A 56,361-nucleotide genomic window follows, 5' to 3' on the forward strand; every position below is an offset into this window, starting at 1 on the left:
GAACGGGGTATCAACATATCTGGCGTTGACTTTTGGCACGCTGTTGAGTTCTCAAGGAACGGACGCTTCCTTCGGCACCCCTTCCGGGGCCCCTCCGGGCGCTTCCCTTCGGTGTCTCCGACTCTATCAGATCCCTTTTCGGTCTCCGAATCCCCGCCGGCGGGGTCCTGCCTTTTCCTTCCGCGCCGTTTCCGGCGCTTCCACCACCGTAGCGGATTCCCCGTCCGGCTCCTAATCGAGCCACCCGGACCGGAATTGCGGCATGCCGCAATTCACCCCCGGAAGGGATTCACACCAAGTGAGTGGTCGCCGCCGAAGGCGACAGAAGAGCTGCCCGGTGTCGGATCGACTCCGTGGCAGCTCGGAGAACAGTACACGACCGTGAGCGGTCCATCAAACAGCCCTAGCCGTTGCCGCCGGAGGCCAGTTCACGGCTGCGGTCGCGGGCCGCTTCCAGGGCCGCGATGAGCGCGGCGCGTACACCGTGCCGCTCCAGCTCGCGGATGGCGCTGATCGTGGTGCCCGCCGGGGAGGTGACCGCCTCGCGGAGCTTGACCGGGTGCTCACCGCTGTCCCGGAGCATCACCGAGGCGCCCACGGCCGCCTGGACGATCAGGTCGTGTGCCTTGTCCCGGGGGAGGCCGAGCAGGATGCCCGCGTCGGTCATGGCCTCCACCAGGTAGTAGAAGTACGCCGGCCCCGAGCCGGAGAGCGCCGTGGCGGCGTCCTGCTGGGACTCCGGGACGCGTAGCGTCTTGCCGACCGGCTGGAAGATCTCCTCGGTGCGGACGAGGTGGGCCTCGGTGGCGTGGGTGCCGGCCGAGATGACGGACATGCCCTCGTCCACCAGTACCGGGGTGTTGGGCATGACGCGGACGACCGGGACGCCCTGGGCGAGGCGTTCCTCGATGAAGGCCGTCGGAATTCCCGCGGCCGCGCTGACGACCAGGCGGTCGGCGGGGACGTGGGGGGCCAGCTCGCCGAGGAGGGCCGCCATGTCCTGCGGCTTGACCGCCAGGATCAGTGTGTCGGCCGTCTTGGCCGCCTCGGCGTTCGTGACCGCGGCGACGCCGTGGCGGGAGCGCAGTTCCTCGGCGCGCTCCGCCCTGCGGGCGGTGACCAGGAGGTCGGACGGGGACCAGCCGGCGCGGATCATGCCCGACAGCAGGGCTTCGCCGATCTTGCCGGTTCCGAGTACGGCGATCTTCTGGGTCATGGGACGACTCACCTTGTCCGGGTCCGGTACATGCGTGCGTGCCGCGCATGTGTGCGTCTGTGGGATGCGCTGCAATCCTCGCACTCGCGGCGGCGGCGCCGCCGGTTCGTCCGTCTGGCGGTCAGGGGGTGCGGCGGCGGAGGGTGGCCGCGCCGAGGAAGAGTACGAGCAGGGCGCTTCCGGCGACGACAGCGATGTCGCGGACGAGGTCGCCGGTGACGTCGGGGCTGCGCAGGACCTCGTTCATGCCGTCCACCGCGTAGGACAGGGGCAGGACGTTCGAGACGGCCTCCAGGAGGGGCTGCATGGTGTCGCGCGGTGTGAGCAGGCCGCAGAGCAGGAGCTGCGGGAGGATCAGCGCGGGCATGAACTGGACGGCCTGGAACTCGGTGGCGGCGAAGGCGGAGACGAACAGGCCCAGCGCGGTGCCGAACAGTGCGTCGAGCAGGGCGATGAGCAGCAGCAGCCAGGGGGAGCCCGCGAAGTCCAGGTCCAGGAACCAGATGGTCACCCCGGTGGCCAGGGCCGCCTGGGCGACGGCCAGCAGGCCGAAGGCCAGTGCGTAGCCCAGGAGCAGGTCGGCCTTGCCCAGCGGCATGGACAGCAGGCGCTCCAGGGTGCCCGAGGTGCGTTCGCGCAGGGTGGCGATGGAGGTGACCAGGAACATCGTGATCATCGGGAAGATGCCGAGCAGCGAGGCTCCGATGCGGTCGAAGAGTTCGCGGTCGTCGGCGTAGACGTAGTACAGCAGGACCGTCAGCAGCACGGGGACGAGCAGCAGCAGCGCGATCGTGCGGGGGTCGTGCGCGAGCTGGCGCAGTACGCGGCGGGCGGTGGCCAGGGTTCGGAGCGCGCTCACCGGGTCTCCTCCTCGTCGGTCCTCTCGTCTTCCCGGGCGGTGTCGACCAGGTGGAGGAAGGCGTCTTCGACGGTGCTGGTGCGGGTGCGGGTCCGCAGGGTGTCGGGGGTGCCGTCGGCCAGGAGGCGGCCGGCGCGCATCAGCAGCAGACGGTCGCAGCGGTCGGCCTCGTCCATGACGTGGGACGAGACGAGCAGGGTGGTGCCGCGTTCGGCCGCGAGGCGGTGGAAGAGGCCCCACAGGTCGCGGCGGAGGACGGGGTCGAGGCCGACGGTGGGCTCGTCGAGGACCAGCAGCTCGGGGGAGCCGAGCAGGGCGACGGCCAGGGAGACCCGGGAGAGCTGCCCGCCGGAGAGGTTGCCGGCGAGTGCGTCGGCGTGGGTGGTGAGGTCGACGTCGGCGAGGGCGCGTTCGACCTGTGCGCGGCGGTCGGCGCGGGGCAGGCCCAGAACGGAGGCGAAGTACTCCAGGTTCTGGCGGGTGGTCAAGTCGGTGTAGACGGAGGCGGCCTGGGTGACGTATCCGACGCGGGAGCGCAGCGGTGCGGCTCCGGCCGGCCGGCCGAGCACGTCGAGGGTGCCGGTGACCTTCGCCTGGGTACCGGCGATGGCGCGCATCAGGGTGGTCTTGCCGCAGCCGCTGGGGCCCAGCAGGCCGGTGACGGTGGAGCGTGGGACGTCGAAGGAGAGGCCGTCGACGACGGTGCGGCCACCGCGGACGACGGTGAGGCCGTCGGCTCTGACGGCCGGCCCCGCAGCAGAATTCATCATGCGTTGAATAATGCTCCCGCGCCGGCCCGGGCGTCAAGCGGGACAGGGCCGGGTACGCCGGACGCCCCCCGTCCGGGACGGACGGGGGGCGTTGCGGGCGGTGTTGCGGGCGGTGTTGCGGGGGCGCGGGGCGGGCGGCTCGGCCCGCTTCCCTCAGCGCCTGCGGCCGGGCCTCCCGGAGCCGCGGCGGGCGGCCGGGTTGCCGCGGCGCGCGGAACGGGTGGCGCCACGGCGCTCGTGCCGCGCGACGGCCCGGTCGTACTCGGCGCGCCGCAGCTTCTCGCCGGGGGCCTCGACCAGGCTGCGCGCGGCGTAGGCGAGCAGGACGCCGAGGAAGCCGACCATCTTGACCGGGCGCATCGCCGCGTCGTCGGAGCGGGCCTCGCCGGGCTCGCGGGTGTAGTCGGTGAGGGTGCGGCTGAAGGCCATGGAGCTGGACAGTGCCAGGGCGACCACGAGCAGGACGCCGATCACACCGCCGTCCGCGAAGGTGCTGCCCTCGTACGCCAGCCGCAGCACCCAGGCTCCGGCGGCGGCCAGCAGCAGCGCCCCGAGTCCGAGTGCGATCCGGCGCAGGAGGTAGCCACCGGAGTGGTCCACCCAGGTGGTGCCGTAGAACCGGATCGGCTCGGGCTCGGGGCGCTCCCGCTTCTCGCTCATGGTGTCGATTATGCGGGCGGGCGCACGGGGTGTGTCGGAGGGTGTCGGGGCCGGGGTCAGCCGAGCCTGGTGACGTCCCGCACCGCGCCCTTGTCGGCGCTGGTGGCCATGGCCGCGTAGGCGCGCAGTGCGGCGGAGACCTTGCGGTCGCGCGCCGCCGGCGCGTACCGGCCGCCGAGCGCCTCGCGGCGGGCGGCGAGGGTGGCCTCGTCGACCTTCAGCTCGATGGTGCGGGCGGGGATGTCGATGCTGATCAGGTCGCCGTCCTCGACCAGGGCGATGGTGCCGCCCGCGGCCGCCTCGGGGGAGGCGTGGCCGATGGAGAGTCCCGAGGTGCCGCCGGAGAACCGGCCGTCGGTGATCAGGGCGCACTTGGCGCCCAGGCCCCGGCCCTTGAGGAAGGAGGTCGGGTAGAGCATCTCCTGCATGCCGGGGCCGCCCCTGGGCCCCTCGTAGCGGATGACGACGACGTCGCCCTCCTTGATCTGCTTGCCCAGGATCTTCTCGACGGCCTCCTCCTGCGACTCGCAGACCACGGCCGGGCCGCTGAAGGTCAGGATGGACTCGTCGACGCCGGCGGTCTTCACCACGCAGCCGTCGACGGCGAGGTTGCCGTGCAGGACGGCCAGTCCGCCGTCCTTGGAGTAGGCGTGCTCCACGTCGCGCACGCAGCCGCCGGCCGCGTCGGTGTCCAGGGACTCCCAGCGCTCGGACTGCGAGAAGGCGCTGGCGGAGCGGACGCAGCCGGGGGCGGCGTGGAACAGCTCGACGGCCTCCGGCGACGGGGAGCCGCCGCGGATGTCCCAGGTCTTGAGCCATTCGGCCAGGGAGTCGGAGTGGACGGTGCGGACGTCCTCGTTGAGCAGGCCCGCGCGGTACAGCTCGCCCAGGATGGCGGGGATGCCGCCGGCCCGGTGGACGTCCTCCATGTAGTACGACCCGTTGGGCGCGACCTTGGACAGGCACGGCACACGGCGCGAGACGGCGTCGATGTCGGTCAGCCCGAAGTCCAGCCCGGCCTCCTGCGCGGCGGCGAGCAGGTGAAGGATCGTGTTGGTGGAGCCGCCCATGGCGATGTCGAGGGCCATGGCGTTCTCGAAGGCGGCGCGGGAGCCGACGGCGCGCGGCAGGACGGTCGTGTCGTCCTGCTCGTAGTGGCGCCCGGTGATCTCCACGACCGTGCGGCCGGCGTTCTCGTACAGCGCCCGGCGGGCGGTGTGGGTGGCCAGCACCGAGCCGTTGCCGGGCAGGGAGAGGCCGATGGCCTCGGTGAGGCAGTTCATCGAGTTGGCGGTGAACATGCCCGAGCAGGAGCCGCAGGTGGGGCAGGCGTTCTCCTCGATGAGCGCCATGTCCTCGTCGGAGACGGCGTCGTTGGCCGAGTCGGCGATGGCGCTGATCAGGTCGAGCTTACGGACCGTGCCGTCGACGAGGGTGGTGCGGCCGGACTCCATCGGCCCGCCGGAGACGAAGACCGTAGGGATGTTCAGGCGCATCGCGGCCATCAGCATGCCCGGGGTGATCTTGTCGCAGTTGGAGATGCAGATCAGGGCGTCGGCGCAGTGCGCCTCGACCATGTACTCCACGGAGTCCGCGATCAGGTCGCGGGAGGGCAGGGAGTAGAGCATGCCGCCGTGCCCCATGGCGATGCCGTCGTCCACGGCGATGGTGTTGAACTCGCGCGGGACGCCGCCCGCTTCCTTGATCGCCTCGCTGACGATCCGGCCGACCGGCTGGAGGTGGGTGTGTCCGGGCACGAACTCGGTAAAGCTGTTGGCCACCGCGATGATCGGCTTGCCGAAGTCCTCGCGCGCTACGCCGGCGGCCCGGAGGAGGGCGCGGGCGCCCGCCATGTTGCGGCCGTGGGTGACGGTGCGGGACCTCAGCTGGGGCATGGTGCTCCACTCCTTCGTGAACCGTGGGAAGACCGTCGGGCGCGGTCCTCGGGCCATGGCTGCCGAGCGTACGCCTCCCGCTCAAGATCTGGACGAAAAGTCCGGATCGTAAGACATGAGGGACGCTGGATTCACCCTCCGCGCGGGTGTTCGCCGACGGGTCCGGTCAGATGGTGCTGGACGGCCGGCGCGAGGCGGGCGACCAGCTCCTCGGGCTCCGCGGAGGCCAGCGGCTCGATCTCCAGGACGTACCGCATGATCGCCACGCCCACCATCTGCGCGGCGGCCAGTTCCACCCGCAGCCGGCGGTCCGGGGCGTCCAGCCGGTGCGCCACCCGGGCCATCAGCTGCCGCGTCACCATGCCGCGGAAGATCCGGGCGGCGGTCTCGTTGCTGAGCGCCGAGCGGACGACCGCCAGCAGGGGCGCGCGGACGGCCGGGTCCTCCCAGACGCCCAGGAAGAAGCGGACGAGTTCCTCGCCCAGGCCGTCGGGGCCGTGCGGGACGAGATGGCCCAGGCCCTCGGCGGCGGGGGCGAAGGAGACCTCGGCGGCGGCCTCGAAGACCTGCTCCTTGGTTCCGAAGTAGTGGTGGACCAGCGCCGGGTCCACCTCGGCGCCGCGGGCGATGGAGCGGATGGACGCCTTGTCGTAGCCGCGCTCGGCGAACTCCGCGCGGGCCGAGGCCAGGATGCGGTCGCGTGCCGCCTCCCCGGCCGCGGCGCGGTCGGCCGACGCGGGGCGGCCGCGGCGGCGCGCGGGGCGTGGGGCGTCCCCGGCGCCCTTCACGGGCTGTGCGGACTGTGCCGGCCGGGCGTTGGTGTCCCGCGCGCTCACGGTCCGGCCTTCCGGGGCACGGAGGCCAGGTGGCGGCGGGTGAAGGCCAGGGCCTCGGCGAGGTCGGCCTCGCGCTCGGCCGACGACATCGCCCGGCGGGTGTTGACCTCGACCACCACGTGCCCGTCGAAGCCGCCGGCCGCCAGGTGCTCCAGGACCTCCGCGCACGGCTGGTCGCCGCGCCCGGGGACGAGGTGCTCGTCCTTGGCCGAGTCGGTGCCGTCGGCGATGTGGAGGTGCGCCAGGCGGTCGCCCATGCGGTCCACCATCGCCAGGGTGTCGTTGCGGGCGGTGGCGGTGTGGGAGAGGTCGAGGGTGAAGTGGCGGTAGTCGTCCTCGGTCGGGTCCCAGGCGGGGGCGTAGGCGAGCATCTCGCGGTCGCGGTAGCGCCAGGGGTACATGTTCTCGACGGCGAAGCGGACGTCGGTCTCGTCGGCCATCCGCCACACGCCGCGGATGAACTCCCGGGCGTAGGAACGCTGCCAGCGGAACGGCGGGTGCACCACGACCGTGCTCGCGCCCAGCTTCTCGGCGGCCTCGCGGGATCGCTGGAGCTTGGTCCAGGGGTCCTTGGACCACACGCGCTGGGTGATCAGCAGGCAGGGGGCGTGGACGGCGAGGACCGGGACGCCGTGGAAGTCGGAGAGCCTGCGCAGCGCCTCGACGTCCTGACTGACCGGATCGGTCCACACCATCACCTCCACCCCGTCGTAACCGAGGCGTGCGGCGATCTCGAAGGCCGTCGCCGTGGTCTCCGGGTAGACGGAGGCCGTGGAGAGGGCGACCTTCGGTGCCGGAAGGGACAGCTCTGGATCGACCACGCACAACAGCCTACGGCGACCGGGAGTGCGTTACGGAGGTCGTCGCGGGGCCCGCGGGCCCGGGTGTGGGGAAGGTCACGGAGTCCCGTTGCCGGACAGCGTGTCCAGCCGGCGCAGGATGACGCCCTCGCGCAGCGCCCAGGGGCAGATCTCCAGCCGCTCCACACCGAACAGGTCCATGGCGCCCTCCGCCACCAGCGCCCCCGCCAGCAGCTGCCCGGCCCGGCCCTCGGAGACGCCGGGGAGGGCGGCCCGTTCGGCGGCCGGCATGGCGGCCAGCTTGGGCACCCACTCCTCCAGCGACGCGCGCACCAGTTCGCGCTGCGTGTAGGGGCCCTCGGCGGAGCGGGGGGCGCCCCCCAGCCGGGCGAGCTGCTTGAAGGTCTTGGAGGTGGCCACCACGTGGTCGGGGGCGCTCAGCCGGCTGAAGCCCCCGACGACCCGGGCGATCTCGTGCCGCACATGGCGGCGCAGCGCGCGGACGTCGGCCGGGTCGGGCGGGTCGCCGGGCAGCCAGGAGGCCGTGAGGCGGCCGGCGCCCAGTGGCAGCGAGGCGGCGGCGTCGGGCTGCTCGTCGATGCCGTACGCGATCTCCAGCGAGCCGCCGCCGATGTCCAGGACCAGCAGCCGTCCGGCCGACCAGCCGAACCAGCGGCGGGCAGCGAGGAAGGTCAGCCGGGCCTCGTCCTCGCCGGAGAGCACCTTCAGCTCCACGCCCGTCTCGGCGGCCACCCGCTCCAGCACGTGGTCGGCGTTGGCGGCGTCCCGTACGGCCGAGGTGGCGAACGGCAGCAGGTCCTCCACGCCCTTGTCCTCGGCGACGACCATCGCCTCCCGGACGGTCGCGGCGAGTTTCCCGACGCCCGCCGGGCTTATGGAGCCGTCCTCGTCGAGGAGTTCGGCCAGGCGCAGTTCCGCCTTGTGGGAGTAGGCGGGCAGGGGGCGGGCACCCCGGTGCGCGTCCACCACCAGCAGGTGAACGGTGTTGGAACCCACGTCGAGGACACCGAGTCTCATGGGGAGCCACGCTACTGCGACGGGACGGTGGCCCGGAGCCCGGCCCGTGGTGCATACCCTGTGTGCGTGGCGAAGACGAAAACGGTGAAGCCGGACAAAGAGGCGAACACGGGCGGGGAGCGGCGGCGGGCCGCGGGCGACGAGGTGGAGCTGGACCACGCCCGGATGTGGGTGGAGTTCCCGGACCCGGCGGACGAGGAGCAGGTGTTCCGGTGCGACCTGACCTGGCTGACCTCCCGCTGGGGCTGCATCTTCGGCCAGGGGTGCCAGGGCATCAGCGCGGGGCGCGCGAGCGACGGCTGCTGCACGCTGGGCGCGCACTTCTCGGACGAGGACGACGAGAAGCGCGTGGCGGCGCACGTGGCGCGGCTCACGCCCGAGAGCTGGCAGTTCCACGCGGAGGGCTCCTCCGGGCGCGGCTGGGTGGAGGTGAACGAGGACGGCGAGCGCCAGACCCGGCTGCACCGGGGCGCGTGCATCTTCCTCAACCGCCCCGGCTTCTCCGGCGGCATCGGCTGCGCGCTGCACACGATGGCCCTGCGGGAGGGCCGCGAGCCGCTGGAGACCAAGCCGGACGTGTGCTGGCAGCTGCCGGTGCGGCGGACGTTCGAGTGGGTGGAACTGCCCGACGGCGAACAGCGGCTGTACGTGTCGATCGGCGAGTACGACCGCCGCGGCTGGGGTCCGGGCGGGCACGACCTGCACTGGTGGTGCACCGGCGCGCCGTCGGCGCACGGGGCGGGCGAGCCGGTGTACGTCTCGTACCGGCCGGAGCTGACGGAGCTGATGGGGCCGGCCGGGTACGCGCGGCTGGCCGAGCTGTGCGAGGAGCGGCTGGCCTCTCAGCTGCCGCTGGTGGCACCGCACCCGGCGGACGGGCCGGCGGGCGGGCCCGCCGCGGGTGCCGCGGGGCCGCCCGCGGGCCGTACCGAGCCGGGGCGTGCGGAGCCGGGGCACACGATGCCGGGGTGAGCGGCCCGGGGTGAGCGGCGTCCGGGTGAAAGGCGCCGGACCGGCGCGGCCGCTAGTCCGGTTGCCCCGCCGGGGGCGATAAGGGCTCCGCGGGCGGTGTGCTCGACGGCGGCTCGGGGGTCGGTTCCGGCGCGGGCGACTCGGACGGCTCGGGCTCCGGGGGCTCGGAGGGGCGCGGCTGGGCGGGCGCCGCGCCGTGCCCGCGCAGGGTGATCACCGCCTTCGCCGGGGCGATCGAGATCCGCGCGGTCCACGCGCCCGCCGGCTCCCGCGAACGGTCCACGGTGACGGTGAAGGCGGCCGACTCGCCGGGCCGCAGCGTCCCGTGCGTACGGTCCAGCCGCAGCCAGGGGGCGTCCACCGAGGCCGTCCAGTCGACCGGGGAGCCGCCGGAGGCGACGAGGGTGACGACGGTGGCGTCCCCGGACGGCTGGGCCTCGACCGTCAGCCGGCCCGGCCCCGTACCGGTGTCCCCGCGCTGCGGGCCCTCCCCGTCGGCTCCGTCGGCTCCGTCCGTGCCGTCCGTACCGGAGGACGGGGTGTCCCGTCCTTCCCCGCCGTCCGCGCCGGCCACATCGATACGGACGCCGGATCCGTCGCGGGAGGCCCCGGCGCCCCCCGTCCGGCTCCCGTCGCCCCGGGGGTCGCCGTACAGGCCGCCCGGGTCCTGCCGCTCGGAGGCCGAGACGGGGGCGCCGCCCGGGCCGCCGTCCACCGGCGGCGCGCCGCGGTACGCGGCCCACAGCGCCAGCAGCGGCGCGGCGACGACGGTGGCGACGACCGTGGTGGTCACCGCGCGGCTGCGCAGCCGGTCGAAGCGCTCGGCCCGGTCCCGGACGTTGACGGGGAAGCCGCGCCGGTCGAAGCGCGGGGTGTGCCGGGCCCGTGCGCGCTGCGCGGCGAGCATCGCGGCGTGCACCTCCGCCCGCGGGGCGGGGAGCACGGTGAGCGCGCCGACATCCGCGGGGGCGGTGCCCGGCCACGGGCCGCCCGCCAGCACCCGCTCGGCGGTACGGCGGCACTCGGGGCACTCGTCCACGTGCCGCACCAGCTCCCGGCGCAGCGCGCTGCCCAGCAGCACCTCCCGGTCCCCGGCGAGCCGGGCGACGGCCGGGCAGCCGCCCCGGTCGACGACGGCGAGCGCGGTGCGGGTGCGCTCCACCTCGCAGGCGGCGCTGGACAGCAGCAGCTCGGTGCCGTCGTGATCCGTGCCGAGGACGGCGGCGACCTCGTGGACCGGCAGGTGGTGGCGTACGGCCAGTTCCAGGGCCTCGCGCTGCTCGGGGCCGGTGCCGGCGGCCTCCGGCCAGGCGAGCGCGGCCAGCTCGCGGCGGCGCGCGGTGGCCAGGGGGCCGGGCAGCTCCGGGGGTTCGGGGCGGACGCCGTGGCGCTCGGCCAGGAGCCGCAGGCAGGACCAGCGGGCCAGCGCGTACAGCCAGGGCCGGTGCAGTGCCGTGTCGGCGGGGGTGCGGCCGCGGCGGCGCTGCCGCTCGGCGACGGCCAGGGCCTCGCCGAGGACGGAGACGGCCGCCTCGTGCTCGCACATGACGGACAGGCAGTAGGTGAACAGCCCGTCCAGGTGGTCCCGGTAGGGGTCGACGGGCACCGGCGGCCGGGCCGCGGCGCGGTGCGTGCCACGGTGCGCCCGGTGTACGCCGGTGGTGTGCGTGGGGTGCTCGCGCCGAGTGCTCATCACCCAGCCGACCGTAGGCGGAAGGCCGGGCATCACTGGTGATGCTTGCGTGGGTTTAACCCTTACGGGTGACGATCTGCGGTAAAACGCACAAACGCTCAACGGTGGGTGGCAGGGGGGTGCGCGAGGGCGCACGGGGGCCGGGCTCATACGGTGTCCACGGTGTCCGCCCCGCCCCGCCGGTCCGCTCCCCGGCCGCCCCGTGCCCGCCGGCGCCCGGTTGTCAGAGGCTCCGGCTACCGTGAGGCCCATGGCTGCCCGCAAGTCGTCCGCCAAGGACCGCCCCGCCTACCGCTGCACCGAGTGCGGCTACACCACCGCCAAGTGGCTCGGCCGCTGCCCGGAGTGCCACGCCTGGGGCACCGTCGAGGAGACCGGCGGCACCCCGGCCGTCCGCACCACCGCGCCCGGCCGGGTCTCGTCCCCCGCGCTGCCCATCGGGCAGGTGAACGGGCAGGTGGCCACCGCGCGCAGTACGGGCGTGCCGGAGCTGGACAGGGTGCTGGGCGGCGGGCTGGTGCCGGGCGCGGTGGTGCTGCTGGCGGGCGAGCCGGGGGTGGGCAAGTCCACGCTTCTGCTGGACGTCGCGGCCAAGGCGGCCGACGCCGACCGCCGCACGCTCTACGTCACCGGCGAGGAGTCGGCCGGGCAGGTGCGGCTGCGGGCGGACCGGATCGGGGCGATAAGCGACCACCTGTACCTGGCGGCCGAGACGGACCTGTCGGCCGTCCTGGGCCATCTGGACGAGGTGAAGCCCTCGCTGCTGGTCCTGGACTCGGTGCAGACGGTCGCCTCCCCCGAGATCGACGGCGCGCCCGGCGGCATGGCGCAGGTGCGGGAGGTGGCCGGGGCGCTGATCCGGGCCTCCAAGGAGCGCGGGATGTCCACGCTGCTGGTGGGCCACGTCACCAAGGACGGCGCCATCGCCGGTCCGCGCCTGCTGGAGCACCTGGTGGACGTGGTCCTGCAGTTCGAGGGCGACCGGCACGCCCGGCTGCGGCTGGTGCGCGGTGTGAAGAACCGCTACGGCGCCACCGACGAGGTGGGCTGCTTCGAGCTGCACGACGAGGGCATCACCGGTCTGGCCGACCCGTCGGGCCTCTTCCTCACCCGCCGGGACGAGCCCGTGCCCGGCACCTGTCTGACCGTCACCCTGGAGGGCCGCCGCCCGCTGGTGGCCGAGGTGCAGTCGCTGACGGTCGACTCGCAGATCCCCTCCCCCCGGCGCACCACGTCCGGGCTGGAGACCTCGCGCGTGTCGATGATGCTGGCCGTGCTGGAGCAGCGGGGCCGGATCAACGCGCTGGGCAAGCGGGACGTCTACACCGCCACCGTCGGCGGGGTGCGGCTGTCGGAGCCCGCGGCCGATCTGGCCATGGCGCTCGCGCTGGCCAGCGCCGCCAGCGACACGCCGCTCCCGAAGAACCTGGTGGCCATCGGCGAGGTGGGGCTGGCCGGCGAGGTCAGGCGTGTGACGGGTGTGCAGCGCCGGCTGGCGGAGGCCGCGCGGCTGGGCTTCACCCACGCCCTGGTGCCCACCGACCCGGGCAGGATCCCGTCGGGAATGCGGGTGCGGGAGGTGGCGGACATAGGGGAGGCGCTGCGGGTCCTGCCCGCCCGGCCGCCCCGGCCGGACCGCTCCGAACGGGAGGGGCGCGACGGGGCCGATCGGAGCACGCCGCACGAGGGCTGACACCGCCGGTAGACTTTGCCCTGGTCTCGCCCGTACGTACGCATGACCCGAAGGAGTGCCGTGGCAGCCAACGACCGGGCAGCAACCGGCGCCGACGGCCTGTTGCGCGCCTCACTGAGCGCGGTCGCGCCTGGTACGGCCCTGCGCGACGGCCTGGAGCGCGTGCTGCGGGGGAACACCGGCGGGCTCATCGTCCTGGGCATGGACAAGACCGTCGAGGCTCTGTGCTCGGGCGGTTTCGTGCTGGACGTGGAGTTCAGCGCGACGCGGCTGCGCGAGCTGTGCAAGCTGGACGGCGCGCTGATCCTCGACAAGGACATCACCAAGATCGTGCGGGCGGGCGTACAGCTCGTGCCGGACGCCTCGATCCCGACGGAGGAGACGGGCACCCGGCACCGCACCGCGCAGCGGGTGTCGATCCAGACCGGCTTCCCGGTGGTGTCGGTCAGCCAGTCGATGCGGCTGATCGCGCTGTACGTGGACGGCCAGCGGCGCGTGCTGGAGGACTCGGCGGCGATCCTGTCCCGGGCCAACCAGGCGCTGGCGACGCTGGAGCGCTACAAGCTGCGGCTGGACGAGGTGGCGGGCACGCTCTCCGCGCTGGAGATCGAGGACCTGGTGACGGTCCGGGACGTCTCCGCGGTGTCGCAGCGGCTGGAGATGGTGCGGCGGATCGCCACGGAGATCGCCGAGTACGTGGTGGAGCTGGGCACGGACGGGCGGCTGCTCTCCCTCCAGCTCGACGAGCTGATCGCGGGTGTGGAGCCCGAGCGCGAGCTGGTCGCCCGCGACTACGTGCCCGAGCCGACCGCCAAGCGGTCCCGCACCGTGGGCGAGGCGCTGACCGAGCTGGACCGGCTGACCCATACCGAGCTGCTCGAACTGCCCACGGTGGCCAAGGCCCTGGGGTACAGCGGGTCGCCGGAGACGCTGGACTCGGCCGTCTCGCCGCGCGGTTACCGCCTGCTGGCGAAGGTGCCGCGGCTGCCGAACGCCGTGATCGAGCGGCTGGTCGAGCACTTCGGCGGGCTGCAGAAGCTGCTGGCCGCGAGCGTGGACGACCTGCAGGCCGTCGACGGGGTGGGCGAGGCGCGGGCCAGGTCGGTCCGCGAGGGCCTGTCGCGGCTGGCGGAGTCGTCGATCCTGGAGCGGTACGTCTGACGCGTTCGGTCCGGGCGGGGCCGCCGCGCCCGCCCGGCCCCGTCCGGTCCGCGGCGCGGACCGGACGTTCCCCGGTTCAGTCCTTGGTGAGGACGAACGAGATGCGCACCTTCTCCAGGCCCTCCACCTCGGCCTCGACCAGATAGGTGCCGGCCTTCGCCCCGGCGCCCGGCGTGCCGCACTCGGGCGTGCTGTGCCTGCGGTCCCACTCCAGGGTGCGGACGGCCGTTCCGCCCGCCGGGACCTTGTAGAGGGCCGAGCGGGCGCCCTTCGGGCAGTGCTCGGACTTCCAGACCTTCTCGTCGCCGTCCTCGGCTTCGATGATGGTGAAGGCCGTGGCACCGGTGCCGAAGTCGACCTTGCAGGCGCCGCCGCCCTCGTTGCGCACGGTCAGCCGGAAGACGGGCTTCTCGCCGGGCGCGTACCGGTTCTCCTCACTGCGCAGCGTCACCTCGACCGAGCCGGGGCGGCAGTCGGGGAGGGTGGAGTCGGCAGGCACGGCCTCGACCCCGCCCGAGACGACACCGGCGGATCCGCCGCCCGCTCCTGCGGCACCCGGACCGCCCGAACCGGAACCGTTCGCGCCGCCTTCGCCCTCGCCGTCCGCGCCCCCGCCGCCGGATCCGGATCCGGCCGGTCCTTCCGTGTCACCGCCCCCGCCGCCGGTGCCTCCCGAACCGCCCGATCCCCCCGAACCGCCGGTGCCTCCGTCGGACTCCTCGCGCCCGCCGGGGCGTTCGCTGATCAGGGACTCGGACGAGGACGGCCCGGGTGTGATGGTGCCCGGCACCTCACCGCCGCCCTGCTTCCCGCCCTGGTCGCTCCCGCCGCCTCCGCCCGGCCCTCCGGACCTGACGGCCCATATGACGAGCAGTGCCAGGACCAGCAGGAGCGCAAGCATGACCGCCCTTCGCCTCCAGTAGATGGAGGAGGGAAGGGGCCCAACCGGATTGCGCAGAGATCCCACGCGCAAACCTTACGAGACATCATGTGCCCCATACGGTCTTACCCGCCGCACTGAAGACCAACTTTTATGATGAACGGCCCGGCAGAGCCCGGCGACCGTCAGGGGTGACGCCCGACTGTTGCGGGGAGTGACCGTACGCTTCCTTTTCGTACCGTTCACGCATGAGCAGTGATCTTCGAAGCGACCCCCTCGGTCCTCCCCCGGGTGCCTCCCGGGGCGCCTCCCGGGGCGCCTCCCCGGACGGCCTCCACAGCGACCTCTACCGGGATGTCGCCGACTTCGCGCACGGCACCCCGGACTGGCTGCACTCGCTCGCCGAGTACGGCACCGAGGGCGGTCTGCTGGTCCTCGCCGCGCTGCTGGCGGCGGCGTGCTGGCGGGTCCGGCGCGCCGAGCCGGGGATCCTGGCCCGGGCCCTGCTGGGCGGGGCCGCGGTGGCTGCGGCGTACGGCCTCAGCGAGGCCGTCAAGCTGGTCGTACGGGAGGAGCGGCCCTGCCGTGCCGTGGCGGGCGCGCCGGCCCCGATCGCCCCCTGCCCGAAGCCGGGCGACTGGTCCTTCCCCAGCAACCACGCCACCATCGCCGCCGCCGCGGCGGTGGCCGTCGTACTGGTCTGGCGGGCGATGGCCTGGCTGGTGCTGCCGCTGGCGGTGCTGACGGCCTTCTCCCGGGTGTTCCTGGGAGTGCACTACCCGCACGACGTGGTGGCGGGCGCGCTGCTGGGCGCGGCCGCGGTACTGCTGGTGACCCGTTCGGCGGCCGGGCCCGCGACCGCGCTGACAAACCGGGTGCGGACCGGGCTCGGCTACACCGGCCCCGCCTCGTAGACGACGATCGCCGCCGGTCCCGGCCTCCGCCGGAAGCCGGGCGGCACTCCCCCCGAACGAAAGGGACACATCGGGACGGGTGGTGCCTGCCGTCCATCGGCGCGGGCCGCTTCGCCGTCGCGCCCCTCCGTGTCAGGATCGGAGACGCCATGACTGCGACCACATCCGAGCACAGCGCCACCGGTCTGACCGCGACCGGCCTCCTTCCCCCCGAGTCCCCTTCCCCCTCCGACCTCCACGGACCGGTCATCGACTGGTTCGGCGAACACGCCCGCGACCTGCCCTGGCGCCGCCCCGAGGCGGGCGCCTGGGGCGTGATGGTCAGCGAGTTCATGCTCCAGCAGACGCCCGTCAGCCGGGTGCTGCCCGTGTACGAGCAGTGGCTCGCCCGCTGGCCGCGCCCCGCCGACCTGGCCGCCGAGCCGCCCGGCGAGGCGGTGCGCGCCTGGGGCCGGCTGGGCTATCCCCGCCGGGCCCTGCGGCTGCACGGCGCCGCCGCCGCCATAACGGAACGGCACGGCGGCGACGTGCCCAAGGAACACGCACAGCTCCTGGCCCTGCCGGGGGTGGGCGAGTACACGGCCGCGGCCGTGGCCTCCTTCGCCTACGGGCAACGGCACCCGGTGCTGGACACCAACGTCCGGCGGGTCTTCGCCCGCGCGTTCGGCGGCCGCGAGTTCCCCCCGACCGCCACCACCGCCGCCGAGCGCAGACTCGCCCGGACCGTCCTGCCCGAGGAGGACGCGACGGCGGCGCGCTGGGCGGCGGCCACGATGGAGCTGGGCGCCCTGGTGTGCACGGCCCGCAAGCCGGACTGCGAGAACTGCCCGGTCATGGACCTGTGCGCCTGGCGCCGTGCCGGCTCGCCCGCGCACGACGGTCCGCCGCGTCGCGGCCAGAGCTACGCGGGCACCGACCGCCAGGTACGCGGCAGGCTGCTGGCCGTGCTGCGCGAGGCCGTGGGGCCGGTGTCGCAGGCCGCGCTGGACGCGGTGTGGGACGAGCCGGTGCAGCGGGCGCGCGCGCTGGACGGGCTGGTCGCGGACGGGCTGGTCGAGCCGCTGGAGAACGGCGTCTACCGGCTTCCCCAGGGCCGGGGTCCGGCCATGTGAGACGGGGTGCGGCGGTCACGGCCGCCGCACCCGCCCGCCGCGGTGCGGCGGGCGGGTGCGGGAATCAGTCGCAGACCTCCGACCACTCACGGCTCAGGACCAGCCCGCTCGTCCGCTCCTCGGCCAGCGAGTACCGGTTGCCCGACTCGTCCCGGAAGACCGCCTCGGTGCCGTGCGGCCCCTCGAGCGGTTCCTGGAGGAACTCCACGCCCCGTTCCACCAGCCACTCGTACGCGGAGCGGCAGTCGTCCGTCCGCAGCACACCCGCTCCCAGGACCCCTTTGCGGACCAGCCCGGCCAGCGCCCGGGCCGACTCGGGGTCGATGCCGGGTCCGTATGCCGGCACCAGCGTCAGCCCGACGTCCGGCTGGCCCCTGGCTCCGACGGTGATCCGGCGCGTTCCGTTCTCGGTGGCATCGCCGCGTACCTCGAAGCCGAGCTTCTCGGTGAAGAACCTCAGGTCCCGCTCCTGGTCGGTGGACCAGACGGTGGCTGCGGCCAGACCCTTGATCATGGTGCCTCCCATGGTCGCGGACGTGCGGTCCACCGTGGGCAGCGCGCCCACCGGCCCGTCCCTCCAGGATCGCGCCGTGTGCGGCGGTCCGTCCACAGTACGGTGCGGCACCGCGGTGCGATCCGCCAAACCCCTTACGCCTCAGGTGAGTTGGCATAGCCTTGGGGGCGGGCGCCCGCCGGGCCGCACGCCGCCTCAGGCCGTCGCCGGACCACCGTCAGACCACCACCAGTCCACAGGGCCGTCGGGGGAGGGCCGAATGGAAGAAGCCGTCGCGAGAATCCCCTCGAACAGGGCCGCGCCCCTGGTCCGCGAGCTGTTCGCCGACCTCCCGCCGGCCTGCGACGGCCCCCGGCTGGTGGCGGGGCTGGTGTCGTTCCGGGGCCTGCGGCCCGAGCGGACGTACGACGACGTGGCACGGATCGCCCGGGAGCTGGTGCGGATCGCCCGGCCGGGCGGCGGCAGGGCGCCGGAGGACCCGGCCGACCGGCCCGTGGCCCTGGTCCTGGGGCGGACCCTGGCCGCGCTCGGCGAGCTGGACCTCGACGACGTGGAGGCCGTCCGCATGGGACCGCAGGACTGCGCGCGGCGACTGCGCCGGGCCGTCCCCGGCGCCGACCGGGAGCTGACCGGCGAGCAGGCCTGGTTCCACGACCAGCTGCTGGACAACGTCTGCCTGCACGTCCTGCACTTCCTGATCCGGCACTCGCCGTACGTCGCCGGGCACCTGGCCGAGCAGAGCCACCGCATACGGCAGCTCGTCGACCTCAACGACGCCGACGCCGTGCGCCGCCCCCTGCCCTCCCCCGAGGACCTCGCCTTCGAGGAGGAGTACGCCGCCTTCCTCGTCCGGCGGCACAACCGCCTGACCATCCACGGCATCGACCTGCCCAACGCCCCCGGAAGCTGGCCGCTGGACGCCACCTATCTGAGCCTGGGCGCCGAGTTCGCCACCCCCGTCGAGGGGTCGTCCGGGCAGCCGGCGCTGCCCGCCGACCGCGCCCTGGCCGGACAGGAGCGGGTACTGCTGCGCGGAGTGGCCGGATCGGGGAAGACCACGCTGGTGCAGTGGCTGGCCGTGGCGGTCACCCGCAACGACCTGCCCGGGGAGCTGGCCGCGCTGCGCGGCCGGGTGCCCTTCGTGCTGCCCGTGCGGCACTTCGCACGCGAGGGCTTCCCGGCGCCCGAGGAGTTCTTGTCCGTGGGGCGCTGCCGGGCGGCGCTGCCGGGCGGCGAGCCTCCCGGCTGGGCCGTCCGGGTGCTGGTCGAGGGACGGGCGCTGCTGCTGGTGGACGGGATCGACGAGGCGCCCGAGGCCCGCCGGGAGGAGCTGCGGGCGGGGCTGCGCAGACTGCTGCACATCCACCCCGGCACGGTCTGCCTGGTCACCACCCGGCCGTCGGCCGTCGAGCCCGACTGGCTGGCCCGGGAGGGGTTCAGCGAGCTGATGCTGGCGCCGATGAGCCGCGACCAGGTGGCGGAGTTCATCCGCCACTGGCACCGGGCCGCCCGGCGCGACGGCGGCGGGGACCAGGAGCGGCTCGCCGGCTACGAGCAGCGGCTGCTGCACTCGGTGCGGGTCTACCGGGAGCTGCGCCGGCTGGCCACCAACCCCTTGATGTGCGGTCTGATCTGCGCCCTGAACAGGGACCGCGCCGGGACGCTGCCGCAGGGCCGCAAGGAGCTGTACGACGCGGCCATGGACATGCTGCTCCAGCGACGCGACCCGGAGCGCGACGTGCTGCACGCCGACGACGTCGAGCTCCAGCGCGCGCCGCGCGAGCGGCTGCTGCAGAAGCTCGCGCACCGGATGCTGACCGAGGACCGCACGGATCTGGACCGGGAGAGCGCCGTCGCGGTGCTCGACTCCCATCTGCCCGCCATCCCGGCCGCCCGCGGCCAGGGGGACGCGGAGAAGATCTTCGGCCATCTGCTGCACCGCACCGGGCTGCTGCGCGAGTCGGACGACGGCCGGGTGGAGTTCGTGCACCGGACCTTCCAGGACTATCTGAGCGCCAAGGAGATCGTGGCGCGGGGACGGTTCGGGGATCTGGTGGACCACGCCCACGAGGCGGGATGGGAGGAGATCGTCCGGATGGCCGCCGCCCACGCCCGGCCCGACGAGTGCGCGCGCTTCATCGAACAGCTGCTGGCTCCCTGCGGGCATCTGAAGACCTCCGAGACCAAGCACCGCAGGCTGATGGCGGCGGCCTGTCTGGAACACGTCACAGAACTGGATCCGGAGACACGGAGGCTGGTGCGCGACCGCACCGAGAAGATCGTCAGCCCCACCGATCCGCTGGGCGCCCGCAACCTGGGGTGGATCGGGCCCGTCGTGCTGGAGCTGCTGCCCGATCCGGCGGCCGTACCGGACGACAAGGCGTATCTGCTCGCCATCACCGCGACACGGGTGCGGGACGAGGCGGCCGTCGACTATCTGGTACGGCTGCGGGACCGGTCGTCGCTGAGGGTGAGGGCGGAGCTCGCGCGGGCCTGGCGCAACTTCGACACCGCCCGCTACGCCCGCGAGATCGTCTCCCGGCTGGACCCGGAGGGGCTGTACTTCCCCGTCTCCGACCTCTCCGAGCTGCGGGCGCTGCGCGACATGGGCGGCCGGGACCGCATCCAGATCGCGGGCGGCTTCACTCCGGAGGAACTGCTGCACGGCACGGTGCGCGACCGGCTGACGCATCTGTGGCTCGCCTACGACCTCGGGGTCGACATGGGATGGCTGAGCGCCTTTCCGCGGCTGCACACCATCCGGGTGAATCCGCGGCTGCCCCGGGTCGGCGGGGTTCCGGAGGGCGTCCGGATCATCGCGCGCTGAGCCGGCCCCGGCGCGCGGTGGTCCGGACGCCCTCGCACACACGGGCGCGGCCCGGGACCGTGTGTGCGGTCCCGGGCCGCGCCCGTGTGACTTCCGTGTGGCGTGTGGCTCGGTGACGCCCCGCGCCTCACGCCTCCTTGGAGAGGTTCGGGCCGCCGCCCGCCGCGGACTCCACCGGAGGGGCGTCCGGCAGGGCCGACTTCTCCTCGCCGCGGAAGGTGAACTCCTTCGCCTCACCCTCGCCCTCGGTGTCGACGACCACGATGTGACCGGGGCGCAGCTCGCCGAAGAGGATCTTCTCCGACAGCACGTCCTCGATCTCCCGCTGGATCGTCCGGCGCAGCGGCCGGGCGCCCAGGACGGGGTCGTAGCCCTTCTTGGCGAGCAGCTTCTTGGCGTCACCGCTGAGCTCGATGCCCATGTCGCGGTCCTTGAGCCGCTCGTCCACCTTGGCGACCATCAGGTCGACGATCCGGATGATGTCTTCCTCGGTGAGCTGGTGGAAGACGACGGTGTCGTCGACACGGTTGAGGAACTCCGGCCGGAAGTGCTGCTTGAGCTCCTCGTTGACCTTGGCCTTCATCCGCTCGTAGCCGGTCTTGGCGTCGCCCTGGGCGGCGAAGCCCAGGTTGAAGCCCTTGGAGATGTCCCGGGTGCCGAGGTTGGTCGTCATGATGATGACGGTGTTCTTGAAGTCCACGACCCGGCCCTGGGAGTCGGTCAGACGACCGTCCTCCAGGATCTGCAGCAGCGAGTTGAAGATGTCCGGGTGGGCCTTCTCGACCTCGTCGAACAGGACGACCGAGAACGGCTTGCGGCGGACCTTCTCCGTGAGCTGGCCGCCCTCCTCGTACCCCACGTAGCCGGGGGGCGAGCCGAAGAGCCGCGAGACGGTGTGCTTCTCGCTGAACTCCGACATGTCGAGGGAGATCAGGGCGTCCTCGTCACCGAAGAGGAACTCCGCCAGCGTCTTGGACAGCTCGGTCTTACCGACGCCGGACGGGCCCGCGAAGATGAACGAGCCACCGGGGCGCTTGGGGTCCTTCAGGCCCGCCCTGGTGCGGCGGATGGCCTGGGAGAGCGCCTTGATGGCGTCCTCCTGCCCGATGACGCGCTTGTGCAGCTCGTCCTCCATGCGCAGCAGGCGCGAGGACTCCTCCTCGGTGAGCTTGAAGACCGGGATGCCAGTGGCCGTGGCCAGGACCTCGGCGATCAGCTCCTCGTCCACCTCGGCGACGACGTCCATGTCGCCGGCCTTCCACTCCTTCTCCCGCTTGGCCTTGGCCGCCAGGAGCTGCTTCTCGGTGTCGCGGAGGGAAGCCGCCTTCTCGAAGTCCTGCGAGTCGATCGCGGACTCCTTCTCCCGGCGCACGTTCGCGATCTTCTCGTCGAACTCGCGCAGGTCCGGCGGTGCGGTCATCCGGCGGATGCGCATCCTGGAGCCGGCCTCGTCGATCAGGTCGATCGCCTTGTCCGGCAGGAAGCGGTCCGAGATGTAGCGGTCGGCGAGCTGCGCGGCGGCCACCAGGGCGGCGTCCGTGATGGACACCCGGTGGTGCGCCTCGTAGCGGTCGCGCAGACCCTTGAGGATCTCGATGGTGTGCGGCAGCGACGGCTCGGCGACCTGGATGGGCTGGAAGCGGCGCTCCAGGGCCGCGTCCTTCTCCAGGTGCTTGCGGTACTCGTCCAGCGTCGTCGCGCCGATGGTCTGGAGCTCCCCGCGGGCCAGCATCGGCTTGAGGATGCTGGCGGCGTCGATCGCGCCCTCGGCCGCGCCCGCACCCACCAGGGTGTGGAGCTCGTCGATGAACAGGATGATGTCGCCGCGGGTGCGGATCTCCTTGAGGACCTTCTTCAGGCGCTCCTCGAAGTCACCGCGGTAGCGGGACCCGGCGACCAGGGCGCCCAGGTCCAGCGTGTACAGGTGCTTGTCCTTGAGCGTCTCGGGCACCTCGCCCTTGACGATGGCCTGGGCCAGGCCCTCGACGACCGCCGTCTTGCCGACGCCGGGCTCGCCGATGAGGACCGGGTTGTTCTTGGTGCGGCGGGACAGCACCTGCATGACCCGCTCGATCTCCTTCTCGCGCCCGATGACCGGGTCGAGCTTGGACTCGCGGGCCGCCTGGGTGAGGTTGCGGCCGAACTGGTCCAGCACCAGGGAGGTCGAGGGAGTGCCCTCGGCGGGGCCGCCCGCGGTGGCCGCCTCCTTGCCCCCGGAGTAGCCGGAGAGCAGCTGGATGACCTGCTGCCGCACCCGGTTGAGGTCGGCGCCGAGCTTGACGAGGACCTGGGCGGCGACGCCCTCGCCCTCGCGGATCAGGCCGAGCAGGATGTGCTCGGTGCCGATGTAGTTGTGGCCGAGCTGAAGGGCCTCGCGGAGCGACAGCTCCAGGACCTTCTTGGCACGGGGGGTGAAGGGGATGTGGCCGGAGGGGGCCTGCTGGCCCTGGCCGATGATCTCCTCCACCTGCTGGCGGACCGCCTCGAGCGAAATCCCGAGGCTCTCCAGTGCCTTAGCGGCGACACCCTCACCCTCGTGGATCAGGCCCAGGAGGATGTGCTCGGTGCCGATGTAGTTGTGGTTGAGCATCCGGGCTTCTTCCTGAGCCAGGACGACAACCCGCCGCGCGCGGTCGGTGAACCTCTCGAACATCGTTAATCGCTCCTCAGAGCGGTCAGGCAGTAAGGGGTCGGTCCCCTCCCTGTCCTTCCGCAGCTTAGTCCCGCAAGCGGGGACCGCTCATTCCAACTGCCGACACCCGTCCGGATCGCTCCCGCGCTGGCGGGGGAGGAGAGCCCGTTACCTCTCGCCCTCGTCCCGAACAGCCGACAACAGTTCCAACCCGATGGTGCGAGACGATGTTCCCGCAGGCCAGACATATCCGCCCGCTTCCGCTACGCCGACGGCGAACGCCTCTGGGCCGCCACGTCCGTCCACCGCTCCATCGCCGGTGCCGCACCCCCGTTCCACGTGGGATTTCTTCACCGACTTCTTACCCCGGGACACTGACAGTCCATGCCGGGCAAGGGGGGTACATCCGCTACTGGCGAACACTCTTGCGTGGCGTACCGCACCTTCCCCACCCGCCCGCCGGACACCTGGAGTGCCGGACCGTGACCCCGGGTAAGGGGTGCTTCGGCCGGCGCGTGGGCAGAACGCGAGCCGGTGGCCGCGCCGTACACGGCGCATGTGACGTACACGACGCGCACGGGCGCCTCACCAAGGCGCCCGGCGACCACCCCGCCGCCCCGGCCGCACGCGTCCCCGGGAGGCCGCGGCACGGCTGCGGCCTCCCGGACGGGGGCACGAGGCGTCCCTCGCCGGTCCGGTGAGCGCGGCGGCGACGGACACCGCCGCACGCGGCTCGCCCGCGACTCAGGCGTTCGCCTTCTCGTAGGCCTCGCGGATGTTGGCGGGGACACGGCCGCGGTCGTTGACCTCGTAGCCGTTCTCCTTCGCCCAGGCGCGGATCTTCGCGGTGTCCTGGCTTCCGCCGCCGGCGGACGGACGGGACTTGCCGCGAGCCGAACGGCCACCGGTGCGACGACCGTTCTTGACGTAAGGCTCCAGCAGACCCCGGAGCTTGTCCGCGTTGGCGGTGGTGAGGTCGATCTCGTAGGTCTTGCCGTCGAGAGCGAACGTCACGGTCTCGTCGGCCTCACCGCCGTCGATGTCGTCGACAAGAAGGACCTGAACCTTCTGCGCCACCGGTTACTCCCATTCGTCGTGTGTGGTCAGTCACCGAAAACCGATTACTGATACTGACGGTGAAAGCAAACCGCTTTTCCCGGGAAAACACAAACCCTCCGGGAACATTGCCGAGCCGATCCGGCCGGATTGGAGGGACCTTTCGGACATAGGGCGCACGAAGCGGGTGCCTCATAGGTGCAGCAGCATCCGCGTGTTGCCCAAGGTGTTGGGTTTCACTCGTTCGAGACCCAGGAACTCGGCTACACCTTCGTCATAGGAACGCAGCAGCTCGCTGTAGACATCCCCGTCCACCGGCGTCTCGCCGATCTCGGTGAAGCCGTGCCGGGCGAAGAAGTCCACTTCGAAGGTGAGGCAGAAAATTCGCCGGACTCCCAGCCAGCGCGCGGTCTGCAGCAACTTCTCCAGCACCAGGTGCCCCACTCCCGTGCCCCTGAGCGCGGGGTCGACGGCGAGCGTGCGGACCTCCGCCAGGTCCTCCCACATCACGTGGAGGGCACCGCAGGCGACCACCTCGCCGTCGTGGTCGCGTTCGGCGACCCAGAACTCCTGGATGTCCTCGTAAAGCGTCACCATCGCTTTGTCGAGGAGGATGCGGTCGCGCGCGTAGGCGTCGATGAGACGGCGCACGGTGCGCACATCACTGGTTCTCGCCCTGCGGACGGTGACCTCGCTTACAGGGCTCACGGGGCTTACGCGACTTACGGCTTCTGGCATGTCGGGACGCTATCGCTCCGGAGAACCCCGGCCCTCGGCGGGGGCACCGGGGTGCGTGTCGTCGAGATGCGCGACGCGCAAGGCGTCCCGCAGCGCTTCCGTCTGTTCCGGCGACATCATCCCGAAGAAGGCCACCAGTGCCGCCGCGGGGTTGTCGCTCGCCGCCCAGGCCTCGTTCATGAGTGCCGCGGAGTAGGCGGCCCGGGTGGAGACGGCTTCATATCGATAGGCCCGGCCCTCGCGCTCTCGCCGCAGCCATCCCTTCTCCCGCAGGTTGTCCATTACGGTCATGACCGTGGTGTAGGCGATCGGCCGTTCACGCCGGAGGTCGTCGAGCACTTCTCTCACCGTGACCGGGCGGTTCCACTGCCATACCCGCGTCATGACCGCGTCTTCCAACTCTCCCAGTGGCCGAGGCACACCAAGAACGATAGCCGCATATGAACGGCATTGAGCACTTTGTTTTGGCCGGACGGTAAACAAAGAGGAGCGCGCACCGGGAAGGCGAACCTCCCGGTGCGCGCTCCCGCGCCGCCGCGGCCTCCGCCGCCCTGCGGTACGCGCCGCTAGCTCCTGGACGCGCCGTCCGCCGACGACGCGGCGCGCGCGGACTCGGCCTGCGCCAGAGCGCGGTCCACCGCGGCGTCCTCCTTGGACTTGTTGGCACCGCCCTGGCTCTTGACGATCGTCACGATGAGAGCGGTGAAGGCCACGGCCATCACCACGGACGGGGTGAGTGCGGCGATGTACTCCATGCCGGATCAGCCTCCTTGGATACCGGACCTCCAGCCTACCGGCGGCTCCGCCGGGCCCTCGCTGCCGGGCCCTCGCGAGGGCCCGGCAGCGAGCCGCGCGTCAGGCCGGGAGGGCCTGACGGCACGCCCCTGACGGACTACCGGGCGGGAAGACCTCGGCCGGGGTGGGGACCGGGCGCGGTACGGCCGCCGGGCGGCCGCGGCCCGGGGGCTCCGGCGTCCGGGACGTCCGGAAGGGTTCCGCGGGCGCCGCCGGCCGTTCGCAGCGCCGCAGCAGCACGGCGCGGCGTCGGGTCTCCGCCTCGCCGGTCCCGTGGGCGCACAGTTCGCGCAACGCCCTCAGATCCTCCGCGCGCGGCGCACAGCCCAGCGCGAGGGCCTCCTCCAGCCGCGCGAGGTACCCCGGGGCCGAGCCCGGCAGTGCGGCGCGGTAGCGGTCGAGGTCCGCCGGCAGGAAGGCCCTCAGCCGGTCCGCCTCACGGCTCGCCTCGTCCAGCGCGTCGGCCAGCCACAGACACGCGCGCACCACCTCGGCGCACTCCCCCGCCACCCCTTCCGGGCCCCGCCCGCCGGCGTGCGCGGACGGCCGGGCGGGGGCGGGACGGAGGACGAGAGCGAGTGCGCTGCGCAGAACGCGCAGCTCGTCCGGACCGAGGACCATGGCGCCTCGGGAACCATAGGGCGTGGGCATACGGCGACATTACGACAGGAACCAACGAAACAGACATATCGCCGCCCTGCTGTGTCCCGTCCCGCACCCGGTCCTGTGCTCAGCCGCTCAGCCGCTCAGCCCCGCGCCATGTTCCGCTCGTAGACCAGGCGCAGCCCGATCAGCGTCAGCCACGGCTCGTGCTCGTCGATCCCCGTGGACTCGCCCAGCACCATCGGGGCCAGGCCGCCGGTGGCGATGACGGTCACGTCCTCCGGGTCGTCGGCCAGTTCGCGGGCCATCCGCTCCACCACACCGTCCACCTGTCCGGCGAAGCCGTAGAGGATGCCGGACTGCATCGCCTCGACGGTGTTCTTGCCGATGACGCTGCGCGGCCTGGCCAGCTCGATCTTGCGCAGCTGCGCACCGCGCACGCCGAGTGCCTCGACCGAGATCTCGATGCCCGGCGCGATGGCGCCACCGGTGTACTCGCCCCGGGCGGAGACCGCGTCGAAGGTGGTGGCGGTGCCGAAGTCCACGACGACGCACGGTCCGCCGTACAGCTCCACCGCGGCCACCGCGTTGATGATCCGGTCCGCGCCGACCTCCTTGGGGTTGTCCGTGACGACCGGCATACCGGTCTTGACACCCGGCTCGACGAGGACGGAGGGGATGTCGCCGTAGTGGCGGCGCGTCACCTCGCGCAGTTCGTGCAGGACGGAGGGGACGGTGGAGCAGATGGCGATGCCGTCGATGCCGTCGCCCAGGTCCTCGCCGAGCAGCGGGTGCATGCCCATCAGTCCCTGGAGGAGCACGGCCCACTCGTCGGCGGTGCGGCGGGCCTCGGTGGAGATCCGCCAGTGCTCGACGATCTCGTCGCCGTCGAACAGGCCGAGGACGGTGTGGGTGTTGCCGACGTCGATCGTGAGCAGCATCAGTCGCTCTCCTGTCCGCCCGCGCCGCCGCGGGCCTCGTCACGCAGGTCAAGGCCGATGTCGAGGATCGGGGAGGAGTGGGTGAGCGCTCCGACCGCCAGGTAGTCCACACCGGTGTCCGCGTACGCGCGGGCGTTCGCCAGGGTGAGGCGGCCGGAGGACTCCAGCTTCGCCCGGCCGGCGACCAGCGCGACCGCCTCGGCCGTCTGCCCCGGGGTGAAGTTGTCCAGCAGGATCAGATCGGCGCCCTCGGCGAGGACGGGCTCGATCTGGTCCAGCCGGTCCACCTCCACCTCGATCGGCACACCGGGGAACTCCTCGCGCACCCGCTTGAACGCCTCGGCCACCCCGCCCGCGGCGATCACGTGGTTGTCCTTGATCAGCGCGGCGTCCGACAGCGACATCCGGTGGTTGACCCCGCCGCCGCAGCGCACCGCGTACTTCTCCAGGGCGCGCAGCCCGGGAGTGGTCTTGCGGGTGTCGCGGACCGCCGCGCCGGTGCCCCGGAGCACGTCGGCCCAGGCGCGGGTGGCGGTGGCGACACCGGACAGCCGGCACAGGATGTTGAGCGCGCTGCGCTCACCGGTGAGCAGATCGCGGGTGCGGGCGCGCACCGACAGCAGCCGCTGTCCCGCCTCGACGCGGTCACCGTCCTCGACGTGCCGCTCGACCTCGAACTCCTCGGTGCAGACCACCGACAGCACCGCCTCGGCGATCCGCAGACCGGCGACGGTGCCCGCCTCCCGGGCGGTGAAGTCGGCGGTGGCGACGGCGTCCTCGGGGATGGTCGCGACGGTGGTGACGTCCACACCCTGGTCGAGGTCCTCCTCGATCGCCATGTGCGCGATGTCCTCGACCTGCACCGGGTCCAGGCCGGCGTCCACGAGCAGCGCGGCCAGGTCCGGGTCCAGACCGCACTCCAGCGGGTCCAGGTCGAGTCCGTCGTCCGCACCGCCGCAGCCGCAGGCGTCGCCGCAGCCCCCGCCGGTGCCGTTCACCGCCTCGCCGGGGCGGCCGAAACCGATCTGGAGCAGCGGAAGTTCGTCGGGCGTGGGGCTGGTCACTGCATCTCCTCGTGAGCTTCTCCACCCACGCGGCACAGCGGCGCGGGCATCTTCCTCAACCGCGGCCCGGCGGCCGCGCGTGCGACACCCGGCATCCCCGCGTGAGCTTCTCCGCCCACGCGGCACAGCGGCGCGGGCATCTTCCTCAACCGCGGCCCGGCGGCCGCGCGTGCGACGCTCACTGTGCCCCCCTGCCCATGACCGGGGGAAACGCCGTCGAGTCGGTCGTGCGGACGATGAGCTCGGAGCCCTCCGCCGTGGGACGCAGGGCGACGACCAGGTGCCGGCGCCAGGTCGCGTCGTCCCGTCCGGGATGGTCCTCGCGCCAGTGGCAACCGCGGGTCTCGGTACGGCGCAGGGCGGCGGCGACCAGGACGCCGGCGACGAGGTGGAGGTTGGCCGCCTCCCAGGTCTCGACTCCGGGCTCGGCCGGTTTGCCGTCCCTGCCGCCGGCGCTGCCCCCGGCCTCGTCCGGGGCCAGGGCCGCCAGTTCCCGCGCGGCCCGCGCCAGGCTCTCCGCGGAGCGCAGCACCCCGGCCCCGGCGGTCATGGTGCGCTGGATCGCGTACCGCGCCTCGGCCGGCGGCAGCGAAACGGTCCGCGTGCCCGCCGGATCGCCGGGTTCGGCGGGCACCGGGACGCGAGCGGGGGTGCGGGCGATGTCGGCGGCGATCCGCTCGGCGAAGACCAGGCCCTCCAGCAGAGAGTTGGAGGCCAGCCGGTTGGCGCCGTGCACGCCCGTGCAGGCGACCTCGCCGCAGGCGTACAGACCGGGCACGGTGGTACGGCCCGCCAGGTCGGTGCGCACCCCGCCGGAGGCGTAGTGCGCGGCGGGCGCGACCGGGACCGGCTCGGTGACCGGGTCGATGCCGTGGGCGCGGCAGGCGGCGAGGATGGTGGGGAACCGCTCGCTCCACATCCGTGCGCCGAAGTGCCGGGCGTCCAGGTACATGCGGTCGGCACCCTGCTCGCGCATCCGCCGCATGATGCCCTTGGCGACGATGTCGCGCGGGGCCAGCTCGGCCAGTTCGTGCTGCCCGGCCATGAAGCGCTCGCCGCCGGCGTCGACGAGGTGCGCGCCCTCGCCGCGCACGGCCTCCGACACCAGCGGCTGCTGACCCTCGCTGCCCGGGCCCAGGTAGAGCACGGTCGGGTGGAACTGGACGAACTCCAGGTCGGAGACCTCCGCGCCGGCCCGCAGCGCCAGCGCGACACCGTCACCGGTGGAGACCGGCGGATTGGTGGTCGCGGAGAACACCTGGCCCATTCCGCCGGTGGCCAGCACCACCACCGGGGCGTGGACGGCGCCCACCCCGTCGTGCCGCCCCTCGCCCATCACGTGCAGGGAGACGCCCGCGGCGTGCCCGCCGGCGTCCTTGAGCAGGTCCAGGACGAGGGCGTTCTCCACCGTCTCTATCCCGGCGTCGCGTACGGCCGCCACCAGGGCGCGGGATATCTCCGCGCCGGTCGCGTCGCCGCCCGCGTGGGCGATGCGGCGGCGGTGGTGGCCGCCCTCGCGGGTCAGGGCGATCTCGCCGGTCTCGGCGGAGGTGTCGAACCGCGCCCCGGCGCCGATCAGCCGCCGTACCGCGTCCGGTCCCTCGGTGACCAGGGCGCGCACCGCCTCCTCGTCGCACAGGCCCGCGCCGGCGACCAGGGTGTCGTCCAGGTGCTGGCCGGGGGTGTCGCCCTTGCCGAGCGCGGCGGCGATCCCGCCCTGCGCCCAGCGTGTGGAGCCGGCGTCCAGCCGGGCCTTGGTGACGATCACCGTCTTCCGGCCGGAGGCCGCGCAGCGCAGTGCGGCGGTCAGGCCGGCCACTCCGGAGCCGACCACCACCACGTCCGCCGCGATGGCCCAGCCGGAGCGCGGCGCGTCGAGCCGCAGGCCTGTCATCCCGTTCACCGAACCCCCCCGGGGCGTCCGAGGCGCAGCCGGACGTTGTCGATCAGTCGTGTGGTGCCCACCCGTGCCGCCACCGCGAGCACGGCCTCGCCCTCGTACGCGCCGGGCTCCGCCGGGACCTCCGTGAAGTGGGCCGGGTCCACCAGCGCCAGGTAGTCCAGCTCCAGCGGCGGCCGTGCCCGCCCGGCCCGCGCCAGTACGGCCTCGGCGGCCCGGCGCACCTCGCGCGGGCCCGCCCCGCCCGCGGCCACCGCGTCGCGTCCGGCGAACAGGGCGCGCGAGAGGGCCAGGGCGGTGGTGCGCTCGGCGTCGGACAGGTAGCGGTTGCGGCTGGAGAGGGCCAGGCCGTCGGGTTCGCGCACGGTGGGCACGCCCTCGATCTCCACGGGGAAGTTCAGGTCGCGGACCATCCGGGTGATCAGGGCGAGCTGCTGGGCGTCCTTCTCCCCGTAGAGCGCCAGGTCGGGGGCGGTGAGGTGGAGCAGTTTGGCGACGACGGTGAGCATCCCGTCGAAGTGGCCGGGCCGGCTGGCGCCCTCCAGGCGCTCGCCCATCGGGCCCGCGCCGATCCTCACCTCCGGCTCCCCGCCGGGGTAGACCTGCTCCGCGGGCGGCGCGAAGACGGCGTCGGCGCCCGCGCCCGCGGCCACCACGACGTCCGCGTCCAGGGTGCGCGGGTAGCGGTCCAGGTCCTCGCCCGCGCCGAACTGCAGCGGGTTGACGAAGACGGTGACCACCACCTGGCCCTCGGGCCCGGCCTTCTCGCGGGCGGCCCGGACCAGGGCCGCGTGGCCCTCGTGCAGGGCGCCCATCGTCATCACCACCGCCCGCCGCCCCCGGCGCGGCAGGGCGCGCAGTTCGGCGGCGGTGTGCAGGACGGGCACGGGTGTGGGTTCGGCTGCGGGCGCGGGCACGGCTGGGCTCCTGTGGTCGGCGGTCGGTCCGTTCACCGGGCGTCCCCGTCGGAGAGGACTTCCAGCAGGTCCTCGGCCAGCTCCGGCCTGAGCAGTCCGCCGGCCAGGGCCCGGTCGGCGGTGGTGCGGGCCATCGCGAGATAGCCCGCCACCGCCTGCGGGGCGTGGCGGCGCAGCTCGGTGATGTGGGCGGCGACCGTGCCGGCGTCGCCCCGGGCGACCGGGCCGGTCAGCGCGGCGTCGCCGGAGCGCAGGGCGTTGTCCAGGGCCGCGCCGAGCAGCGGGCCCAGCATCCGGTCGGGTGCGCCGACCCCGGCGGTGCGCAGCAGCTCCATGGCCTGGGCGACCAGCGTGACCAGGTGGTTGGCGCCGAGGGCCAGGGCCGCGTGGTAGAGCGGGCGGGCCTCCTCGGCGATCCACTCGGGCTCCCCTCCCATCTCGATGACCAGCGCCTCGGCGGCCAGTCGCAGCTCCTCGGGCGCGGTGACGCCGAAGGAGCAGCCCGCCAGCCGCTGTACGTCCACGGGCGTGCCGGTGAACGTCATCACCGGGTGCAGTGCCAGCGGCAGGGCCCCGGCCCGGGTGGCGGGGCCGAGGACGGCGGTGCCGTAGCGGCCCGAGGCGTGCGCCAGGAGCTGGCCGGGGCGTACGGCGCCGGTCTCGGCCAGGCCCGCGGTCAGGCCGGGCAGGACGTCGTCGGGGACGGTGAGCAGGACGAGGTCGGCGCGGGCCAGGACCTCGGCGGGCTCCACCAGCGGCACCCCCGGCAGCAGGGCCTCGGCCCGTCGGCGGGAGGCGTCGGAGACGCCGGAGGCGGCCACCGGGCGGTGCCCGGCCAGGGCGAGGGCCGCGGCCAGGGCGGGACCGACGCGGCCCGCGCCGACGACGCCGACGGTCAGGCGCGCGGGACGGTCCCCGGCGGCGCCGGAGGGAGGTTGGTTCACGTGGTTTCGGCCTTCCGTTCCAGTCCGCAGGACCCGGTACCGGACGATTACCGCCATGCTACGCGGACTCTCCGGCTCCCCGTTCCGCCCGCCCGCAGGGCGGGACGGGCGGCACGCGGAACCCGGTTCGGAATCCGGCACGCGGAACCCGGTTCGGAATCCGGTGCGCGGAAAAGCACCGGCGCGGGCCGGGCCGGTACGGGAACATCGGGCACATGACAGCTGACAGGGGAGCCGGAGAAGCAGGGGAAGCACGCGGGGGCGCCGAGGTCGCCGAGAACGCCGCGGCCGAGCGGGCTCGCAGGCTCGCGGCGTGGACCGCGGCGCGGCGGAAGCTGTCCGACGGCCCGGTGGACGGGACGATCGCCGGCCGGCTGGCCCGGCTCGCACAGGAGGGCGCCGAGGTCCACGGCCTGGACGGCAGCCCCGACATCTACGGCGACGGGATCGTCACCCGCCTGGAGGAGCGCACCGCCGCCGCGCTGGGCCGCGAGGCCGCCGCGTTCTTCCCCACCGGCACCATGGCCCAGCAGGTCGCCCTGCGCTGCTGGGCGGGCCGTACCGGCGACCCGGTCGTCGCCCTGCACCCGATGGCGCACCCCGAGCGCCACGAGCGGGGCGCGCTGGGGCGGCTGAGCGGGCTGAGCACCGTGCACCCCACCACCGAGCCGCGCCTGCCCACCGCCGGGGAGGTGCGGGAGCTGGAGGAGCCCTTCGGCACGCTGATGCTCGAACTGCCGCTGCGCGAAGCCGGTTTCGTACTGCCCACCTGGGACGAGCTGGTGGCGGTGGTGGAGGCCGCGCGGGAGCGGGACGCGGTGGTGCACTTCGACGGCGCGCGACTGTGGGAGTGCGCCGCGCACTTCGGACGCACGCTTCCTGAGATCGCCGCCCTGGCCGACAGCGTCTACGTCTCCTTCTACAAGTCCCTCGGCGGCCTCTCGGGCGCCGCCCTGGCCGGTCCCGCGGACTTCGTGGCACAGGCGCGCGCCTGGCGGCACCGCTACGGCGGGCAGGTCTTCCAGCAGTGGCCCGCCGCACTGTCCGCCCTGGTGGGGCTGGAGCGGGAGCTGCCCCGGCTGCCCGGGTACGTCGCCCACGCCAAAACGGTCGCGGCGGCGCTGCGGGAGGGGCTGACGGAGGCCGGGGTGCCGTGGTTCCGGATCCATCCGGCCGAGCCGCACACCCACCAGTTCCAGGTGTGGCTGCCGTACGGCGCCGACGGGCTGACGGAGGCGGGAGTGCGGCAGGCGGAGGAGGAGGGGACGGTGCTGTTCCGCGTCTGGGAGGCGCCGGGTACGCCCGGTCCGCCGGGGACGGCCGTGGCCGAGGTGACGGTGGGCGCTCCGGGGCTGCGCTGGGGGCCGCAGGAGGTGCGCGACGCGCTGTACGGCTTCCTCGCCCGCGTCCCGGAGCGGGGGTGATCCCCGAGAAAGAATCCGGCCGCTCAGGCGCCCTTGCCGCCCGCCCGCACCAGCCCCGTCTCGTACGCCAGCACCACCGCCTGCACCCGGTCGCGCAGCTCCAGCTTGGTGAGGATGCGGCCCACATGCGTCTTGACGGTGGCCTCCGAGAGCACCAGGCGCCGGGCGATCTCGCCGTTCGACAGCCCCTGGGCGACCAGCAGCAGCACCTCGTGCTCGCGGTCCGTCAGCCGCTCCAGCTCCTTGGGTACGGGCCCGCCGGAGGCGGCGGGCAGCAGGGACGCGAAGCGGTCGAGCAGGCGGCGGGTGGTGGAGGGCGCGACCACCGCGTCGCCGCTGTGGACGGCGCGGATCGCGGCCAGCAGCTCGCCGGGCGGCACGTCCTTGAGCAGGAAGCCGCCGGCCCCGGCCCGCAGCGCGGAGAAGGCGTACTCGTCGAGGTCGAAGGTGGTCAGGATCAGCACCCGGGGGCTGCCGGGGCCGCCCTCGCCCCCCTCGCAGATGCGGCGGGTGGCCTCGACCCCGTCCAGGCGGGGCATCCGCACGTCCATCAGCACCACGTCCACGGCCGTGGCGCGGAGCTTGGCCAGCGCCTCGGCGCCGTCCCCGGCCTCGGCGACGACCTCCATGTCGGGCTGGGCGTCCAGCACCATGCGGAAGCCGGTGCGCAGCAGCGCCTGGTCGTCGACGAGCATCACACGGACGGTCATGGTCTCCCCTGAGGTGGTGTCGTGGGGCGGTACGGCGGCGGACGGCCCGGTGGTGAACGGTACGGCGGCGGGCGGCGCGCTCCGCGCGGGGCCGTTCACACGGTGCTCTTCAGCGGCAGCACCGCGCTGATCCGGAAGCCGCCGCCGGGCCGCGGCCCGGCGTCCAGGCTGCCGCCGACCATGCCGACGCGCTCGCGCATGCCGATCAGCCCCTGGCCGAGCCCGTCCAGCCCGCCGACCTCGTACAGCTCGCGCTGCGCGCCGCGGCCGTCGTCCTCGGCCAGCAGGGTCAGATCGTCGGCGCCGTAGGTCAGCCGCACCGTCGCGCCGACGTCGGGGCCGCCGTGCTTGCGGGTGTTGGTCAGCGCCTCCTGCACGATGCGGTACGCGGTCAGCTCGACGCTGCTGGGCAGCGGGCGGGGGGTGCCCTCGATGCGGAAGTCCACGGTCAGGCCCGCGCCGCGCACCTGCTCGACGAGGTCGGCGAGCTGCTCGACGCCGGGCTGGGGCACGTACTCGCCGCCCTCGGAGTGCTCGCCGGTGCGCAGCACTCCCAGCAGTCTGCGCATCTCCGACAGCGCCTGGCGCCCGGTGCCGGAGATGGTCGCCAGCGCCTGCCGGGCCTGCTCGGGCGCGGTGTCCATGACGTAGGCGGCGCCGTCGGCCTGGACGACCATCACCGAGACGTTGTGCGCGACCACGTCGTGCAGCTCGCGCGCGATCCGGGCCCGCTCGGCGGCGACGGCGACCTTGGCCTGCGCCTCGCGCTCGCGCTCCAGCCGGGCGGCCCGCTCCTCCAGCTGCGCGTAGTAGGCGCGCCGGGTGCGCAGCGAGTCGCCCAGCACCCAGGCCAGCAGGAAGGTGGCGGTGAGGAAGACCGTGCCCAGCACCGCGCCGGCCGTGCCCTGGCCCTCGTTGGGCCAGCGCAGGGTGTGGACGGTGGGCGCGGTCAGGGCGCCGGCGAGGGCCAGGCGGGAGGCCCATCGGACGTTGCGGGAGGCGTTGGTGAAGACGATCACCAGCAGGGCGAAGTTGGCCGGCACCGGGAACGCGCCCGTCACCACCTCCGCCAGCCCGGCCCCGGCGGCCAGCAGCAGCATCTTCTCCGGCGCCCGGCGCCGCAGGGCCACCACGGTGCACAGGGCCAGGGCGATCGGGACGGAGGCGGCCTGCTGCACGTCCCCCTGCCCCAGCGACTCGGCCGACGCCGGATGCGTCATGACCCCGACGAGCCACCCGGCCGACATCACCAGCAGGACGGCGGCCCACGCCCCGTCGACGAGGGTGGGGTGCCTGCGTAGGAACTCGTAGAGCCGGTGCACATAACCCAGCGTAGGCAGCCCCGGTACGCGCCGGGGTCAACCGGACGGCCGATCCCCCGCCTCCCCGTGTACTCCCCAGGGTGGAGGCAGCGGGATCCCGCGGGGCTGGAGCAGCCAGGTGAAGGCGCCCAGGCCCGCCGGGTCGGTCAGCTCGGCGGCCTCGCCCGCACGGCCCAGCAGCCGTACGTAGGCGGCGGGGTCGCTCGACGCCAGGGCGAGCGGCGGCCGCGCGCCGCTCACGCCCAGGGCGCGCAGCGCCTCGCGCTGGGAGAGCGGCAGACCCGGACCGGTCCCTCCGGCGCCGGCGTGCTCGGCCGCCGCCGCGCACGCGTCGAGGGCGGCATGGGCGGTCAGGTCGCACCGGCCGTCGGGGACGGGCCGGACCTCGCGGCCGTCCCGGTAGCCGGTGAGGGTGCCCAGCGGGGGGCGGGCGGCGCGGGTGTGGGCGTAGTCGACGGCGACGGCCAGTCCGCGCTCCAGGCAGGACACCGCCCGCGCCCAGGCCGCGTCGCGGGAGCGGCCGATCTCCGCGCGCGCCCCCGGCTCGGGCGGCAGCGGCCACCAGCGGGCCAGCCACCGGGCGTCCTCGCCGCTCACCGGCTCGCCCGGGTGCTCGGTGCCGTCGGCGTCCACCAGGACGTACCGGGGGACGCCGTCCCCGCCGGTCTCGGCGACGTCCAGGGGCACGTCGTCCAGCCACTCGTTGGCGAACAGCAGCCCGACCGCGCCGCGCGGCGGGTCGGCGGACCAGGCGACGGCCGGGTCGAGCCCGTCCGGCCGGGGGGCGCGTTCAACGGCGTGGGGGCGCACCCGGGCCGCGAGATCGCCGGGGAGCGCGGGCAGCGCGGCCAGCACGCCGGTCAGCAGCTCGCCGCGACCGGCGCCGTAGTCGATCAGCGCCAGTTCACCGGGGCGCCCCAGCACCTCGTCCACGCGCCGCAGCAGTTCGGCCACCGCGCCCGCGAACAGCGGCGAGGCGTGCACGGAGGTGCGGAAGTGGGCGGCGGGGGCGTGGCGTACGAAGAAGCCCTCCGGGCCGTAGAGCGCCTCCTCGGCGGCCTCCCGCCAGCGCCGCGGGCCCCCCGGTACCTTCGCCGTTCCTCCCGCCGACCCCGTCGCTCGCCGGTCCACTCGTCGGTTCACTTGTCGGTTCACTTGTCGATGTCGCCGACGACGAAGAACATCGACCCCAGGATCGCCACCATGTCGGACACCAGCGTGCCCGGCAGCAGCTCGGAGAGCACCTGGACGTTGTTGTACGAGGCCGAGCGGAGCTTGAGCCGGTACGGGGTCTTCTCCCCCTTGGAGACCAGGTAGTAGCCGTTGATGCCGAGCGGGTTCTCCGTCCAGGCGTAGGTGGCGCCCTCCGGGGCCTTGAGCACCTTGGGCAGCCGCTGGTTGACCGGGCCGGGCGGCAGGTCCGCGAGGCGGTCCAGGCAGGCGTCGGCGAGGTCGAGGGAGTTGCGGGTCTGCTCCAGCAGCACCTCGAAGCGGGCCAGGCAGTCACCCTCGGTGCGGGTGACGACCCGCAGCACCTCCGCCAGCTCCCCGTACGCCAGATAGGGCTCGTCGCGGCGCAGGTCGAAGTCCACCCCGGAGGCGCGGGCGATGGGGCCGCTCACCCCGTACGCGTGGACGGTTCCGGGGTCGAGCACGCCCACGCCGCGGGTGCGGCCGCGGAAGATCTCGTTGCCCAGGACGAGCCGGTCGTAGGTGCCCAGTTTGGCGCGGACGGCGGCCACCGCCTGCCGGGTGCGGCCGGGCCAGCCCGCCGGGAGGTCCTCCTTGAGGCCGCCGACCCGGTTGAACATGTAGTGGATGCGCCCGCCGGAGACCTCCTCCATGACGCGCTGCAGGTCCTCGCGCTCGGTGAAGGCGTGGAACATGGGCGTGATGGCGCCCAGCTCCAGCGGATAGGAGCCGATGAACATCAGGTGGTTGAGGACTCGGTTCAGCTCCGCCAGCAGGGTGCGCGCCCACACGGCCCGCTCGGGGACCTCCATGCCCAGCATCCGCTCGACGGCCATGACGACGCCGAGTTCGTTGGAGAAGGCCGACAGCCAGTCGTGGCGGTTGGCCAGGACGATGATCTGCCGGTAGTCGCGCGCCTCGAACAGCTTCTCCGCGCCGCGGTGCATGTAGCCGACCACCGGATCGGCCGAGCCGATCCGCTCGCCGTCCAGCACGAGCCTCAGCCGCAGCACGCCGTGGGTGGAGGGATGCTGGGGGCCGATGTTGAGCACCATGTCGGTGCTCTCCGCCGCACCGCCGACGCCGACGGTGGTCACGGCCGCCGTGTTCCCGGCGGGAGCGGGGCGCTCGGCGGGCACGGCGGACTCGGCGGGCACGGCGTTGGTCCCGGGATCGCTCATGCTCCTCAGTCTGGCAGCTCCGCCGGGAGGGGCGCCGCCCTCTCCCCTCTCCTCCCCGCGGTGGATACGCACTGTCACCACCGCCGCCTACCCTTGCCGTATGAGTCAGCTGACAGGGGGGCCGCCGTCCGACAGGGAGCCCCGGCAGACCGGGGAAGCCGGGCAGACCGGTCGGGCCGGTCGGGCCGGAGGGCCGGAGGACGCCGAGCGGTGGCGCGGCGTCGAACGCGGGCTGCTGCGGATGCGCAGGACGCTGCTGACGGCCGTGTCCGTGCCGCTCGCCGTGGTGCTGGGCCCGGTCCTGTGGCTGACCGCCGGTCCGTGGTGGGCCGTCCTCGCCGCGGCGCCGGCGGCGTCGGCGCTGTGGGGATGGCGGGCCATCGCCCGCAACTGGGCCTCCTGGCGGTATTCCGAGCGCGACGACGACCTGCTGATCGAACGCGGGGTGGTGTGGCGCGGGCTGACCGTCGTGCCCTACGGCCGGATGCAGCTGGTGGAGGTCACCTCGGGGCCGCTGGAGCGGCACTTCGGACTGGCCCGGGTGCAGTTGCACACCGCCGCGGCGACGACCGACGCGCACATACCCGGACTCGCCCCCGAGGAGGCCGAGCGGCTGCGCGAACGGCTCACCGAGCTGGGCGAGGCCCGTTCGGCGGGGCTGTGACGGGCCCGGCCGCGAGGGGGCTGTGATGGCACTGCTCCAGCGCCCGGAGGGCAGGCGGCTGCACCCGGTCACCCCGTGGCGGCGGGCGTGGGCGCCGCTGGCCGCGCTGTTCGCCTTCGCCGCGCAGGACCCGGAGCGGGCCCGGCAGGGCGTGGAGTCGCTGACGGCCGGCCGGCTGCTGGCGGTCCTGGCCCTGCTGCTGCCCGCGGCGGCCGCGTACGGCTTCCTGTCCTGGTGGATGACGAGCTACACCGTCACCGAGACCGAGCTGCGCATCCGCACCGGTCTGCTGTTCCGGCGCGTGGCCCACATCCGCCTGGACCGTCTCCAGGCGATCGACGTGGGGCGCCCCCTGCTGGCCCGCGTCGTGGGCGTGGCCAAGCTCAAACTGGACGTGGTCGGCACGGACAAGAAGGACGAGCTGGCGTTCCTGGGCGAGCGGGACGCCGTCGCGCTCCGCGCCGAGCTGCTGGCGCGGGCCGCGGGGATGGCGCCCGAGGCGGCCGCGGAGGTCGGCGAGGCGCCCTCCCGGGAGCTGGTGCGGGTCGGCACGCGGATGCTGGTGGTCTCACTGCTGCTGCTCGGCAGCGTCTGGGGCACGCTGGCCGCGGCGGTGGCCGTGCCCGCGCTGATCTGGTGGACGAGCGGCAGCCTCTGGCCCGCCCTGGCGGTGGCGGTGCCGCTGCTCAGCGGTGTGGGGCGCAGCGGTGTGGGCCGCTTCCTCACCGAGTTCGACTGGGTCGTCGCCGAGTCGCCGGACGGGATGCGGCTGGACCACGGGCTGCTGGACCGCGCCCATGCCACCGTCCCGCCCGGCCGCGTCCAGGCCGTCCGGATCGTCGAGCCGTGGCTGTGGCGGCGGCGGGGCTGGGTCCGGGTGGAGCTGGACGTGGCCGCCGGGGGGAACGAGGGCGGCCTGCTGCTTCCGGTCGCCACCCGTGAGACGGCCCGGGGCGTACTGGAGCGGGTGCTTCCCGGCGTCGACCCGGACGAGGCGGCGGCGTCCCTGGTCCCGGTGCCGCGCCGGGCCCGCTGGGTCGTACCGCTGTGGTGGCGGGGATACGGCCACGGGGTGACCCATACGGTGTTCGCCTCCCGCAAGGGGCTGCTGTGCCGCACGCTGTCGCTGGTCCCGCACGCGAAGGTGCAGAGCGTGCGTCTCACCCAGGGCCCCTGGGAGCGGGCCTTCGGTCTGGCGGACGTCCACGTCGACCACGGTGCGAACGGCACGGTGGCGGCCAGGCTGCGGGCGGTGGAGGAGGCCCGTGCGGCGGTGGCCGCCCAGGCGGGGCGCTCCCGCACCGGGCGCCACCGGGCGCGTCCGGAGCGCTGGCTCACATAGCCGCGCCGGGCGGGCGGGGGCGGACCGGGCGAATCAGGCGGACCGGGTGCGGCGCAGGCCCCTGACCGGACCCGCCGGCCGCGGCGTGCCGGCCGCGCTCTCACCGCCCGCGCTCTCACCGTCCGCGGGAGCGGAACCCCCGTCCGCGCTCTCGTCACCGCCGGGCTCGCCCAGATCGATGACCTTGCCCGCGACGGCGGGCGAGGGGGTGCGGGCCGGGGCCTCGGGTGCGGCGCCGGAAGCGGGGGCGTCACCGGAGGCGTCGGCGCGGGCCGAGTCGTCCTCCTGGTCGGAGGACGGCCCGGCCGCGGGGCCCTGTGGCCCCGGCGCCCTGCGCCGCTTCCGGGCGCCATGGGTGCCGAAGAAGTCGAATCCGCCGCGCTTGGGGGCGCCGCTTCCGCGGCTCCCGGAGCCCTGGCCCCCGGAGCCCTGCCCGTACGGCTCCCCCGGCCCCGCCGTACCGCCGCGCCGCGGCGTCCGCGGCGGCGGCTGCGGCGGCCGGGCCTGCTGGGCCTGCTGGGCCTGCTGGGAAGTACCCGGCTCCGGGGCCGGTACGGTCTCGGCCCCGCCCCGCCCGGCCCCACCCCGCTTCTCCCCTTCCGCGCGCTCCTCGTGCTCCTCGCGCTCCCGCTGCCGGGCGGCGTTGAGCCGCAGCCGCCTGAGCGCCTCGTCCGCCTGGAGGTAGGTGAGCGGTGTGGGCGCGCCCGACGCCCTGCGGTGGTCGGCGGCCCCGGTGGTGAGCGCCTTCGCGGGCCCGGCGGCCTCCAGGGCGAGCTGCCGCCGCCCCTCCAGGGCGCTGGCCCGCTCGGTCTCGGCGGTGGCGTACCGGCGCAGCAGCGCGGCGTGCTCGGTGCGCAGCCTCTCCAGTTCGGCGCGCTTGCTCCGGAGCGTGTCCTCCGCCTTCCGGCGTATCTCCAGGGACTCCTCCAGCTCGGTCTCCAGCTCGGCCTGGCGTTCCTCGGCCCGCCACTCGGCCGTGGCCTTGGCCGCCCTGACCTCGCCGACCCGCCGGCCGGCCTCCCGGTCCCACCGCCGCAGCAGCACGGCCCCGGTGACGGCCGCCGCGGCGGCCGCGGCGGCCGGAAGACGCAGTGCCACCATCTCGGGGTCGCCCGCGTCCCCGATCAGCCAGGGGACCGCCGCGCTGACGAGCGCGACGGCCGCCACGGCAAACGGCGCGAGCATCCGGTGCAGGGGCGGCGCGTGGCGGTGGCGTCCTCGTGGCATGGCCTGGAATTTACCCTGTGCGCCGCCTCCCGATAGGTCTCCGTCCGTATTCGTTGTGTGTTCGCAGTCCAACCGGATGCCGTGGCTTACCGGACCGCGCTCGCGGGTAGCGGGCGAACAGCGGGCCGACGGCCACGGCCGTCCGCCCGTTCTTGCAGGGCGGACGGCCCGGACGGCACCGGCAGGGGAATTGCGCGCGGTACCGGCCGCATCTGAGGAGGCAAGGCCCCATGGCGTACGGAGCACCGGACGGAAGCGGCGGGAGCGGGCAGCTGACCGAGGACGCCGCCGAGGCGCGGGTCGCGAAGAGATGCTTCAGGACCGGCCCTCCCCGCCGCGTCGGCGTGGAGCTGGAGTGGCTGGTACACGACCGGGACGACCCGCGACGCGCCCTGTCGGCCGAGCGCCTCACCGGGGCCGTGGCCCGGCTGGAGGCGCCCGGCGGCCTGCCGGGCGGGAGTTCGCTGACCCGCGAGCCGGGCGGGCAGCTCGAACTCAGCTCCGCCCCGGCCGGCTCCCTGGGCGGGTGCCTGGCGTCCGTGGCGACCGATCTGGACGTCCTGCGGCAGGCCGTGGGGACGTCCGGGCTGCGGCTCGTCGGCCGCGGCGTGGACGACGTCCGCCCGCTCGGCCGGGTGCTGGACCACCCCAGGTACCGGGCGATGGAGTCCTTCTTCGCCCGGTCGGGTCCGTGGGGCCGGGTGATGATGTGCGCGACCGCGTCGGTCCAGGTGTCCCTGGACTCCGGCGACGGCACCGGGGGAACCTCGGGTTTCCGGCTCCGCTGGGAACTGGCCCACCGCCTCGGCCCGGTGCTGGTGGCGGCCTTCGCCAACTCCCCGTTCTGGCGGGGCCGCCCCTCGGGCTGGCGCTCGACCAGGCAGGCGGTCTGGGCACGCCTCGACCCGGGCCGCACCCGCACACCACGCGGCGGCGACCCCCGTACGGCCTGGGCCCGTTACGCGCTGGACGCGGAGCTGATGTGCCTGCGCCGCACCGGTGCCGACTGGGCGGCGCCGCCGGGGCTGAGCTTCCGCGCCTGGCTGCGCGATCCGCGCGGGGAGCGGCCCCCCACCGCCGAGGATCTGGACTACCACCTCAGCACGCTGTTCCCGCCCGTCCGGCCGCGCGGCTGGCTGGAGCTGCGGATGATCGACGCCCAGGCCGGTGACGGCTGGATCGTACCGACCGCGGTCGCCGCCGCCCTGCTGGACGACCCCCTCGCCGCCGACGCCGCGCTCGCGGCCACCGAGTCCCTCGCCCCGCCCGGGGAGCTGCCCGCCACGGCCGTGTGGCTGCGCGCGGCCCGGCTCGGCCCCGCCGCCCCGGAGCTGGGCAAGGCCGTACGGGCCTGTTTCGCCGCCGCCGAGGCCGCCCTGGCCCGGGCCCGCGTGCCCGCCGGGGTGCGCGACGCCGTGGCCCGCTTCGCCGAGCGCTACGCGGACCGCGGCCGCTGCCCCGCCGACGACCTGCTGGACACCGTCCGCCGGAGCACGGCAACCGCACACCGGAAGGAGACGCAGTGAAACACGACCACGGCGACCACGGCGACCACGGCGGTGCCACGGCGACCGTCGCCCCCGCCCGGGCGGCTTCCCCGCCCGGGGCCGGTGTGCGGGCCCGGGCGCTGGAGGCGCTCGGGGCCGCGCGGCGCAGGACGCTGGCCCTGACCGACTGCCTCGACGACGAGGAGCTGATGGCCCAGCACTCGCCGCTGATGTCCCCGCTGGTCTGGGATCTGACCCATGTGGGCAACCAGGAGGAGATCTGGCTGCTGCGCGCGGCCGGCGGCCGGGAGCCGCTGCGCGCGGACCTCGACCCGCTCTACGACGCCTTCCGCAACCCCCGCGCCGACCGCCCGGCGCTGCCCCTGCTGCGTCCGCCGGAGGCCCGGCACTACATCGCCGAGGTGCGCGAGCGGGTGCTGGGGATACTGGCCGAATCCCCGCTGGAGGGCTCGCCCCTGCTGGAGAACGCCTTCGTCTTCGGCATGACCGCCCAGCACGAGCAGCAGCACTGCGAGACGATGCTGGCCACCCACCAGCTGCGCCGGGGCCCCGCGGTGCTCGACGCCCCCGCGCCGCCCGCGGCGCCCGCGGGTGCGGCGGACCTGCCGCGCGAGGTGCTGGTGCCCGGCGGCCCGTTCACCATGGGCACCTCCGCCGATCCCTGGGCGCTGGACAACGAGCGGCCCGGTCACACCGTGGACGTGCCCGCCTTCCATCTGGACACCGTCCCGGTCACCTGCGGCGCGTACCAGGAGTTCATCGACGACGGCGGATACGACGACCCTCGCTGGTGGACTCCACAGGGCTGGGCGTACCGGCGGGAGGCGGGGCTGTCCGCACCGCTGTTCTGGGAACTCCGCGACGGTGTCTGGCTGCGCCGTCGCTTCGGCCGCACCGAGCCGGTGCCGCCCGACGAGCCCGTGATGCACGTGTGCTGGTACGAGGCGGACGCCTACGCCCGCTGGGCGGGTCGCCGGCTGCCCACCGAGGCGGAGTGGGAGAAGGCCGCCCGCCACGATCCGGCCACCGGCCGTTCGCTGCGCCACCCCTGGGGGGACGCCGAGCCGGCCCCGGAACTGGCCAACCTCGGCCAGCGGCATCTGCGGCCCGCTCCGGCCGGCGCGTATCCCTCGGGGGCCGCGCCGTGCGGGGCGCGGCAGCTGCTCGGCGACGTGTGGGAGTGGACCTCCTCCGACTTCGCCGGCTACCCCGGCTTCGCCGCCTTCCCCTACCGGGAGTACTCCGAGGTGTTCTTTCCCGGCGGCGAGCACGGCGGACAGGGCGGGCGCGGCGGGCAGGGCGGGCGCGGCGGGCAGGGCGGGCGCGGCGGGCACGCCGAGTACAAGGTGCTGCGCGGCGGCTCCTTCGCCGCGCACCCGGTCGCCTGCCGCGGCACCTTCCGCAACTGGGACTTCCCCGTCCGGCGGCAGATCTTCTGCGGTTTCCGCACCGCCCGGGACGCCGCCCCCTCGGGGAAAGGAGGCCGGTAGATGTGCCGCCACCTGGCCTATCTGGGGCCCCCGCTGAGTCTGCGCGAGCTGCTGATCGACCCGCCCGGGGGTCTGTACACCCAGTCCTGGGCCCCTCGCAGACAGCGGTACGGCACCGTCAACGCCGACGGGTTCGGCATCGGCTGGTATCCGCAGGACGGGACGCCGCCCGCGCGCTACCGGCGCGCGGTGCCGGTGTGGGCCGACGGCAACCTGCCCGATCTGGCCCGCACCGTGCGCAGCGGCGCGGTGCTGGCGGCGGTCCGCTCGGCCACGCCGGGCACCACCCAGGACGAGTCGGCCGCGGCGCCGTACCGGGAGGGGCGGTGGCTGTTCAGCCACAACGGCGCCGTCCCCGACTGGACCCGCGCACTGACCGAGCTCGTGGGGGAGCTGACGGCCGAGGACCTGCTGGCGGTGGAGTCCCGCTGCGACTCCGCGCTGCTGTGGCTCCTGGTCCGCCACCGCCTGCGGGCCGGGCGGCCCGCCGGGCCGGCGCTGGCCGACGTCGCCGCGCGGACCGCGTGGGCGTGCCCGGAGGCGCGGGCGAACCTGCTCCTCACCGACGGCCGGAGCGTCATCGCGACCCGCTGCGGCGACTCCCTGTGGTACCGCACGGCGCCCGGCGCCGTGCTCGTCGCATCCGAGCCCTTCGAGCCGTCCGGGCCCTTCGAGCCGTCCGGCGGGGACGGCTGGCGGGAGGTTCCCGAGCACTCCCTGCTGCGGGCCACGGCGGAGAGCGTCGAGATCACCCCGCTGCCCGCCGCACCCGCCCCCCGCCCCGCCCCTCCCCTGTCCGAGAGGATGCCCACCGCATGACGTCCCGGTTCACCCTCGACCGCCGGCTCCCCGAGCACCACCTCGCCGACTCGCTGCGCGCCGATGTCCTCGCCGGACTGACCGCTCCGCCCAGGACGCTGCCGCCCAAGTGGTTCTACGACGCCCGCGGCAGCAAGCTGTTCGACGAGATCACCCGGCTGCCCGAGTACTACCCGACCCGGGCCGAACGGGAGATCCTGCGACTGCGTGCGGCCGACGTCGCGGAGCTCACCGGCGCCCGCACCCTGGTGGAACTCGGCTCGGGGTCCTCGGACAAGACCCGCCTGCTCATCGACGCGCTCCTGCGCCGCGGGACCCTGGAGAGCTACGCGCCCGTCGACGTCAGCGAGTCCGCCCTGTCCGCGGCGGGCGAGGCGCTGTGCCACGAGTATCCCGGGCTGCGCATCGCGGCCACCGTCGCCGACTTCGGCGACCGTCTGCGTCTGTCGGCCGGTCCCGGCCCGCGGCTGGTCGCCTTCCTGGGCGGCACTCTGGGCAACCTCGACACCGCGGAGCGCACCGTCTTCCACGAGCGGCTGCGCTCCTGCCTCGGTGCGGGGGACGCCCTGCTGCTCGGTGCGGACCTGGTCAAGGACGAGGACGTCCTGGTGCGCGCCTACAACGACGCGCAGGGGATCACCGCGGAGTTCAACAAGAACGTGCTGCGGGTACTCAACCGCGAGCTGGGCGCCGACTTCGACCCCGGTTCCTTCGACCACCTGGCCGTGTGGAACCGCGGGGAGGAGCGCATCGAGATGCGGCTGCGGTCCCGGACCGAGCACACCGTGACTCTGCCCGCGCTCGATGTGAAGATCCCCCTCGCGCGCGGGGAGGAGGTGCGCACGGAGATCTCGGTGAAGTTCCGCCGCGCCGGACTGACCGACGAGCTGCGCCGGCACGGCTTCGCGGTGACCCGCTGGTGGACCGACGCCCGGGAGCGTTTCGCCCTGCTGCTGGCCGTACCCCGCTGACATGCCGGCGGACCGGGAGGGGTACCCGGGGCGTCCCGACCGGAAGGAGACAGCGATGCGTCCACTGACCCAGGGACTGGTGGCCGGGTCCGTCGGCACGGCCGCTCTCAACATCACGACCTACGGGGACATGCTGCTGCGGGCACGGCCGGCCAGCTCCGTGCCCTCCGATGTCGTCGACCGGCTCGCCGAGCGCACCGGTGTCGGGCTGGGCGAGGACGAGGAGGCGTCGAACCGCAAGGAAGCGGCCGGGGCTCTGCTGGGCTTCGTCACCGGCCTCGGCGTCACCGCGGCCTACGCGCTGGTGAGCGGACGACGGCGAACGCCGCCCGTGCCGGTGACCGCGCCGCTGCTCGGAGCCGCCGCCATGGCCGGCAGTGATGTGTCCGCCACCGCGCTCGGCGTCACCGATCCCCGTTCCTGGAGCCGCTCCGCATGGCTGTCGGACATCGTGCCGCACCTGGTGTACGGCCTCGCCGCCGGCGCGACGCTCCGGGCGCTGCGAGGGCGCGCCCCCCGGTGACCAAGCCGCCCGCGGACGAGTCAGCCCGCTCCGCCGGGCGCCCGTGTCAGCAGGCCCGCGCCCTCGGCCGCCCGCACCACCGAGGCGAGCAGCGCCTCCCCTCCCCTGGCGGCCACGATCTGGAGCCCGGCCGGGCAACCGTCGCCGGTGAGACCCGCCGGGACGCTGACCGCCGGATGGCCGCTGAGGTTGAAGGCCCAGGTCAGTGCCGTGCTGTACCGGTCGCCCGGCCCGTCGTGGCCGTGGGGCCGGTTGGGGGTGGCCGGGGTCAGCAGCAGCCGGCCGCCGGCGAGGAGCGCGTCGAGGCGCGCGTCGTTCTCCGCCCGTGTCCGCTGCGCCGCCGCCCGGTCCCCGTCCGGGGCGCGCAGGGCGAGCCACGCCGGTCCGGGGTCCAGCAGTACGGCACCCCCTTCCGGCCCTTCCGGGGGCTCCAGGCGTACGACGCCCGCCGCGGCCAGCCCGTCCACCGCCGCCCTCGTCACCCGGACGACATCCGGGTCGCTCCGCGCGAACCCCAGATCCGGCGACCACACCGCGGCCACCGGTGCCCCGGCCCCCTCTCCGGTGTCCTTCCCGGCACTCTCTCCGGTGCTCTCTCCGGTGCCCCGGACGGGTATGCCGGGCACGCACTCCAGCCAGGCCGTGAGGTCCGCCGCGCACCGGACCAGGACACCGGGCGCGGCCAGGCCCGAACGGTCCGCCACGGGCAGCAGCCCGTTGGTCGTCTTCAGCCCGAGCACCCCGCACCACGCCGCCGGGATACGCACCGAGCCGGCGCCGTCGGCCCCGGTGGCCATCGGCACCATCCCGGCCGCGACCGCCGCCGCCGAACCCGCGGACGAGCCTCCCGGCGACCGGTCCCGGCGCCAGGGGTTGACGGTGGGGCCGCCGGCTCCCAGGCCCCAGGTCCGCCACGGCGTGCCGGGCCCGGGGACGGAGGTCGCCCCGACCGGTACGCATCCGGCCGCCAGCAGCCGCCGGACCGGACCGGCCGGCCTCCCGGCCGGTCCCGCCGCCCCCGTCTTCACCCCGATGGGCACCCCGGCCAGCGGCAGCCGGTCGCCCGCCGCGACCCCGCGGTCCACCTCGGCCGCCCGCGCCCGCGCCCCGTCCGCCCACACCTCCCGGAAGGCGCACAGCGACGGCTCCAGCCGGGCGATCCGGCCCAGTGCCGCCTCCACCACCTCGGCGGCGGACACCTCGCGCCGCGCCACCGCACCGGCGATCGCCACCGCGGGCAGCCCCGCGTACGTCTCCCCGTCCATCGCCGGTCCCGGATCCCAGGGTTCCCAGGGCCTCCCGGGTCCCTCAGGCCGCCGCGGCCGCCGGGGGCGGGGGCTCCTCGTCGTCCTCCGGGAGCCTGCACACCCGCTGCAGGAAGACGGCCGCCGCCACCACCGCCGCGCCCGCCAGCACCGACAGACCGGCGTAGATCGCCTGGTCCCGGCGGGCGGGCACGTCCATGGCGCCGAAGAGCAGATAGACGCCCGCGCCGCCGTACGCGCCCGCCGCCAGGGCGGCCACCAGCGCGCTGGCCTGCCCCAGGACAACGGCGCGGGCGGCCATCATCGGCTCCACGCCCTTCGCGCCGGGCCGCCGTTCGCGCTGGGCGCGCAGCCGGGCGCGGATCGACAGCGCGGTGGCGGTCAGGACCGTGGCGATCACCGCGAGCACGATCGGGGCCGCGACGGGCACGGCGGGCAGGGTGCCCAGCGCGTCCCACATCCGGGCCCCTGCCCAGGACAGCACCAGCGCGAGCGCGAAGATACCGGCCAGCGTTCTGATCCGTAGTTCCCTCACGGGACTCCCCACGTCACTCGGCGCCCCCCGGAGGGGCGCCGCCCAAACAGCACCGTCGAAACCGCGCCGCGGCCGTCGCGGCCACTGCGGCCGTTGGAGAACCTTGCCCGTACGGCACCGCCCACACTCCTGGACCCGGTGGACCCGGTGGACCCGGCCGCGGCGCAGCCGGTCACTCCGGCAGACTCAGCCCCAGATCCTCCCGGCGTGCCACGCCCTCCCTGCCCACGGCGCCCAGGAGGTCGGCCACCGGGCCGTGTCCGGGGACCTCGGCCTCGGGGTCCACATCGTGCCACGGCGCCAGGACGAAGGCGCGCTCGTGGCACCGGGGGTGCGGCAGGGTCAGTTCCGGGTCGTCGGAGACGACGTCCTGGTACGCCACGATGTCCACGTCGATCGTCCGCGGGCCCCAGTGCTCGTCGCGGGCCCGTGCGTAGGCCTCCTCGATGGCGTGGGCCCGCTCCAGCAGCGAACCGGGCGGCAGAGTGGTCCTGAGCAGGACGACGGCGTTGAGGTAGGAGGGCTGGCTGCCCGGCTCCACGCCCCACGGCTCGGTCTCGTACACCGGTGAGACGGCCTTGACCCGCACCCCCGGGGTCTCCTCCAGCGCGTCGATCGCTCCCTGGAGCGTCTCCATGCGGTTGCCCAGGTTGCTCCCGAGCGAGATGACGGCGCGCTTGGGGTTGTGCAGGGTCACGTCGGCGGCGTCCACCTGGTGCACCACCGAGGCGGGCACCGGCTGTACGGTCGGGTCGCTGTTCGGCGTCATACGCGGCTCCGCTTGATGGTGATGGTCACGTCGTCGAACGGGACGGTGACGGGGGCCTCGGGCTTGTGGACGGTGACCTCCACCTCGCGCACCGCGTCGTGCGCCAGGCACTGGTCGGCGATCCGCTGGGCGAGGGTCTCGATCAGGTCGACAGGCTCGCCCCCGACGATCGCGGCGACCTCCTCGGCGACGATGCCGTAGTGCACCGTCTTCGTGAGGTCGTCACCCGCGGCCGCGGAACGGGTGTCCAGGCCCATCGCCAGGTCCACCACGAAGGTCTGTCCCTGCTTCCGTTCCCGCTCGAACACCCCGTGATGCCCGCGGATCCTCAGTCCGCGCAGCGCGACACGGTCCACGCGCTCTCACTCCCGTCGGTCGTACGGATGCGGCGGCGGGCCGGTGGCCTCCATGCCCCGCACCCCGGTGTCCGGCGGGACCGGCACCGGCCTTCGCCGGTGCCGGTCCCGCCGGACACCGAAGCCACTCTCTCAGACCGGCGCTCAGAGCACGGTCCCGCCCTCGCCGTCGACGCCGTCGATCCCCTCGTCCCCACCGTCCTCGTCGTCCTCGTCCTCGACGAGGACCGGGGAGCCGTGGTGCGCCCACACCCGCCACCGGCCGTCCTCGGCCCTGCGGAAGACGTTGGTGGCGACCACCAGCCCGCCGACCAGGGGCCCGGCCGAGCCGTCCTCCTCCGCGGGGCCGCCACTGAGGATGTTCTCGGTGCAGGTGACCAGGGCGGTGTCGCCCGCCACGGAGACCTCGACGTCGGTCAGGAAGAACTGGATGTACTCGGTGTTGGCCATGATCAGCGCGTACGAGCGCAGCACCTCGTCGCGCCCGGTGAGCACCGGCCAGCCCGGGTGCACGACGCTGACCTCGTCGTGCAGCCAGTTCTCGGCCAGGGCGTCGATGTCGCCGCGCTCCACCGCGTCGTACAGCGCGGCGTTCGCCGCCTCCACGGCCTCGACGTCCGTACGGGCCTCTCCGCTCACCTGGCTCCCTCCAGGGCCCGGGCCACCCGGACCGCGTCCGCGCTCGCCCGCACCTCGTGCACCCGTACCGCCCAGGCGCCCTCGCGCGCCACGAGCGCCGAGACCGCGGCCGTGGCCGCGTCCCGTTCCCGGGCGGGCGGCACCTCGCCGCCGTCGCCCGCCAGCACCCGGCCCAGGAACCGCTTCCGGGAGGCCGCGACCAGCACCGGCCGCCCCAGTTCCCGGCGCAGCCGGGCGGTGGCGTCCACCAGGGCCAGGTCGTGGGCGGCCTGCTTGGCGAAGCCCAGCCCGGGATCGACGACGATCCGCTCCGGGGCGATCCCACCGTCCACCGCCTGTTCCAGAGCGGCGCGCAGCTCGCCGATCACCTCGGTGACGGTGTCGGTGTAGACGGCCCGGTCGTTCATGTCGATGCTCTGGCCGCGCCAGTGCATCACCACGTACGGCACCCCGGCGGCGGCGACCACCGGGACCATGCGCGGGTCCGCGCGCCCGCCGCTGACGTCGTTGACCAGCCGGGCACCTGCCTCCACCGCCTGCTCGGCGACGGACGCCCGCATGGTGTCCACGCTGATGACCACGCCCTCCCGGGCCAGTTCGCGGACCACCGGGACTACCCGGCGCAGCTCCTCGGCCTCGTCCACACGGGTCGCGCCGGGCCGGGTGGACTCGCCGCCCACGTCGACCAGGTCGGCGCCCTCGGCCACCAGGGCCAGACCGTGCTTGACCGCGGCCCCGGTGTCGAACCAGCGGCCTCCGTCGGAGAAGGAGTCCGGCGTGACGTTCACCACGCCCATGACCGCGCACCGGTCCCATGCCGGCAGCCCGGCCACTTCCCCGCGGGGGACGCGCAAGGTACTCATGCCGTCCAGCGTAGGCGTTCCACCGGCGCCTCCCCGCCACCGCCCCGTCGGGCGGACCGCGGCCGGCCGGAGGCCGACGGGCGGTCGGCGGGCGGCCGACCGGCGGTCAGCGGGCCATGATCAGGCTCATCGCCTCGGCGCGGGTGGCGGAGTCACGGAGCTGGCCGCGGACCGCCGAGGTGATGGTCTTGGCCCCGGGCTTGCGGACGCCGCGGACCGTCATGCACATGTGCTCGCACTCGATGACGACGATCACGCCGCGCGCCTCCAGGATCTCCATCAGGGAGTCGGCGACCTGTGTCGTCAGACGCTCCTGGACCTGGGGGCGGCGGGCGAAGACCTCCACCAGCCTGGCGAGCTTCGACAGGCCGGTGATCTTGCCGGAGTCGGCCGGGATGTAGCCGACGTGCGCCACTCCGTGGAAGGGCAGCAGGTGGTGCTCGCAGGAGGACAGCAGCTCGATGTCCTTGACCAGCACCATCTCGTCGTGACCGAGGTCGAAGGTGGTGGTCAGCACGTCCTCCGGCCGCTGCCGCAGACCCGCGAATATCTCCCGGTACGCCCGGGCCACCCGGGCCGGGGTCTCCCGCAGGCCCTCGCGGTCGGGGTCCTCGCCGACCGCGATGAGCAGCTCCCGTATGGCGTTCTCGGCACGCTTCTCGTCGAACTCTCCGACGGAGCCCTCGCCCTCCAGCGTCACCGGGTCGATCATGTGGTCCTCTTTCTCGATTGCGGCGGCGAAAAGCCGCGCCCCTCCGGTAGTCAACCGGAGGGGCGCGGCGGGCATTCCTCGGGGCTCTCTCCCCGGCGCCGGCCCGGGGGTCGGCGGTGGGGAGCCCCGGTCAGCTCTCCGGCCGGGGCTCGTCGGACGGCAGGCGGGTCTCCTTGGAGAGCGCGGTGTCCGTCGGGCCGATCTCCTTGCCCTTCTCCTGGCCGGGCTGCGTGCCATTGGTCAGGGCCAGCTCCTTGGGGGTGGAGACCGGCGGGCGGGTGGAGGGCATCCGGCGCGCGGAGCCGGTCCAGGCCGGGCGCGGCGGGCGCTTGACGATCGGCCGGAAGATCTCGGCGATCTCCTCCTTGCCCAGGGTCTCCTTCTCCAGGAGGGCCAGCACCAGGTTGTCCAGGACGTCCCGGTTCTCGACGAGGATCTCCCACGCCTCGTTGTGGGCGGTCTCGATCAGCTTCTTGACCTCCTCGTCCACCAGCCCGGCGACCTCCTCGGAGTAGTCGCGCTGGTGGCCCATCTCCTTGCCCAGGAAGGGCTCGGAGTTGTCGGAGCCGAACTTGATCGCGCCCAGCCGCTCGGTCATGCCGTACTGCGTGACCATGGCGCGGGCCGTGGCGGTCGCCTTCTCGATGTCGTTGGCGGCGCCGGTGGTCGGGTCGTGGAAGACCAGTTCCTCGGCCGCGCGCCCGCCCAGCATGTACGCGAGCTGGTCGAGCATCTCGTTGCGCGTCGTGGAGTACTTGTCCTCGTCGGGCAGGACCATCGTGTAGCCCAGCGCCCGGCCGCGGGAGAGGATGGTGATCTTGTGGACGGGGTCGGAGTTCGGTGAGGCCGCCGCGACCAGGGCGTGGCCGCCCTCGTGGTACGCGGTGATCTTCTTCTCCTTGTCGCTCATGATCCGGGTCCGCTTCTGCGGTCCGGCCACGACGCGGTCGATCGCCTCGTCCAGGAAGTGGTTGTCGATCAGCTTCTTGTCGCTGCGCGCGGTGAGCAGCGCGGCCTCGTTGAGCACGTTGGACAGGTCCGCACCGGTGAAGCCGGGGGTGCGGCGGGCGACCGCGGACAGGTCCACGTCGGGCTCCATCGGCTTGCCCTTGGCGTGCACCTTGAGGATCTCCAGACGGCCCTGCATGTCGGGGCGGTCCACGGCGATCTGCCGGTCGAAACGGCCCGGGCGCAGCAGCGCCGGGTCGAGGATGTCCGGGCGGTTGGTGGCGGCGATCAGGATGACGCCGCCCTTGACGTCGAAGCCGTCCATCTCGACCAGCAGCTGGTTCAGCGTCTGCTCGCGCTCGTCGTGGCCGCCGCCCATGCCGGCGCCGCGGTGGCGGCCGACGGCGTCGATCTCGTCGACGAAGACGATCGCCGGGGCGTTCGCCTTGGCCTGCTCGAACAGGTCGCGCACACGCGAGGCGCCGACGCCGACGAACATCTCGACGAAGTCGGAGCCGGAGATCGAGTAGAACGGGACGCCCGCCTCGCCCGCGACGGCGCGCGCGAGCAGCGTCTTGCCGGTGCCGGGCGGGCCGTAGAGCAGCACGCCCTTGGGGATCTTCGCGCCGACGGCCTGGAACTTGGCGGGCTCCTGGAGGAACTCCTTGATCTCGTGGAGCTCCTCGACCGCCTCGTCCGAGCCGGCGACGTCCGAGAAGGTCGTCTTGGGGGTGTCCTTGGTGATCAGCTTCGCCTTGGACTTCCCGAAGTTCATCACCCGGGAGCCGCCGCCCTGCATCTGGTTCATCAGGAACAGGAAGACGATCACGATCAGTACGAACGGCAGCAGCGAGAGCAGCATCCCCAGGAACGGGTTCTGCTTCTGCGGCGAGACGGTGTAACCGTCCTTGATCTGCCCGTCCTGGTACTTGGACTGCAACTGCTTGGCCAGATCGACGCCCTGGTCGTCGATGTAGCTGGCCTTGATCTTGTCGCTGCCCTCGATCTTCGTGCCCTCGGTGAGCTCGACCTTGACGGTCTGCTCGTCGCCGGTCGTCAGCTCGGCGGACCTGACCTTGTTCTCGTTGATCGCCTGCACGACCTGGCCGGTGTCCACCGTCTTGTAGCCGCCGGACGAGCCGACGACGTTCATCAACACGACCACGGCGAGGGCGGCCAGCACGATCCACATGACGGGACCACGGAAGTAGCGCTTCACGTCCATCCACACGGGGCGGCGCGCGCCCCGTCCCTCCTGCCACAGTGAGGCACCGCGACCTCGGGTGAGATCGCCTGTGCGTACGGTGTTTTACTCCGGCGTGTTACTCCGGCTTGCTCGGCCTACGAACGGATTGCCCCAACAGACCGACCTTCGGACGGTACCCCAGGATCACGGCCCGAAGCACTGCCGAGGCGGGCGCCGCCGGCGGACGGTGAACATCCCCGTCCGCCCGTTCCAACGCCGGGGGACCCCCCGAACGTTCCCGGGCGGCGCCCCGGACCCGCCCGGGCCCGTCAGCCTCCGTAGACGTGCGGCGCCAGCGTCCCCACGAACGGCAGGTTGCGGTACTTCTCCGCGTAGTCCAGCCCGTAGCCGACGACGAACTCGCTGGGGATGTCGAAGCCGACCCACTTCACGTCGATCGCCACCTTCGCCGCGTCCGGCTTGCGCAGCAGGGTGCAGACGTTCAGCGAGGCGGGCTCGCGCGAGCCGAGGTTCGACAGCAGCCAGGACAGTGTCAGGCCGGAGTCGATGATGTCCTCGACGATCAGGACGTGCCGCCCCTTGATGTCGGTGTCCAGGTCCTTGAGGATCCGGACCACGCCGGAGGACTGGGTGCCCGCGCCGTAGGACGACACCGCCATCCAGTCCATGGTGACCGGCGAGGACAGGGCCCGGGCGAGGTCCGCCATGACCATCACCGCGCCCTTGAGGACCCCGACCAGGAGCAGGTCCTCACCCTCGTACTCCGCATCGATCGCCTCCGCCAGCTCGGCCAGCTTCGCGTCGATCTCTTCCTTGGTGATGAGCACCGACTTGAGGTCGGCGCCCATGTCCTTGTCGTCCACCCTGCTGCTCTCGGTCGGGGATCACACTTGCCGGATGACCAGTGTGCCACCCTGCCTCCGGGCGGCCACCCGGCCGGGCAGGCTGATGGCCCGCTGGCCGTGCCATTCGGTGACCAGCCGGTCCACCTCCTCGATGTGGCGGGCGAACAGCGAGCCCGCCGGGGAACCGGCCGCGACCGCCACGCGGCGCAGCACACGTCGGCGGACGGCGGGCGGCAGGGCGCCGAGCCGGGCGACGTCGAGGGCGGCTCCAGACCCCTCTGTGAGATCCGCGACATCCGCGACATCGCCGGCCCCGTCGGACCTGCCTGCCCCGTCGGACCCGCCGGACCCGTCCGCCCGGGACGGCGAGGGCTTCGAGGGCTTCGAGGACGGCGAAAGCTCGGTGCGGACCTCCCGCTCGGCGTCGCGGGCCCATGCGTCGAGGGCGTCGGCGTCGTCCCGGGAGAGCTGCGCGGTGCGGGCCAGGGCCTCGACCACGCCCTTGCCGAGCGCCTTCTCCAGGGCGGGCAGCGCGTCGTGGCGCACCCGGGAGCGGGTGAACGCGGGATCGGCGTTGTGCGGGTCGTCCCAGACCGGCAGCGACTGCACCATGCACGCCTTGCGGGTGGTCTGCCGGTCCACGGCGAGGAACGGCCGCAGATAGCGGTGGCGGACGCCCCGGCGCCCGGCCGGTGAGCCGGAGGCGGCGGCCATTCCGGACAACGAGCGGGTGCCGGAGCCCCGGGCCAGACCGAGCAGCACCGTCTCGGCCTGGTCGTCGCGGGTGTGTCCGAGGAGGACCGCGGCGGCACCGAGGCGGTCGGCGGCCTCGTCGAGGGCGGTGTAGCGGGCGGTGCGGGCGGCGGCCTCGGGGCCGCCGTCGCGGCCGACGGCCACGGTGAGGGCCTCGGCCGGTTCGAGGGAGAGCTCGGTGAGGCGGCCGACGACCTCCCGGGCCCGGTCGCCGGAGCCGGGCTGCAGGCCGTGGTCGACGGTGAGGCCCCCGGCCCGCAGGCCGAGGCGGGGGGCTTCGAAAGCGAGGGCGGAGGCGAGCGCCATCGAGTCGGCGCCGCCGGAGCAGGCGACGAGCACGAGCGGAGGGCGCCGGTCCGGGGCGGAGGAGCCGACGGAGGGGCCGGCCGGTGCGCCGGAACCGCCGGGGGCGTCCTGGAGCACGTCACGGAGTGTGCGGCGAACCGCCAGGCGTATCGCGGCGACCGCGGGGTGGGGACCCATGTCCGTTCACTTCCTCGGGGAGTCGTGGCCGCGCAGTCGATGACTACGCTGAGTGCGTCGATGGTGACAGAGAAGTGCCGTATCCCTGAGCATCGCACGCGCACCCGCCGCCCACGGTCCCTCGTAAGAGTGATTGTCCCGGCGTTCGGCGGTCATCAGTCCGCTTTGCGGTGCACCCTCGCGATCCACTCCGCCGGCCGGGCGATCTCCGCCCTGGTGGGCAGCGTGTTGGGGGAGGTCCACACCCGGTTGAAGCCGTCCATCCCGACCTCCTCCACCACCGTCCGCACGAACCGCTCGCCGTCGCGGTACTGGCGCAGCTTGGCGTCGAGCCCCAGCAGCCTGCGCAGCGCCTGGTCGAGACGGCCCGCGCCGGCCGCGCGGCGCTTCTGGAACTTCTCCCGGATCTCGGCGACCGACGGCACCACCTGGGGTCCGACGCCGTCCATCACGTAGTCCGCGTGCCCCTCCAGCAGCGACATCACCGCGGTGATACGGCCGAGGACCTCGCGCTGGGCCGGGGTCTGCACCAGCTCGACGAGGCTGTGCCCCCCGTCCTGCTCCCCGCCCTCCCCGGACTCCGGGCGGCCGCTGCCGGCCAGCGACTGGACGGCCTCGCGCAGCCGCTCCAGCAGCGCGGAGGGCTCTATCTCGGTCTCCCCGAGGAAGGCGTGGATCTCCCCCTCGATGTGGTCGCGCAGCCACGGCACGGCGGAGAACTGGGTGCGGTGCGTCTCCTCGTGCAGGCACACCCACAGCCGGAAGTCGTGCGGGTCGACGTCCAGCTCCCGCTCGATGTGCACGATGTTCGGCGCGACCAGCAGCAGCCGTCCGCCGCCCTCGCCCGGGGCCCCCGGCAGGTCGCGGGTGGGCGGGGCGAAGGTCTCGTACTGGCCCAGGACGCGGGAGGCCATGAACGACAGCAGCATCCCGACCTCGACGCCGGTCACCTTGCCGCCGACCGCGCCGAGCACCGCGTTGCCGGGGCCGCCGCCGCGCCGCGCGCGCATCTTGTCCAGCAGCGGCGACAGCAGCTCGCGGAAACCCGCCACGTTCGCCCGGATCCAGCCGGGCCGGTCCACGACGAGCACGGGGGTGTCCGCGGCGCCGTCGGGCGTCATCCGGGTGAAGCCGCGCACGTGCTCCTCGGCCGCCGCCGCGTGCCGCCGCAGTTCGGCGACGGC

52 protein-coding genes (1 of these 52 only partly in view) are annotated in these 56,361 nt (G+C 74.0%); 14 read left to right on the top strand and 38 right to left on the bottom strand.

Features of this window, described 5'->3' with window-relative positions; all coding sequences use genetic code 11:
* Positions 1-403: 403 nt before the first annotated feature.
* From proC to BM237_RS25575, 8 genes are all read right to left on the bottom strand, one after another.
* Positions 404-1,216 carry a pyrroline-5-carboxylate reductase gene (gene proC, locus BM237_RS25540; protein WP_093852098.1) on the bottom strand — a complete coding sequence of 271 codons (813 nt, stop codon included), beginning with the start codon at positions 1,214-1,216 and terminating at the stop codon, positions 404-406.
* Between the two features lie 121 nt (positions 1,217-1,337).
* On the bottom strand, positions 1,338-2,075 hold the full coding sequence (locus BM237_RS25545) for an ABC transporter permease (RefSeq protein ID WP_093852099.1): 738 nt from the start codon (positions 2,073-2,075) through the stop codon (positions 1,338-1,340).
* Complete coding sequence (locus BM237_RS25550) at positions 2,072-2,845, bottom strand: ABC transporter ATP-binding protein (protein WP_093852100.1); 774 nt, start codon at positions 2,843-2,845, stop codon at positions 2,072-2,074. Before BM237_RS25550 ends, BM237_RS25545 begins: the two co-directional genes overlap by 4 nt.
* A gap of 153 nt (positions 2,846-2,998) precedes the next feature.
* Positions 2,999-3,505: a hypothetical protein gene (locus tag BM237_RS25555; protein WP_093852101.1), complete on the bottom strand. Its 507-nt coding sequence runs from the start codon at positions 3,503-3,505 to the stop codon at positions 2,999-3,001.
* 56 nt (positions 3,506-3,561) lie between these two features.
* On the bottom strand, positions 3,562-5,400 hold the full coding sequence (gene ilvD / locus BM237_RS25560; protein WP_093852102.1) for a dihydroxy-acid dehydratase: 1,839 nt from the start codon (positions 5,398-5,400) through the stop codon (positions 3,562-3,564).
* Between the two features lie 131 nt (positions 5,401-5,531).
* Positions 5,532-6,188, bottom strand: a complete 657-nt coding sequence (locus BM237_RS25565) for a TetR/AcrR family transcriptional regulator (RefSeq protein WP_093852156.1) — start codon at positions 6,186-6,188, stop codon at positions 5,532-5,534.
* Positions 6,189-6,232: 44 nt separating this feature from the next.
* Entirely contained in the window at positions 6,233-7,057 is an 825-nt protein-coding gene (locus BM237_RS25570) for a sugar phosphate isomerase/epimerase family protein (protein ID WP_240958288.1), read from the bottom strand.
* A 75-nt stretch (positions 7,058-7,132) separates the two neighbouring features.
* On the bottom strand, positions 7,133-8,074 hold the full coding sequence (locus BM237_RS25575; RefSeq protein WP_093852103.1) for a Ppx/GppA family phosphatase: 942 nt from the start codon (positions 8,072-8,074) through the stop codon (positions 7,133-7,135).
* Positions 8,075-8,140: 66 nt separating this feature from the next.
* Between BM237_RS25575 and BM237_RS25580 the strand changes: the two genes are divergently transcribed.
* Entirely contained in the window at positions 8,141-9,046 is a 906-nt protein-coding gene (locus BM237_RS25580; protein ID WP_425443740.1) for a DUF3109 family protein, read from the top strand.
* Between the two features lie 52 nt (positions 9,047-9,098).
* Here BM237_RS25580 and BM237_RS25585 read toward each other — a convergent pair whose 3' ends face one another.
* On the bottom strand, positions 9,099-10,739 hold the full coding sequence (locus BM237_RS25585; RefSeq protein WP_093852104.1) for a BACON domain-containing protein: 1,641 nt from the start codon (positions 10,737-10,739) through the stop codon (positions 9,099-9,101).
* A 250-nt stretch (positions 10,740-10,989) separates the two neighbouring features.
* On the opposite strand from BM237_RS25585, the gene radA reads away from it, so the two are divergent.
* Complete coding sequence (radA, locus tag BM237_RS25590) at positions 10,990-12,432, top strand: DNA repair protein RadA (RefSeq protein WP_093852105.1); 1,443 nt, start codon at positions 10,990-10,992, stop codon at positions 12,430-12,432.
* Between the two features lie 60 nt (positions 12,433-12,492).
* Positions 12,493-13,593 carry a DNA integrity scanning diadenylate cyclase DisA gene (gene disA, locus BM237_RS25595; protein WP_412721770.1) on the top strand — a complete coding sequence of 367 codons (1,101 nt, stop codon included), beginning with the start codon at positions 12,493-12,495 and terminating at the stop codon, positions 13,591-13,593.
* A 76-nt stretch (positions 13,594-13,669) separates the two neighbouring features.
* Here disA and BM237_RS25600 read toward each other — a convergent pair whose 3' ends face one another.
* Entirely contained in the window at positions 13,670-14,494 is an 825-nt protein-coding gene (locus BM237_RS25600; protein ID WP_342746259.1) for a hypothetical protein, read from the bottom strand.
* A 227-nt stretch (positions 14,495-14,721) separates the two neighbouring features.
* Here BM237_RS25600 and BM237_RS25605 point away from each other — a divergent pair, with 227 nt between their 5' ends.
* Together BM237_RS25605 and BM237_RS25610 are read left to right on the top strand one after the other, a co-directional pair.
* Positions 14,722-15,387: a phosphatase PAP2 family protein gene (locus tag BM237_RS25605; RefSeq protein ID WP_093852108.1), complete on the top strand. Its 666-nt coding sequence runs from the start codon at positions 14,722-14,724 to the stop codon at positions 15,385-15,387.
* A gap of 149 nt (positions 15,388-15,536) precedes the next feature.
* Entirely contained in the window at positions 15,537-16,499 is a 963-nt protein-coding gene (locus BM237_RS25610; RefSeq protein ID WP_093852109.1) for an HhH-GPD family protein, read from the top strand.
* 64 nt (positions 16,500-16,563) lie between these two features.
* Here BM237_RS25610 and BM237_RS25615 read toward each other — a convergent pair whose 3' ends face one another.
* On the bottom strand, positions 16,564-17,013 hold the full coding sequence (locus BM237_RS25615) for a VOC family protein (protein ID WP_093852158.1): 450 nt from the start codon (positions 17,011-17,013) through the stop codon (positions 16,564-16,566).
* A gap of 259 nt (positions 17,014-17,272) precedes the next feature.
* Between BM237_RS25615 and BM237_RS25620 the strand changes: the two genes are divergently transcribed.
* Positions 17,273-19,840, top strand: a complete 2,568-nt coding sequence (locus tag BM237_RS25620; protein WP_093852110.1) for an NACHT domain-containing protein — start codon at positions 17,273-17,275, stop codon at positions 19,838-19,840.
* 127 nt (positions 19,841-19,967) lie between these two features.
* On the opposite strand, the gene BM237_RS25625 is transcribed toward BM237_RS25620, so the two are convergent.
* From BM237_RS25625 to BM237_RS25680, 11 genes are all read right to left on the bottom strand, one after another.
* The gene (locus BM237_RS25625; RefSeq protein ID WP_093852111.1) at positions 19,968-22,493 is read right to left on the bottom strand and encodes an ATP-dependent Clp protease ATP-binding subunit; all 2,526 of its coding nucleotides are present in this window, start codon (positions 22,491-22,493) and stop codon (positions 19,968-19,970) included.
* Between the two features lie 723 nt (positions 22,494-23,216).
* Positions 23,217-23,549 (bottom strand): histone-like nucleoid-structuring protein Lsr2, encoded by a 333-nt coding sequence (locus BM237_RS25635; protein ID WP_093852112.1) that lies wholly within the window; start codon positions 23,547-23,549, stop codon positions 23,217-23,219.
* 171 nt (positions 23,550-23,720) lie between these two features.
* Positions 23,721-24,266, bottom strand: a complete 546-nt coding sequence (locus BM237_RS25640; protein WP_093852113.1) for an amino-acid N-acetyltransferase — start codon at positions 24,264-24,266, stop codon at positions 23,721-23,723.
* Between the two features lie 9 nt (positions 24,267-24,275).
* Positions 24,276-24,686: a BlaI/MecI/CopY family transcriptional regulator gene (locus BM237_RS25645; RefSeq protein WP_093852114.1), complete on the bottom strand. Its 411-nt coding sequence runs from the start codon at positions 24,684-24,686 to the stop codon at positions 24,276-24,278.
* Between the two features lie 146 nt (positions 24,687-24,832).
* Positions 24,833-25,021 carry a hypothetical protein gene (locus BM237_RS25650; RefSeq protein ID WP_093852115.1) on the bottom strand — a complete coding sequence of 63 codons (189 nt, stop codon included), beginning with the start codon at positions 25,019-25,021 and terminating at the stop codon, positions 24,833-24,835.
* Between the two features lie 100 nt (positions 25,022-25,121).
* Positions 25,122-25,712 (bottom strand): hypothetical protein, encoded by a 591-nt coding sequence (locus tag BM237_RS25655; protein ID WP_107415259.1) that lies wholly within the window; start codon positions 25,710-25,712, stop codon positions 25,122-25,124.
* 95 nt (positions 25,713-25,807) lie between these two features.
* Positions 25,808-26,605 carry a type III pantothenate kinase gene (locus BM237_RS25660; protein WP_093852116.1) on the bottom strand — a complete coding sequence of 266 codons (798 nt, stop codon included), beginning with the start codon at positions 26,603-26,605 and terminating at the stop codon, positions 25,808-25,810.
* Positions 26,605-27,669: a carboxylating nicotinate-nucleotide diphosphorylase gene (nadC, locus tag BM237_RS25665; RefSeq protein WP_093852117.1), complete on the bottom strand. Its 1,065-nt coding sequence runs from the start codon at positions 27,667-27,669 to the stop codon at positions 26,605-26,607. The genes BM237_RS25660 and nadC overlap by 1 nt, the downstream gene beginning before the upstream one ends.
* 178 nt (positions 27,670-27,847) lie before the next feature.
* The gene (locus BM237_RS25670) at positions 27,848-29,563 is read right to left on the bottom strand and encodes an L-aspartate oxidase (RefSeq protein ID WP_093852118.1); all 1,716 of its coding nucleotides are present in this window, start codon (positions 29,561-29,563) and stop codon (positions 27,848-27,850) included.
* A 5-nt stretch (positions 29,564-29,568) separates the two neighbouring features.
* Complete coding sequence (gene panC / locus BM237_RS25675; protein WP_093852119.1) at positions 29,569-30,486, bottom strand: pantoate--beta-alanine ligase; 918 nt, start codon at positions 30,484-30,486, stop codon at positions 29,569-29,571.
* 32 nt (positions 30,487-30,518) lie between these two features.
* On the bottom strand, positions 30,519-31,430 hold the full coding sequence (locus BM237_RS25680; RefSeq protein ID WP_093852120.1) for a DUF2520 domain-containing protein: 912 nt from the start codon (positions 31,428-31,430) through the stop codon (positions 30,519-30,521).
* A gap of 215 nt (positions 31,431-31,645) precedes the next feature.
* Between BM237_RS25680 and BM237_RS25685 the strand changes: the two genes are divergently transcribed.
* Positions 31,646-32,854 carry a threonine aldolase family protein gene (locus BM237_RS25685; RefSeq protein ID WP_093852121.1) on the top strand — a complete coding sequence of 403 codons (1,209 nt, stop codon included), beginning with the start codon at positions 31,646-31,648 and terminating at the stop codon, positions 32,852-32,854.
* Positions 32,855-32,877: 23 nt separating this feature from the next.
* Here the strand turns inward: BM237_RS25685 and BM237_RS25690 are convergent, their stop codons facing one another.
* The 4 genes from BM237_RS25690 to BM237_RS25705 form a co-directional block, all read right to left on the bottom strand.
* Positions 32,878-33,564, bottom strand: a complete 687-nt coding sequence (locus tag BM237_RS25690) for a response regulator (RefSeq protein ID WP_093852159.1) — start codon at positions 33,562-33,564, stop codon at positions 32,878-32,880.
* A gap of 95 nt (positions 33,565-33,659) precedes the next feature.
* Entirely contained in the window at positions 33,660-34,886 is a 1,227-nt protein-coding gene (locus BM237_RS25695; protein ID WP_093852122.1) for a sensor histidine kinase, read from the bottom strand.
* Positions 34,887-34,922: 36 nt separating this feature from the next.
* The gene (locus BM237_RS25700; RefSeq protein WP_245794047.1) at positions 34,923-36,029 is read right to left on the bottom strand and encodes an SAM-dependent methyltransferase; all 1,107 of its coding nucleotides are present in this window, start codon (positions 36,027-36,029) and stop codon (positions 34,923-34,925) included.
* Positions 36,030-36,037: 8 nt separating this feature from the next.
* Entirely contained in the window at positions 36,038-37,132 is a 1,095-nt protein-coding gene (locus tag BM237_RS25705; RefSeq protein ID WP_245794050.1) for an NADH-quinone oxidoreductase subunit D, read from the bottom strand.
* A gap of 226 nt (positions 37,133-37,358) precedes the next feature.
* On the opposite strand from BM237_RS25705, the gene BM237_RS25710 reads away from it, so the two are divergent.
* Together BM237_RS25710 and BM237_RS25715 are read left to right on the top strand one after the other, a co-directional pair.
* Positions 37,359-37,922: a PH domain-containing protein gene (locus BM237_RS25710; RefSeq protein WP_093852125.1), complete on the top strand. Its 564-nt coding sequence runs from the start codon at positions 37,359-37,361 to the stop codon at positions 37,920-37,922.
* A 25-nt stretch (positions 37,923-37,947) separates the two neighbouring features.
* Positions 37,948-39,264 (top strand): PH domain-containing protein, encoded by a 1,317-nt coding sequence (locus tag BM237_RS25715; RefSeq protein WP_093852126.1) that lies wholly within the window; start codon positions 37,948-37,950, stop codon positions 39,262-39,264.
* A gap of 33 nt (positions 39,265-39,297) precedes the next feature.
* Here BM237_RS25715 and BM237_RS25720 read toward each other — a convergent pair whose 3' ends face one another.
* Positions 39,298-40,491 (bottom strand): hypothetical protein, encoded by a 1,194-nt coding sequence (locus tag BM237_RS25720; RefSeq protein WP_139238179.1) that lies wholly within the window; start codon positions 40,489-40,491, stop codon positions 39,298-39,300.
* A gap of 230 nt (positions 40,492-40,721) precedes the next feature.
* On the opposite strand from BM237_RS25720, the gene egtA reads away from it, so the two are divergent.
* Genes egtA through BM237_RS25745 form a run of 5 tightly spaced genes read left to right on the top strand, consistent with a single transcriptional unit; the run spans position 40,722 to position 45,802 of the window.
* Positions 40,722-42,017: an ergothioneine biosynthesis glutamate--cysteine ligase EgtA gene (gene egtA / locus BM237_RS25725; protein ID WP_093852128.1), complete on the top strand. Its 1,296-nt coding sequence runs from the start codon at positions 40,722-40,724 to the stop codon at positions 42,015-42,017.
* Positions 42,014-43,489 carry an ergothioneine biosynthesis protein EgtB gene (egtB, locus tag BM237_RS25730; RefSeq protein ID WP_175541130.1) on the top strand — a complete coding sequence of 492 codons (1,476 nt, stop codon included), beginning with the start codon at positions 42,014-42,016 and terminating at the stop codon, positions 43,487-43,489. The genes egtA and egtB overlap by 4 nt, the downstream gene beginning before the upstream one ends.
* A complete protein-coding gene (egtC, locus tag BM237_RS25735; protein ID WP_093852129.1) occupies positions 43,490-44,308 on the top strand; it encodes an ergothioneine biosynthesis protein EgtC in 819 nt (272 codons plus the stop codon). It abuts the gene before it with no gap.
* Positions 44,305-45,279 (top strand): L-histidine N(alpha)-methyltransferase, encoded by a 975-nt coding sequence (gene egtD, locus BM237_RS25740; RefSeq protein WP_093852130.1) that lies wholly within the window; start codon positions 44,305-44,307, stop codon positions 45,277-45,279. Before egtC ends, egtD begins: the two co-directional genes overlap by 4 nt.
* 55 nt (positions 45,280-45,334) lie before the next feature.
* Positions 45,335-45,802: a hypothetical protein gene (locus BM237_RS25745; protein ID WP_093852131.1), complete on the top strand. Its 468-nt coding sequence runs from the start codon at positions 45,335-45,337 to the stop codon at positions 45,800-45,802.
* 20 nt (positions 45,803-45,822) lie between these two features.
* Here the strand turns inward: BM237_RS25745 and BM237_RS25750 are convergent, their stop codons facing one another.
* The 11 genes from BM237_RS25750 to BM237_RS25805 all read right to left on the bottom strand — a co-directional run.
* A complete protein-coding gene (locus BM237_RS25750) occupies positions 45,823-47,067 on the bottom strand; it encodes an amidase family protein (RefSeq protein WP_093852132.1) in 1,245 nt (414 codons plus the stop codon).
* Positions 47,068-47,110: 43 nt separating this feature from the next.
* A complete protein-coding gene (locus tag BM237_RS25755; protein ID WP_093852133.1) occupies positions 47,111-47,602 on the bottom strand; it encodes a DUF3180 domain-containing protein in 492 nt (163 codons plus the stop codon).
* 172 nt (positions 47,603-47,774) lie between these two features.
* Positions 47,775-48,371, bottom strand: a complete 597-nt coding sequence (gene folK / locus BM237_RS25760; protein ID WP_093852134.1) for a 2-amino-4-hydroxy-6-hydroxymethyldihydropteridine diphosphokinase — start codon at positions 48,369-48,371, stop codon at positions 47,775-47,777.
* Positions 48,368-48,727, bottom strand: a complete 360-nt coding sequence (folB, locus tag BM237_RS25765) for a dihydroneopterin aldolase (RefSeq protein ID WP_093852135.1) — start codon at positions 48,725-48,727, stop codon at positions 48,368-48,370. Before folB ends, folK begins: the two co-directional genes overlap by 4 nt.
* Positions 48,728-48,871: 144 nt before the next feature.
* Positions 48,872-49,366: a nuclear transport factor 2 family protein gene (locus BM237_RS25770; RefSeq protein WP_093852136.1), complete on the bottom strand. Its 495-nt coding sequence runs from the start codon at positions 49,364-49,366 to the stop codon at positions 48,872-48,874.
* The gene (gene folP / locus BM237_RS25775; RefSeq protein ID WP_093852137.1) at positions 49,363-50,229 is read right to left on the bottom strand and encodes a dihydropteroate synthase; all 867 of its coding nucleotides are present in this window, start codon (positions 50,227-50,229) and stop codon (positions 49,363-49,365) included. The genes BM237_RS25770 and folP overlap by 4 nt, the downstream gene beginning before the upstream one ends.
* 106 nt (positions 50,230-50,335) lie before the next feature.
* Entirely contained in the window at positions 50,336-50,941 is a 606-nt protein-coding gene (folE, locus tag BM237_RS25780) for a GTP cyclohydrolase I FolE (protein ID WP_093852138.1), read from the bottom strand.
* A 130-nt stretch (positions 50,942-51,071) separates the two neighbouring features.
* A complete protein-coding gene (gene ftsH, locus BM237_RS25785) occupies positions 51,072-53,114 on the bottom strand; it encodes an ATP-dependent zinc metalloprotease FtsH (protein ID WP_093852139.1) in 2,043 nt (680 codons plus the stop codon).
* A gap of 290 nt (positions 53,115-53,404) precedes the next feature.
* Positions 53,405-53,944 (bottom strand): hypoxanthine phosphoribosyltransferase, encoded by a 540-nt coding sequence (hpt, locus tag BM237_RS25790; RefSeq protein WP_093852161.1) that lies wholly within the window; start codon positions 53,942-53,944, stop codon positions 53,405-53,407.
* Positions 53,945-53,980: 36 nt separating this feature from the next.
* The gene (tilS, locus tag BM237_RS25800) at positions 53,981-55,177 is read right to left on the bottom strand and encodes a tRNA lysidine(34) synthetase TilS (RefSeq protein ID WP_175541131.1); all 1,197 of its coding nucleotides are present in this window, start codon (positions 55,175-55,177) and stop codon (positions 53,981-53,983) included.
* A 155-nt stretch (positions 55,178-55,332) separates the two neighbouring features.
* Positions 55,333-56,361, bottom strand: partial view of a zinc-dependent metalloprotease gene (locus tag BM237_RS25805; RefSeq protein ID WP_093852140.1) — the 3' portion only. Its footprint extends 108 nt past the window's final position; the window shows 1,029 of its 1,137 coding nt (coding positions 109-1,137); the start codon falls outside the window, past its right edge; the stop codon is at positions 55,333-55,335.

Origin of the sequence: Streptomyces mangrovi (genome assembly GCF_900114215.1) — a bacterium.
GTDB classification, from domain to species: Bacteria; Actinomycetota; Actinomycetes; order Streptomycetales; family Streptomycetaceae; genus Streptomyces; species Streptomyces barkulensis.

Coding starts and splice junctions, on each gene's coding strand:
- folE (WP_093852138.1), bottom strand. CDS start 50,941: ATGATCGACCCGGTGACGCTGGAGGGCGAGGGCTCCGTCGGAGAGTTC.
- ilvD (WP_093852102.1), bottom strand. CDS start 5,400: ATGCCCCAGCTGAGGTCCCGCACCGTCACCCACGGCCGCAACATGGCG.
- BM237_RS25710 (WP_093852125.1), top strand. CDS start 37,359: ATGAGTCAGCTGACAGGGGGGCCGCCGTCCGACAGGGAGCCCCGGCAG.
- BM237_RS25620 (WP_093852110.1), top strand. CDS start 17,273: ATGGAAGAAGCCGTCGCGAGAATCCCCTCGAACAGGGCCGCGCCCCTG.
- egtA (WP_093852128.1), top strand. CDS start 40,722: ATGGCGTACGGAGCACCGGACGGAAGCGGCGGGAGCGGGCAGCTGACC.
- BM237_RS25585 (WP_093852104.1), bottom strand. CDS start 10,739: ATGAGCACTCGGCGCGAGCACCCCACGCACACCACCGGCGTACACCGG.
- ftsH (WP_093852139.1), bottom strand. CDS start 53,114: ATGGACGTGAAGCGCTACTTCCGTGGTCCCGTCATGTGGATCGTGCTG.
- egtC (WP_093852129.1), top strand. CDS start 43,490: ATGTGCCGCCACCTGGCCTATCTGGGGCCCCCGCTGAGTCTGCGCGAG.
- BM237_RS25605 (WP_093852108.1), top strand. CDS start 14,722: ATGAGCAGTGATCTTCGAAGCGACCCCCTCGGTCCTCCCCCGGGTGCC.
- tilS (WP_175541131.1), bottom strand. CDS start 55,177: ATGGGTCCCCACCCCGCGGTCGCCGCGATACGCCTGGCGGTTCGCCGC.
- BM237_RS25655 (WP_107415259.1), bottom strand. CDS start 25,712: ATGCCCACGCCCTATGGTTCCCGAGGCGCCATGGTCCTCGGTCCGGAC.
- BM237_RS25575 (WP_093852103.1), bottom strand. CDS start 8,074: ATGAGACTCGGTGTCCTCGACGTGGGTTCCAACACCGTTCACCTGCTG.
- folP (WP_093852137.1), bottom strand. CDS start 50,229: ATGAGTACCTTGCGCGTCCCCCGCGGGGAAGTGGCCGGGCTGCCGGCA.
- BM237_RS25745 (WP_093852131.1), top strand. CDS start 45,335: ATGCGTCCACTGACCCAGGGACTGGTGGCCGGGTCCGTCGGCACGGCC.
- BM237_RS25550 (WP_093852100.1), bottom strand. CDS start 2,845: ATGATGAATTCTGCTGCGGGGCCGGCCGTCAGAGCCGACGGCCTCACC.
- BM237_RS25625 (WP_093852111.1), bottom strand. CDS start 22,493: ATGTTCGAGAGGTTCACCGACCGCGCGCGGCGGGTTGTCGTCCTGGCT.
- BM237_RS25615 (WP_093852158.1), bottom strand. CDS start 17,013: ATGATCAAGGGTCTGGCCGCAGCCACCGTCTGGTCCACCGACCAGGAG.
- BM237_RS25650 (WP_093852115.1), bottom strand. CDS start 25,021: ATGGAGTACATCGCCGCACTCACCCCGTCCGTGGTGATGGCCGTGGCC.
- BM237_RS25715 (WP_093852126.1), top strand. CDS start 37,948: ATGGCACTGCTCCAGCGCCCGGAGGGCAGGCGGCTGCACCCGGTCACC.
- BM237_RS25720 (WP_139238179.1), bottom strand. CDS start 40,491: ATGCCACGAGGACGCCACCGCCACGCGCCGCCCCTGCACCGGATGCTC.
- BM237_RS25670 (WP_093852118.1), bottom strand. CDS start 29,563: ATGACAGGCCTGCGGCTCGACGCGCCGCGCTCCGGCTGGGCCATCGCG.
- BM237_RS25640 (WP_093852113.1), bottom strand. CDS start 24,266: ATGCCAGAAGCCGTAAGTCGCGTAAGCCCCGTGAGCCCTGTAAGCGAG.
- egtD (WP_093852130.1), top strand. CDS start 44,305: ATGACGTCCCGGTTCACCCTCGACCGCCGGCTCCCCGAGCACCACCTC.
- BM237_RS25610 (WP_093852109.1), top strand. CDS start 15,537: ATGACTGCGACCACATCCGAGCACAGCGCCACCGGTCTGACCGCGACC.
- folK (WP_093852134.1), bottom strand. CDS start 48,371: ATGACGCCGAACAGCGACCCGACCGTACAGCCGGTGCCCGCCTCGGTG.
- radA (WP_093852105.1), top strand. CDS start 10,990: ATGGCTGCCCGCAAGTCGTCCGCCAAGGACCGCCCCGCCTACCGCTGC.
- proC (WP_093852098.1), bottom strand. CDS start 1,216: ATGACCCAGAAGATCGCCGTACTCGGAACCGGCAAGATCGGCGAAGCC.
- BM237_RS25555 (WP_093852101.1), bottom strand. CDS start 3,505: ATGAGCGAGAAGCGGGAGCGCCCCGAGCCCGAGCCGATCCGGTTCTAC.
- BM237_RS25705 (WP_245794050.1), bottom strand. CDS start 37,132: ATGGTGCTCAACATCGGCCCCCAGCATCCCTCCACCCACGGCGTGCTG.
- BM237_RS25685 (WP_093852121.1), top strand. CDS start 31,646: ATGACAGCTGACAGGGGAGCCGGAGAAGCAGGGGAAGCACGCGGGGGC.
- BM237_RS25600 (WP_342746259.1), bottom strand. CDS start 14,494: ATGCTTGCGCTCCTGCTGGTCCTGGCACTGCTCGTCATATGGGCCGTC.
- BM237_RS25750 (WP_093852132.1), bottom strand. CDS start 47,067: ATGGACGGGGAGACGTACGCGGGGCTGCCCGCGGTGGCGATCGCCGGT.
- hpt (WP_093852161.1), bottom strand. CDS start 53,944: ATGGGCGCCGACCTCAAGTCGGTGCTCATCACCAAGGAAGAGATCGAC.
- BM237_RS25690 (WP_093852159.1), bottom strand. CDS start 33,564: ATGACCGTCCGTGTGATGCTCGTCGACGACCAGGCGCTGCTGCGCACC.
- BM237_RS25660 (WP_093852116.1), bottom strand. CDS start 26,605: ATGCTGCTCACGATCGACGTCGGCAACACCCACACCGTCCTCGGCCTG.